The organism is Streptomyces sp. NPDC046308, from assembly GCF_055588065.1.
The window spans coordinates 617,758-672,769 of the sequence record NZ_JBVJFB010000001.1; the positions used below are offsets into that span (position 1 = coordinate 617,758).

At 71.5% G+C, this 55,012-nt stretch carries 55 protein-coding genes (1 of these 55 cut by a window edge); 11 read left to right on the forward strand and 44 right to left on the reverse strand.

Going from position 1 to position 55,012, the window contains the following annotated elements; genetic code table 11:
* Positions 1-138: 138 nt before the first annotated feature.
* Together ACZ6JT_RS02855 and ACZ6JT_RS02860 are read right to left on the reverse strand one after the other, a co-directional pair.
* Positions 139-543 (reverse strand): hypothetical protein, encoded by a 405-nt coding sequence (locus ACZ6JT_RS02855; protein WP_469206493.1) that lies wholly within the window; start codon positions 541-543, stop codon positions 139-141.
* Complete coding sequence (locus ACZ6JT_RS02860) at positions 543-1,685, reverse strand: molybdopterin-dependent oxidoreductase (protein WP_469206495.1); 1,143 nt, start codon at positions 1,683-1,685, stop codon at positions 543-545. Before ACZ6JT_RS02860 ends, ACZ6JT_RS02855 begins: the two co-directional genes overlap by 1 nt.
* A gap of 114 nt (positions 1,686-1,799) precedes the next feature.
* Between ACZ6JT_RS02860 and ACZ6JT_RS02865 the strand changes: the two genes are divergently transcribed.
* Positions 1,800-3,293, forward strand: a complete 1,494-nt coding sequence (locus ACZ6JT_RS02865) for a glycosyltransferase family 87 protein (protein ID WP_469206497.1) — start codon at positions 1,800-1,802, stop codon at positions 3,291-3,293.
* On the opposite strand, the gene ACZ6JT_RS02870 is transcribed toward ACZ6JT_RS02865, so the two are convergent.
* Together ACZ6JT_RS02870 and ACZ6JT_RS02875 are read right to left on the reverse strand one after the other, a co-directional pair.
* Entirely contained in the window at positions 3,256-3,918 is a 663-nt protein-coding gene (locus ACZ6JT_RS02870) for a deoxynucleoside kinase (RefSeq protein ID WP_469206499.1), read from the reverse strand. The genes ACZ6JT_RS02865 and ACZ6JT_RS02870 overlap by 38 nt on opposite strands.
* A gap of 283 nt (positions 3,919-4,201) precedes the next feature.
* Entirely contained in the window at positions 4,202-5,452 is a 1,251-nt protein-coding gene (locus tag ACZ6JT_RS02875) for a cytochrome P450 (protein WP_469206501.1), read from the reverse strand.
* Positions 5,453-5,707: 255 nt separating this feature from the next.
* Here ACZ6JT_RS02875 and ACZ6JT_RS02880 point away from each other — a divergent pair, with 255 nt between their 5' ends.
* Positions 5,708-6,364, forward strand: a complete 657-nt coding sequence (locus ACZ6JT_RS02880) for a TetR/AcrR family transcriptional regulator (RefSeq protein WP_469206503.1) — start codon at positions 5,708-5,710, stop codon at positions 6,362-6,364.
* On the opposite strand, the gene ACZ6JT_RS02885 is transcribed toward ACZ6JT_RS02880, so the two are convergent.
* Both ACZ6JT_RS02885 and ACZ6JT_RS02890 read right to left on the reverse strand, forming a co-directional pair.
* On the reverse strand, positions 6,261-6,767 hold the full coding sequence (locus ACZ6JT_RS02885) for a hypothetical protein (protein ID WP_469206505.1): 507 nt from the start codon (positions 6,765-6,767) through the stop codon (positions 6,261-6,263). The genes ACZ6JT_RS02880 and ACZ6JT_RS02885 overlap by 104 nt on opposite strands.
* A gap of 194 nt (positions 6,768-6,961) precedes the next feature.
* Complete coding sequence (locus ACZ6JT_RS02890; protein WP_469206507.1) at positions 6,962-8,554, reverse strand: serine/threonine-protein kinase; 1,593 nt, start codon at positions 8,552-8,554, stop codon at positions 6,962-6,964.
* Positions 8,555-8,725: 171 nt separating this feature from the next.
* Here ACZ6JT_RS02890 and ACZ6JT_RS02895 point away from each other — a divergent pair, with 171 nt between their 5' ends.
* On the forward strand, positions 8,726-10,639 hold the full coding sequence (locus ACZ6JT_RS02895; protein WP_469206509.1) for an FHA domain-containing protein: 1,914 nt from the start codon (positions 8,726-8,728) through the stop codon (positions 10,637-10,639).
* A 163-nt stretch (positions 10,640-10,802) separates the two neighbouring features.
* Here the strand turns inward: ACZ6JT_RS02895 and ACZ6JT_RS02900 are convergent, their stop codons facing one another.
* From ACZ6JT_RS02900 to ACZ6JT_RS02925, 6 genes are all read right to left on the reverse strand, one after another.
* The gene (locus tag ACZ6JT_RS02900; RefSeq protein ID WP_469206511.1) at positions 10,803-11,210 is read right to left on the reverse strand and encodes an SsgA family sporulation/cell division regulator; all 408 of its coding nucleotides are present in this window, start codon (positions 11,208-11,210) and stop codon (positions 10,803-10,805) included.
* A gap of 149 nt (positions 11,211-11,359) precedes the next feature.
* Entirely contained in the window at positions 11,360-11,590 is a 231-nt protein-coding gene (locus ACZ6JT_RS02905) for a DUF6479 family protein (RefSeq protein ID WP_469206513.1), read from the reverse strand.
* Between the two features lie 221 nt (positions 11,591-11,811).
* Complete coding sequence (locus tag ACZ6JT_RS02910; RefSeq protein ID WP_469206516.1) at positions 11,812-12,078, reverse strand: DUF4235 domain-containing protein; 267 nt, start codon at positions 12,076-12,078, stop codon at positions 11,812-11,814.
* Complete coding sequence (locus ACZ6JT_RS02915) at positions 12,075-12,449, reverse strand: DUF3618 domain-containing protein (protein WP_469206518.1); 375 nt, start codon at positions 12,447-12,449, stop codon at positions 12,075-12,077. Before ACZ6JT_RS02915 ends, ACZ6JT_RS02910 begins: the two co-directional genes overlap by 4 nt.
* Positions 12,446-12,859 (reverse strand): phage holin family protein, encoded by a 414-nt coding sequence (locus ACZ6JT_RS02920; RefSeq protein WP_469206520.1) that lies wholly within the window; start codon positions 12,857-12,859, stop codon positions 12,446-12,448. The genes ACZ6JT_RS02915 and ACZ6JT_RS02920 overlap by 4 nt, the downstream gene beginning before the upstream one ends.
* A gap of 99 nt (positions 12,860-12,958) precedes the next feature.
* Positions 12,959-14,005, reverse strand: a complete 1,047-nt coding sequence (locus tag ACZ6JT_RS02925; protein ID WP_469206522.1) for a YihY/virulence factor BrkB family protein — start codon at positions 14,003-14,005, stop codon at positions 12,959-12,961.
* Positions 14,006-14,264: 259 nt separating this feature from the next.
* Here ACZ6JT_RS02925 and ACZ6JT_RS02930 point away from each other — a divergent pair, with 259 nt between their 5' ends.
* Both ACZ6JT_RS02930 and ACZ6JT_RS02935 read left to right on the forward strand, forming a co-directional pair.
* Positions 14,265-14,633, forward strand: a complete 369-nt coding sequence (locus ACZ6JT_RS02930) for a PRC-barrel domain-containing protein (protein ID WP_469206525.1) — start codon at positions 14,265-14,267, stop codon at positions 14,631-14,633.
* Positions 14,634-14,800: 167 nt separating this feature from the next.
* Positions 14,801-15,937 carry a phospholipase D-like domain-containing protein gene (locus ACZ6JT_RS02935; RefSeq protein ID WP_469208152.1) on the forward strand — a complete coding sequence of 379 codons (1,137 nt, stop codon included), beginning with the start codon at positions 14,801-14,803 and terminating at the stop codon, positions 15,935-15,937.
* A gap of 50 nt (positions 15,938-15,987) precedes the next feature.
* On the opposite strand, the gene ACZ6JT_RS02940 is transcribed toward ACZ6JT_RS02935, so the two are convergent.
* The 4 genes from ACZ6JT_RS02940 to ACZ6JT_RS02955 all read right to left on the reverse strand — a co-directional run bounded on the left by ACZ6JT_RS02940 (position 15,988) and on the right by ACZ6JT_RS02955 (position 18,760).
* Entirely contained in the window at positions 15,988-17,385 is a 1,398-nt protein-coding gene (locus ACZ6JT_RS02940; protein WP_469206527.1) for a pectate lyase family protein, read from the reverse strand.
* Positions 17,386-17,644: 259 nt separating this feature from the next.
* The gene (locus tag ACZ6JT_RS02945) at positions 17,645-17,875 is read right to left on the reverse strand and encodes a DUF5133 domain-containing protein (protein WP_469206528.1); all 231 of its coding nucleotides are present in this window, start codon (positions 17,873-17,875) and stop codon (positions 17,645-17,647) included.
* Between the two features lie 97 nt (positions 17,876-17,972).
* Positions 17,973-18,401, reverse strand: a complete 429-nt coding sequence (locus ACZ6JT_RS02950; RefSeq protein WP_469206531.1) for a response regulator — start codon at positions 18,399-18,401, stop codon at positions 17,973-17,975.
* 2 nt (positions 18,402-18,403) lie between these two features.
* A complete protein-coding gene (locus ACZ6JT_RS02955; protein WP_469206533.1) occupies positions 18,404-18,760 on the reverse strand; it encodes a hypothetical protein in 357 nt (118 codons plus the stop codon).
* Positions 18,761-18,872: 112 nt separating this feature from the next.
* Between ACZ6JT_RS02955 and ACZ6JT_RS02960 the strand changes: the two genes are divergently transcribed.
* The 3 genes from ACZ6JT_RS02960 (at position 18,873) to ACZ6JT_RS02970 (ending at position 22,786) form a co-directional block, all read left to right on the forward strand.
* Positions 18,873-20,480 (forward strand): sensor histidine kinase, encoded by a 1,608-nt coding sequence (locus tag ACZ6JT_RS02960; RefSeq protein ID WP_469206535.1) that lies wholly within the window; start codon positions 18,873-18,875, stop codon positions 20,478-20,480.
* Positions 20,477-21,724, forward strand: coding sequence for a PP2C family protein-serine/threonine phosphatase (locus ACZ6JT_RS02965; protein WP_469206537.1), 1,248 nt, complete (start codon positions 20,477-20,479; stop codon positions 21,722-21,724). The genes ACZ6JT_RS02960 and ACZ6JT_RS02965 overlap by 4 nt, the downstream gene beginning before the upstream one ends.
* Positions 21,725-21,853: 129 nt before the next feature.
* Positions 21,854-22,786, forward strand: a complete 933-nt coding sequence (locus tag ACZ6JT_RS02970) for a 5'-nucleotidase (RefSeq protein WP_469208154.1) — start codon at positions 21,854-21,856, stop codon at positions 22,784-22,786.
* Positions 22,787-22,798: 12 nt separating this feature from the next.
* On the opposite strand, the gene ACZ6JT_RS02975 is transcribed toward ACZ6JT_RS02970, so the two are convergent.
* From ACZ6JT_RS02975 to ACZ6JT_RS02985, 3 genes are all read right to left on the reverse strand, one after another.
* Positions 22,799-23,122 (reverse strand): plasmid stabilization protein, encoded by a 324-nt coding sequence (locus tag ACZ6JT_RS02975; RefSeq protein ID WP_469206539.1) that lies wholly within the window; start codon positions 23,120-23,122, stop codon positions 22,799-22,801.
* Positions 23,123-23,249: 127 nt separating this feature from the next.
* A complete protein-coding gene (locus ACZ6JT_RS02980; RefSeq protein WP_469206541.1) occupies positions 23,250-23,459 on the reverse strand; it encodes a hypothetical protein in 210 nt (69 codons plus the stop codon).
* Between the two features lie 46 nt (positions 23,460-23,505).
* Positions 23,506-23,907 (reverse strand): DUF5133 domain-containing protein, encoded by a 402-nt coding sequence (locus ACZ6JT_RS02985; RefSeq protein WP_469206543.1) that lies wholly within the window; start codon positions 23,905-23,907, stop codon positions 23,506-23,508.
* A gap of 474 nt (positions 23,908-24,381) precedes the next feature.
* Here ACZ6JT_RS02985 and ACZ6JT_RS02990 point away from each other — a divergent pair, with 474 nt between their 5' ends.
* Positions 24,382-26,415, forward strand: coding sequence for a protein kinase domain-containing protein (locus ACZ6JT_RS02990; protein WP_469206545.1), 2,034 nt, complete (start codon positions 24,382-24,384; stop codon positions 26,413-26,415).
* A gap of 82 nt (positions 26,416-26,497) precedes the next feature.
* Here the strand turns inward: ACZ6JT_RS02990 and ACZ6JT_RS02995 are convergent, their stop codons facing one another.
* The 6 genes from ACZ6JT_RS02995 to ACZ6JT_RS03020 all read right to left on the reverse strand — a co-directional run bounded on the left by ACZ6JT_RS02995 (position 26,498) and on the right by ACZ6JT_RS03020 (position 31,739).
* Positions 26,498-27,028, reverse strand: coding sequence for a hypothetical protein (locus tag ACZ6JT_RS02995; protein ID WP_469206547.1), 531 nt, complete (start codon positions 27,026-27,028; stop codon positions 26,498-26,500).
* A 271-nt stretch (positions 27,029-27,299) separates the two neighbouring features.
* Positions 27,300-27,860, reverse strand: coding sequence for a hemerythrin domain-containing protein (locus tag ACZ6JT_RS03000; RefSeq protein ID WP_469206549.1), 561 nt, complete (start codon positions 27,858-27,860; stop codon positions 27,300-27,302).
* Between the two features lie 207 nt (positions 27,861-28,067).
* Positions 28,068-29,447, reverse strand: coding sequence for a mycothione reductase (locus ACZ6JT_RS03005; RefSeq protein ID WP_469206551.1), 1,380 nt, complete (start codon positions 29,445-29,447; stop codon positions 28,068-28,070).
* Positions 29,448-29,725: 278 nt separating this feature from the next.
* Entirely contained in the window at positions 29,726-30,412 is a 687-nt protein-coding gene (locus ACZ6JT_RS03010; protein WP_469206553.1) for a UdgX family uracil-DNA binding protein, read from the reverse strand.
* Between the two features lie 116 nt (positions 30,413-30,528).
* A complete protein-coding gene (locus ACZ6JT_RS03015) occupies positions 30,529-31,002 on the reverse strand; it encodes a DUF5709 domain-containing protein (protein ID WP_469206555.1) in 474 nt (157 codons plus the stop codon).
* 116 nt (positions 31,003-31,118) lie between these two features.
* A complete protein-coding gene (locus ACZ6JT_RS03020) occupies positions 31,119-31,739 on the reverse strand; it encodes an endonuclease (protein WP_469206557.1) in 621 nt (206 codons plus the stop codon).
* A 594-nt stretch (positions 31,740-32,333) separates the two neighbouring features.
* On the opposite strand from ACZ6JT_RS03020, the gene ACZ6JT_RS03025 reads away from it, so the two are divergent.
* Positions 32,334-32,528: a DUF6243 family protein gene (locus ACZ6JT_RS03025; protein WP_469206558.1), complete on the forward strand. Its 195-nt coding sequence runs from the start codon at positions 32,334-32,336 to the stop codon at positions 32,526-32,528.
* Positions 32,529-32,858: 330 nt separating this feature from the next.
* Here ACZ6JT_RS03025 and ACZ6JT_RS03030 read toward each other — a convergent pair whose 3' ends face one another.
* On the reverse strand, positions 32,859-34,061 hold the full coding sequence (locus tag ACZ6JT_RS03030) for an MFS transporter (RefSeq protein WP_469206559.1): 1,203 nt from the start codon (positions 34,059-34,061) through the stop codon (positions 32,859-32,861).
* Between the two features lie 231 nt (positions 34,062-34,292).
* Positions 34,293-35,129 (reverse strand): hypothetical protein, encoded by an 837-nt coding sequence (locus ACZ6JT_RS03035; RefSeq protein ID WP_469206561.1) that lies wholly within the window; start codon positions 35,127-35,129, stop codon positions 34,293-34,295.
* A 126-nt stretch (positions 35,130-35,255) separates the two neighbouring features.
* Between ACZ6JT_RS03035 and ACZ6JT_RS03040 the strand changes: the two genes are divergently transcribed.
* Entirely contained in the window at positions 35,256-36,005 is a 750-nt protein-coding gene (locus ACZ6JT_RS03040; RefSeq protein ID WP_469206563.1) for a thioesterase II family protein, read from the forward strand.
* Positions 36,006-36,027: 22 nt separating this feature from the next.
* Here ACZ6JT_RS03040 and ACZ6JT_RS03045 read toward each other — a convergent pair whose 3' ends face one another.
* The 17 genes from ACZ6JT_RS03045 to ACZ6JT_RS03125 form a co-directional block, all read right to left on the reverse strand.
* Entirely contained in the window at positions 36,028-36,288 is a 261-nt protein-coding gene (locus tag ACZ6JT_RS03045) for a phosphopantetheine-binding protein (RefSeq protein WP_469206565.1), read from the reverse strand.
* A complete protein-coding gene (locus ACZ6JT_RS03050) occupies positions 36,281-37,255 on the reverse strand; it encodes a TIGR03560 family F420-dependent LLM class oxidoreductase (protein ID WP_469206567.1) in 975 nt (324 codons plus the stop codon). The genes ACZ6JT_RS03045 and ACZ6JT_RS03050 overlap by 8 nt, the downstream gene beginning before the upstream one ends.
* A complete protein-coding gene (locus ACZ6JT_RS03055; RefSeq protein ID WP_469206569.1) occupies positions 37,252-37,602 on the reverse strand; it encodes a PqqD family protein in 351 nt (116 codons plus the stop codon). The genes ACZ6JT_RS03050 and ACZ6JT_RS03055 overlap by 4 nt, the downstream gene beginning before the upstream one ends.
* Entirely contained in the window at positions 37,599-40,010 is a 2,412-nt protein-coding gene (locus ACZ6JT_RS03060) for a beta-ketoacyl synthase N-terminal-like domain-containing protein (RefSeq protein WP_469206572.1), read from the reverse strand. The genes ACZ6JT_RS03055 and ACZ6JT_RS03060 overlap by 4 nt, the downstream gene beginning before the upstream one ends.
* 211 nt (positions 40,011-40,221) lie before the next feature.
* A complete protein-coding gene (locus tag ACZ6JT_RS03065) occupies positions 40,222-41,046 on the reverse strand; it encodes an ATP-binding cassette domain-containing protein (RefSeq protein WP_469206574.1) in 825 nt (274 codons plus the stop codon).
* Entirely contained in the window at positions 41,046-42,137 is a 1,092-nt protein-coding gene (locus ACZ6JT_RS03070; protein WP_469206576.1) for an ABC transporter permease, read from the reverse strand. Before ACZ6JT_RS03070 ends, ACZ6JT_RS03065 begins: the two co-directional genes overlap by 1 nt.
* Positions 42,134-43,096: a sugar ABC transporter substrate-binding protein gene (locus tag ACZ6JT_RS03075; RefSeq protein WP_469208156.1), complete on the reverse strand. Its 963-nt coding sequence runs from the start codon at positions 43,094-43,096 to the stop codon at positions 42,134-42,136. The genes ACZ6JT_RS03070 and ACZ6JT_RS03075 overlap by 4 nt, the downstream gene beginning before the upstream one ends.
* Positions 43,097-43,220: 124 nt before the next feature.
* A complete protein-coding gene (locus ACZ6JT_RS03080) occupies positions 43,221-45,101 on the reverse strand; it encodes a non-ribosomal peptide synthetase (RefSeq protein WP_469206578.1) in 1,881 nt (626 codons plus the stop codon).
* A 326-nt stretch (positions 45,102-45,427) separates the two neighbouring features.
* On the reverse strand, positions 45,428-46,135 hold the full coding sequence (locus tag ACZ6JT_RS03085; RefSeq protein WP_469206580.1) for a thioesterase II family protein: 708 nt from the start codon (positions 46,133-46,135) through the stop codon (positions 45,428-45,430).
* Positions 46,136-46,216: 81 nt separating this feature from the next.
* Positions 46,217-46,948 (reverse strand): 4'-phosphopantetheinyl transferase family protein, encoded by a 732-nt coding sequence (locus ACZ6JT_RS03090; RefSeq protein ID WP_469206582.1) that lies wholly within the window; start codon positions 46,946-46,948, stop codon positions 46,217-46,219.
* Positions 46,945-47,919 carry a nucleoside-diphosphate kinase gene (locus ACZ6JT_RS03095; RefSeq protein WP_469206584.1) on the reverse strand — a complete coding sequence of 325 codons (975 nt, stop codon included), beginning with the start codon at positions 47,917-47,919 and terminating at the stop codon, positions 46,945-46,947. The genes ACZ6JT_RS03090 and ACZ6JT_RS03095 overlap by 4 nt, the downstream gene beginning before the upstream one ends.
* 18 nt (positions 47,920-47,937) lie before the next feature.
* Positions 47,938-48,882, reverse strand: a complete 945-nt coding sequence (locus tag ACZ6JT_RS03100) for a phosphoenolpyruvate carboxykinase (ATP) (RefSeq protein WP_469206586.1) — start codon at positions 48,880-48,882, stop codon at positions 47,938-47,940.
* 3 nt (positions 48,883-48,885) lie between these two features.
* Positions 48,886-51,504 (reverse strand): aminopeptidase N, encoded by a 2,619-nt coding sequence (gene pepN, locus ACZ6JT_RS03105; RefSeq protein WP_469206589.1) that lies wholly within the window; start codon positions 51,502-51,504, stop codon positions 48,886-48,888.
* Positions 51,505-51,507: 3 nt separating this feature from the next.
* Entirely contained in the window at positions 51,508-52,245 is a 738-nt protein-coding gene (locus ACZ6JT_RS03110; protein WP_469206591.1) for a tyrosine-protein phosphatase, read from the reverse strand.
* The gene (locus tag ACZ6JT_RS03115; protein ID WP_469206593.1) at positions 52,242-52,745 is read right to left on the reverse strand and encodes a CYTH domain-containing protein; all 504 of its coding nucleotides are present in this window, start codon (positions 52,743-52,745) and stop codon (positions 52,242-52,244) included. The genes ACZ6JT_RS03110 and ACZ6JT_RS03115 overlap by 4 nt, the downstream gene beginning before the upstream one ends.
* Positions 52,742-54,295 (reverse strand): amino acid adenylation domain-containing protein, encoded by a 1,554-nt coding sequence (locus tag ACZ6JT_RS03120; RefSeq protein ID WP_469206595.1) that lies wholly within the window; start codon positions 54,293-54,295, stop codon positions 52,742-52,744. The genes ACZ6JT_RS03115 and ACZ6JT_RS03120 overlap by 4 nt, the downstream gene beginning before the upstream one ends.
* Before the next feature lie 11 nt (positions 54,296-54,306).
* Positions 54,307-55,012, reverse strand: partial view of an HAD-IIIC family phosphatase gene (locus ACZ6JT_RS03125; protein ID WP_469206597.1) — the 3' end only. It continues 1,373 nt past the right edge of the window; only the last 706 of its 2,079 coding nucleotides appear in the window; its start codon lies off the right edge, out of view; the stop codon is at positions 54,307-54,309.

Sequence of the window (55,012 nt, forward strand, 5' to 3'; positions counted from 1 at the left end):
GGGAAAAAGAGAGAGAGGAGTCGGAACCACCCCCCCCCCCACCAAACCAAGAAAGAAAAAAAAAAAAACAAACACAGTGAGAAAAAACCAACCCCCCCCCCCCCCCCCCACGGCGGTTCTTCGCGCGCGGCGAGCCGGTCAGGCGCGTCGGCCCCGCCTGCGCAGCACGGCACGCGTGCCGGCGTGGGCGAGGGTGAACAGCGCGATGGCCGTCATGGCGAGCAGCCAGTTGCGCGGGTAGTCCAGCGGCAGGACGGTGGGGTTGGCCACGCCTCCGGGGCGCAGGAGCGACGGCAGGGCGACCGCGGTCAGGGAGCCCGCGACGATCAGGGCCCCGCGCGGGATCCCTCGCAGGCGCAGCCCCGCCGCGGCGGCGAGGGCGCCGATCGCGAGCACGAGGGGGGCGATGAACGCGTCGTGCACCACGACCGCTGCGCCGAGCCAGACGGCGATCCGCCACGGCTCGGGCCGGCTGAGGAGCAGCCGGACACCCCAGGCCGCCGCCAGCAGCCCCAAGGCCCCCGTCACGTATCGCCCGTTCATCACGCGACCTCCAGTCGGCCGACCCATTTGGTCTGCAGGACGCCGGGCCGGTTCGGGGCGATGATCCGCGCCGGGTAGCCGTGGTCCAGGGACAGCACGGCGCCGTTGAGGCGCAGCGCGAGCAGCGTGAGCGGGTCCTGTGCGTACTGCCGGCCCATGTCCGTGACCCGGTAGGCGCCGGCCGCCTCCAGGGACACCACGCGAGCCCGCGATCCCGGGCCGCCGCCCGCGCGCTCCAGGAGGTCCCGTACGCGTACCCCGGTCCAGTGGGCGGACTTGCTCCATCCCTCGACGCAGGCGATGGGCAGGGTCACCTCGTGCTGCGTCATGGCGCGCAGCTCGTCCAGTGTCAGGGTGTACGGGCGGGGCCCGACGACGGTCAGCCGCCAGTCGGCCAGCGAGGCCTCGGTGACCCGCGCCGCGGCCGCCGTCCGGTTCACGGGGAGCCCCTGGACCCCGTGGTCGGGGCTGCGGGGGGCGAACAGTTCCAGCGAGCCGAGCGCGGTCACGGACTGTCCCACCGTCGTGAGCGTCACCGCTCCGACCGCGGCCGTGACGCCGAGGAGGAGGCGGCGCCGGTCCGGCCCGTCGGCCTCGGGCAGGGCGAGGGTTCCGGGGGAACGCGGTGTGAAGTGGTCCCGGATCTTCGGCCACTGCACGGCGACGTGCAGGAGCAGCGATCCGAGCAGGAGCCAGGCGACCGCGTAGTGCACGGCGACGAAGTCGAACGGCCAGGGATACCACTGGAAGGTGTTCAGCAGCCCGGTGAACAACTCGAACAGTCCGGCGGCGACGAGAACGGCCACCGAGATGCGCTCCAGTGCGTGGAGCACCGATCGCACCGGCGGCCAGGCGAACAGCCGCGGGTAAACCGCCCACAGCTTGGCCAGGAGCAGCGGGATCGCGGCGGTCCCGGACGCCACGTGCAGCCCCTGGGTGAGCCGGTAGCCCCAGGAGGGGCGGCTCGGCAGCCGATCGGCGAGCCATCCCGGCGGGTGCTGGAGGTAGTGGCTCAGTACTCCGGTCGCGAAACAGACGACCACGGCCAGGCCGAGCAGGCGGCCGATCGCGGTCGCGGTACGGGCGTCGTGCAGGCGCGCCCTGAAGGTGACGGGCGGCCCGGGAGGAAGGGTGAAACGCATGCCTCCATCACACCCCCGGCACGGCCCGCGCAGGTTGCCGGAACACCTTACGAAACACGGACGTCCGGGGCGCCCGCACGCAACGGAGGGCCGATTCCTGGAACGCTTCCGCAGGTGAAACCCCTTACCGCTGTCACCCCGCGGACCGCTCCCAGCGCGCGGACCGCGCCGGCCGCCACCGTCCTCGCCGTCGCCCTCGCCCTCGCCGCTCTGACGACGGTCCTCGTCCTCACCGTCCGGTACGGGGGCTACTTCAGCGATCCGGTCGGCCTGTTCTGGTGGTACGCGGCCTGCTGGGCGCTCTTCGCCGCGGCCCTGGCGGCGCTGCGCCGGGTCCCGGCCCGCCACGTCGCGTGGTTGATCACGGCCGGGGCCGTCGCCGTCACGGTGACCGGGCTGGTGGGGCCGCCGCGGACCAGCACCGACTCCTACCGCTACGCGTGGGACGGCCGCGTCCAGTCCGCGGGCGTCTCCCCCTACGACCACACCCCGCAGGACCCGGCGCTCGCCCGGCTGCGCGACCCGTGGCTCTTCCCCACGGCCGCCGCCTGCGCCGGCCCCGATCTCGCAGGTGTCCCGCACACCGGCGGCGCAGCCCACTGCACCCGCATCAACAGGCCCGCCGTCCACACCATCTATCCGCCCGTCGCCGAGGCCTACTTCCTCGTCGTCGACCAGCTCTCCCCGACGGGCAGTCGGCACAAGCCGCTCCAGACCGGCGCCGGACTCCTCTCCCTCGGCGTGACCGGAGCGACCCTGACGGTCCTTCGGCGGCGCGGCGGCGACCTCCGCAAGGCCGCGTACTGGGCCTGGTGCCCGGCCGTCCCCGTCGAGGCCGTGAACAACGCGCACGTCGACGTCCTCGGTGTCCTCCTCGCGGTCGCCGGCCTCGGCCTCGTGTCCGCCCGGGCCCTGACCCGGCGGGCGGCGGGCGGCCTGCTGATCGGGGCCGCCATCGCCACGAAACTGATGCCCGCCGTCGTCCTCCCGGGCGCCCTGTCAGGGGTCCGCCGCGTGCGCGACGCGGCCGCCGTGCTGCTGCCCGCCGCGTCCTTCGCCGTGCTCGCCTACCTCCCGTACGTCGTGCTCTCGCACGGATCGGTCTTCGGCTACCTCGGCGGCTACGTGCAGGAGGAGGGCTACGACGACCCCTCGGCCGGGTCCCGCTACGCCCTCCTGCGCCTGGTCCTGCCCGACGCCTGGGCGTTCCCCGTGCTGGTCGCCGTCGTCGCGGGCGTGTCCCTGTACGTGATGTGGCGCGGGGACCCGGGACGTCCGTGGAGCGGCGCCCTCCTGGTCACCGGCTGGGCCTTCGCCCTCCTCACGCCCGGCTACTCCTGGTACACGCTGCTCCTGGTCGCACTCGTGGCCTTGGACGGGCGCTGGGAGTGGCTGGGCTTCGCGTTCGCGGGCGCCGCGGTCTACGTGCTCGGCGCGACCTTCGGCCATCAGGCGGCGTTGAGCGACATCGCGTACGGGGCCGCGGCGGCCCTGGTCCTCGCCATGACCTGGCTGCGGCGGCACGCCCCGACGAAGACGGGTCCGGCCGCGGTGCCCGCGGGGAACGGCGTCAGGCGCGGAGCCTGGCCGCCGCCAGGGCGTCCTTGACCTCCCGCACCACGCGGGCCGCGTCCTCGGCGTTGTTCACCACGTCGGTGTTGTTCATGTCGATGATGAGGACCTCGCTGGCCGAGTAGTGCTTGTGCACCCAGTCGTCGTAGCCGGACCACAGCGTCCGGTAGTACTCGACGAGGCCCTCGTCCTGCTCGAAATCGCGGCCGCGGAGCCCGATGCGGTACAGCACCGTCTCGAAGTCCGCCTTGAGGTAGACCATGAGATCGGGTGCCTTGCGGTACGGCAGCCCGTCGATCTCGCGCATCATCTCGTTGAGCAGTCCGTCGTACACCTGCATCTCGAGGGAGCTGATCCGGCCCAGGTCGTGGTTGACCTTGGCGAAGTACCAGTCCTCGTAGATGGACCGGTCCAGGACGTTGTCACCCTGCTTGTACGCCTCCTTGATCGAGGCGAACCGCGTCTGGAGGAAGTAGAGCTGGAGCAGGAAGGGGTAGCGCTTCGCCTGGATCTCCTCGGGGCTCGCCGTGTAGAAGAGCGGGAGGATCGGGTTGTCTGCGACGCTCTCGTAGAAGACCTCGCTGCCCAGCTCCTTGGCGAGCAGTTCGGCAACGCTCGTCTTGCCGATCCCGATCATGCCTCCGACGCAGATCACTGACATACCTCACTTCTCCCTGGGTTTCTTCTGATCGCGGGCGGGTGGGCTGGACACCCCACACCGCTGAGACCTGTGCCGGCGGTCATCTGAATCCCAAAGATCTTCATGATCGGCGCCATGCGGTCCCTGTCCCGGACCGAGGCCCTGGCCCGGGCCCCCCTCCGCGACCGGCCGGACCGACCGTTCCGCGGTTGCCACGCACGGCGACGAATCCCCGCCCCGCAACCGCATCGAAGTTTAGACGACGCGACGCCCCGCCCGGGCCGAGCGCCCGCCCCCTCACGACTCAGGCCGGGCGGATGCCGTCGCAGGCGATCGGCAGGTGGCGCGGACCGCGCAGGACCGCGTTCTGGCGGTAGGGCGGCGGGTCCTCCAGCAGGCGCGGGTTCTCCAGCCGACGGACCAGCTCGCTCAGCGCCAGCTGCGCCTCCAGGCGTGCCAGCGGGGCGCCGAAGCAGCTGTGGATGCCGGTGCCGAGGCCGAGGTGCTGGATGTCCTTGCGGTCGGGGTCGAAGCGGTCCGGGTTCTCGAACCGCTTCGGGTCCCGGTTCCCGGACGCCAGGATCAGCGAAACCGTGGCGCCCTTGGGGATGTTCACCCCGGCCACCTCGATGTCGGCGAGCGTGCTGCGCCGGGGCAGCAGTTGCACGGGCGGTTCGTACCGCAGCAGTTCCTCGACGATCGGTACGGCCAGCCGCGGTTCCTCGCGCAGCCGTTGGAGGACGTCGGGGTGGCGCAGCAGGGTCAGCATGCCGTTCGTGATCAGGTTGACCGTGGTCTCGTGGCCCGCGATCAGCAGCAGCGCCGCGGTGCTGATGACCTCCAGCGTGCTCATGGACCCGTCCGGTTCCTCGCCGGCGGCCGCCAGTTGGGACAGCATGTCCTCGCCCGGGTTCTTGCGGCGCTCCTCGATCAGCCCCGCCAGGTAGAGGCCGAGCTCGATCTGCGCGTCGGAGGCGCCCTTCGACTTCTCGGCGGGGTCGGCGTCCGGGTCGGGGTCCAGGCTGGCGGCGATGGTGTCGGCCCAGCCGTGGAAGCGGGGCTCGTCCTCGTGCGGCACCCCCAGCAGCCGGCAGATCACCGTCACCGGGAAGGGGTAGGAGAACTGGTCGACGAGGTCGATCCGTTCCGGGGAGTGCGAGCCGGCGATGCCGTCGATGAGGCCGGTGACGATGCCGTCGAGCTCGCCGCGCATGTCGTGAACCCTGTGCGGGGAGTGCGGCGGTCCGAAGGGCCGGTTCGTGATGCGGCGCAGCCTGTCGTGGTCCGGCGGATCGAGCCTGATGAAGACGGGCGGCAGGGCCGAGTCGTCTCCTTCGTCCGGCGCCAGCGGGTCGCCCGTCGGATCCGCCAGATTGCGCGGGTCGGAGCTGATGCGCGGATCGTGCAGCAGGCTGTGGATCTCGTAGTAGGTGCTGACGACGTACGGCCCGTTCTCGTCGTGGAACACCGGCGTCCTGCGCAGCTCCTCGTACAGCGGGTACGGATTGGCGCGGCTGGCGTAGTCGACGATCTGCCGGAGCATGGCTCGACTCATGGCGTGTGCTCCTACGGCTCGCGGGATCGGGGCGTGGGAGAGAGCCCGGACCAGCGCCTCCGGGCCGGGCTTTCCCCAGCATGGCATGCGGGCCCCCGGCATCGCCTGCGGGGCGCCGGAGCCGCAGGTCACACCCTCACGCCGGTCCGGGCCCTCCGGTGCGTCCGCACCCCCGACAGGCCGTCGGCCGCCGCCGACACGGCTGCCTGCGGCTCGTTTGCGACAATGGCATCCCGCGAGGCCGGGAGGGGCGCAGTGAACCAGTCGACTCGACGACCACTTACCGAGGAGCACGCCGTGGACGGCCGCGCCGAGCGCGGCCGTCAGTCCCGGGTGAAGATCGCCGAGGCCGTGCTGTCCCTGCTCGACGACGGGGAGTCCAGCTTCCCCGCCGAGCGGGTGGCCGAGCGCGCGGGCGTGTCCCGACGCCTGGTGTTCCACCACTTCGCCGACATGTCCGAGCTGGTGGAGACGGCCATCACCCGACGGCTGGAGCAGCTGATCGAACGGATCAGGCCGCTTCCGACCACCGGTCCGCGGGCCACTCGGGTGGCGGCGCTCACGGAACAGCGCGCGCGGATCCTGGAGTGGATCACCCCGGCCCAGCTGACCCTGATGCGGCTGACGACACCGGGTGACCGCGTCGCCGAGGTCACCCGGGAGGTGCTGGACCTCGCCCGAGCGCGCCTGGCCGAGATCTTCGCGGAGGAGCTGGACCGTCTGCCGGCCTCCCGCAGGTCCGAAGTGCTCCACGGCCTGGACGCGGTGACGACGTGGGGCGCCTGGTACCACTGGCGCAGCAGCGGCCTCAGCGCCGAATCGGCCGCCCGCACCATGGAGACGGCCGTGCACGCCCTGCTCGCCGCCACCGACCTGCCCCCGGCCGACGGCCCACCCACCGCAGACGGCTGATCCCGCCTCGCGGGCTTTCCGGACGCGGCGCCGGTACGACCTGCCGGGCCGCCTTGGCGCCGTGCGACAGCCGGCCGTGCAGGGCGGGGCCGCCGACGGCCACCACGACGAACAGGAACGCGGCGGTGATCAGGGTCGCTTCCGAGAACCACAGGCCGGCCAGCCAGTCGACGAGCAGGGCCACGGCCACCAGGACCACTTTCCCCGCCACCAGGGCGAAGAACAGACCGCGGTCGAGCGGTGCCCTGCCGGAGCGGGCGAGACGGCGGCCGACGAAGCGTCCCGCCACGGTGACGCAGAGCACCACCAGGAGGACGCGCAGTGCGTGCTCCCAGGCGGGCATGTCGCCTCCGAGGACCCACACGGCGGCCACGGCTGCGCCCGAGGCGGCGTAGGCCGACACGCGAGCCGCCGAGGACCTGCACTGCCCGGTTCCACCACGACCTGCGCGGGCACGGTTCGGCCCGGCACACGCTCGGGCGGAGTGGACGGACATGTCTCGCCTTTCGTTACGGACAGCGAACAAATGTCATGAAGAGCAGCAAAACAAATTGCACTCCGAGTGTCATATCTTCGGACGCGCCTCGTCAAGCCCGGTCAGCCGGTGCAGGTGATCGAGAAGGGGACCGGGTTGGAGGTGGTGCGGGTGGGGCTCTGGAGTTCGACGGCCATTCCGGTGGTCAGGGTTCCGGCCTTCGCGTAGGTCGTCAGCCGCACCGTGTCGTGCCCGGCGGGGTTGGCCTTGTCCCCGATGGACATGGTGCGCCAGTGCGGATCCACCACCGAGCCGTCGCCGGACACCCAGCGGTAGGAGATCAGGGTGGGCTCGGAGGCGGTGAAGGTCGCGGTGAACGCCGGGGCCCGGCTCTCGGGGGTCGGGCACCTGCCGGTGTAGGTGGTGTTCGCACCCGCCACCGACATGCGTACGCCGCCCGCACCGGCGGTGGGGTCCTCGTCATTGCCGCTGAGGGCGTAGGCCACCCCGGCGGCGGCCAGTACGCAGGCGGCCGCGCCGGCCGCGGCGAAGGCCACCGTACGGCGCTTGCGGGGCGGGGAGGCGGGCGCGTGAGCGTCGGACGCGTGAGCAAGGGACGCGTGTGCGGGGGGCTCGTGCGTCGTCGCCGCCGCTGGCTCCGCGGGGGCGGCGGGTTCCGCCGGGGCCGCCAGGAGTCGGGCGGCGGTCGTGGTGGCGTCGGGTTCGTGAGCGATGCCCCGCAGGGCAGCGGCGGCTTCGGCGGCGGGCGTCCGCTCGGCCGGCTCCTTGCGGAGCAGTCCGGCGATGACCGGCGCGAGCGGGCCGGCCCGGGTCGGCTCCGGCGGTTCCTCGTCCACGACGGCCCGCAGGGTGCTCAGCGCGGTGTCCTGCCGAAACGGCGAGATCCCTTCCACGGCCGCGTACAGCAGCACGCCGAGGGACCACAGGTCCGACTCGGGGCCCGAGGGGCGCCCCAGCGCGCGCTCCGGCGGCAGGTACTCGGGGGAACCGACCACCTCGCCGGTGAGGGTCAGCGCGGTGCTGCCCTCGACCGCCGCGATGCCGAAGTCGCCGAGGACTACCCGTCCGTCCTCGGCGAGCAGCACGTTGGCCGGCTTCACGTCGCGGTGCTCCACCCCGACGGCGTGCGCGGCGCGCAGCGCGCTCAGCACCTGCGAGCCGATGTGGGCGGCGTGCCGGGGTGTGAGCGGACCCTCGGCGCGCAGCAGGTCGGCCAGGGACTGTCCGCGGACCAGTTCCATGACGATCCAGGGCCGGTCGTCCTCCATGACCACGTCGTGGACCGTCACCACGTTGCGGTCGGGTATGCGGGCCGCCGCCCACGCCTCCCGCTCCAGCCTGCTGTACATCCGCTCGATGTCGCCGGCCCGCAGGTGGGCCGGGACCCGTACCTCCTTGACGGCGACCTCGCGGTGCAGCGTCTCGTCCCGGGCCCGCCACACGGTGCCCATACCGCCCTCGCCGAGCCGGGACAGCAGCCGGTAGCGGCCGGCGATCAGCCGTTCCCCGCCCGAGGCACCCGGTGTGGCGTCGGTGGCGTCCGAGGCCGCGGTGGTGTCCGTGGCGGCGGTCGCGTCCGGCGCCGTGCCCGCGATGGTGTCCGCGAGCGTGGCCGTGCCTGCCGTCGTGGCCGTTTCTGCGGTGGCGGCCGATGGCGCGCTCTCCGTCACGGTCTCGGATTCCTCGTTGTACATGGGGGCGGTTCTCCTCTGATCGCCTACCGACGCCGACATCACGTACGCACCGCGCCTTCCGGTTCAACGAAGTGGCCGAAAATCTTCGGAAATGGTTGAACCGAACACCTTCGCGACGGCGTGTTGCTGTCGTACGAGGTGTCAGCAGGCGTCTTTTCCAAGGAGTGTGGAGTGGCTTCGGTCATCGTTGGAAGCACGGGTCCCTTCGCCGGGCAGAGCGTGGTCCTGGACGGCGAGCCCGTTGCCTTCGGGCGCAAGAGCGACAACACCGTCGTGATCGTCAGCGCCAGCGCCTCCCGGCTGCACGCCGAGATCCTCACCGAGGACGCCGGTCACGTCCTCTACGACCGGGACAGCCGGAACGGCACGTTCGTCAACGACCAGCGCGTCACGCGGCATGTGCTCCGTCCGAACGACCGCATCCGGATCGGCGATGAAACGTTCCTCTACGAGGCCCAGGACGCCATGGAGACGGTCATGGACCTCTCCCTCCTCGACGTGCCCCGGCCGAGCATCGCGGACCCCGGCACCCTGCGGGTCACCATCACCGGCGGCGGCCCGGTGGGCCTCGCCTTCGCCCTGGCCCTCGACGAGTTGCTGCCCGGGCGGACCGCCATCACCCTCTACGACGGGCGCTGGACCAGGAAGGGCTCCTCGGTCGTCTGGAAGGACGAGACCCAGGGGAACTTCCGCCGCCAGCAGGTGGTGACCGTCCAGAGCCGGCAGTACCTCGCCCTGCCCGAGGAAGTCCTCGCCGCGCTCTTCGACGACGACGGCGCCTACTCCGAGATGTGGCCCGTCGGCCCCGACTCGGTCGACGGCCGACCGCCCCGCAACATCCGGATCGCCCACATCGAGGACCGGCTGCTGGACCTGGCCGATCGGAAGCCCTCGATCCGGCTCGTTCCCAAGCGTTTCGACGTGGCGGACGAACAGAACCGGATCACTCAGGAACACGTCCTGGTCGTCGCCGAGGGCGGCCGCTCCCGCACCCGGGAGTACTACGCCGACCGGTTCGGCGCGGCCGACGCCTCGATCTACTCCCTCGACGGCGAACACCTCCAGGACATCGTGCTGGGGCTGCGCGTCAAGTCGAGCCTGCCGGACCCGATGAGCGTGCTGCTCACCGTGTCGCAGAACCGGTTCCTCCTCAACTCGCTGCGCGGCGAGGGCTTCCTCAACATGCGGCTCACCCGGGAGGAGACCAAGAACGTCATCGGCATCGACCCGGTCCGCCACGTCTTCGAGGAGTGCATCGCCACCCGCCCCTGCCTGATGAGCCGGCAGGAGGAGGACAACGAGTTCCGCTGCCCCACCCACGGCACCCTCTTCCTGCCCGCCCTCCTGCGCGGTTCCCCGCTGTGGAAGGAGATCCGGCAGGGGCTCAGCCTGTTCGGGGTGGCCGAGGAGGACCTGTCCGCGATCACCTCGTTCCGGCTGGACATGGTGCAGCGCCCGCGGTTCACCGCGCAGTTGCACCGCCCGACCGCGACCACCCCCGGCACCTACGGCTTCCTGCTGGGCGACGCGGCCAACGCCATCCACTTCTGGCCGGGCCGCGGCCTCAACAGCGGTCTCGCCTCGGCCACGTCGCTGGCCCGCTCGCTCAGCCGCGCCTGGCAGGGCAAGCCGCTGCGGGACGCCGACTTCATCCGGCACGAGGCGGCGATGTCCATGCTCCAGTACCGGCACAAGAGCCGGGCCTGGAACGCCATGGTGACCACCGACGAACAGGGCGTCACGCGCGCCATCAAGGACATCATCGCGCGCAGCGCGGAGGCCGGTGCCGGTGGCGCCGGATCCGGCGGCAGCGGCGGTAGCGACCTCGACGCACTGCTGGACCGGATGGCCGGAATCCGCGAACGGCTGGCACCCCGGATGCCCGGCCTGCCCGACGACGCGGAACTCCGCTCCCACCTCGCCTCGATCGCCCCGTCCACCCTCCGCACCCTGCGGGAGAGCGGCGCCTGGGACACCCTGATCGTCGGCGGCGAGGAGGCCGACATCGACCTCTTCTACCAGTCGGACTCCCCGGTCTTCGTCCCCCGTCCGACCGATCCCAGAAGCCCCTCCCCGGTCGCCTGAACCCCCAGGAGGCCGCGCCCCTCGGCCCCGGCCTCCTCGCCGGGGTGGGAACGCAGGATCCGCACGCGACGAGGAGCGGCACCGCGCGGGCGTTGCGGAAGTCCGCGGTGCCCGCGCCCCCGACACCTCCCCCGAGGCGGTTCAGGTGCGCGGGCTCCGCGGGTCAGCGAGCGAGGAGTTCGTCGAGGAGCCCGTCGAGGTCGAGGAACTCCTCCCCCGCACCGATGACGGCGTACGTCTGCTCCAGGAAATCCGTCAGCGCGCAGGCCTCGACGAAGAGCACGGCGTTCCCCTGCCCCTCGGGGCCGTACCCGCGCAGGGAGACACGGAGCTCCTCGCCGCCGGCGGCCGTGTGGGGGCCGAAGGTGACGTCTCCCTCGCCCACCGGACGGTGGAGCCCCTCGGCGAGCATCTGCCTGTCGAAGTGCCAACGGGCCAGTACGGCGGGGCCGTCGAGGAAGGTGGCCTGGACCACGTACGGATCCTCGGCGTCGTAGGAGAGACGGGCGTGGAGCGGGACAGCGCCCCACGGCGCGTCGAGGCGGGCAGCGATCAGAGCGGACGCGGACACACAGGACATCGACAAGCCTCCGGGATGGGCTGCACGTTTGCAGTCGTCTGCCCCGCTTCACCCCTTCCACACGGCCCCTTCGGGACTCTTGCGCGCTCGGGCGGCCTCCGGCTGGGCAGTGGGGGCCGCCCCAAGGGACGAGTGGCGCGTCACACGCGGGGGCCCTGGTCGCCGGCGTTGTCGTGCGGCGTCTGCCAGGAGTCCTCGCGCTGCCGCGCGGCGGGATTCTGCTCGGCCGGCCGGGCCGGGGGCCGGCGCCGCGCGTTGCGTCGGCTGCCGTACCAGAACGCGCCGAGCAGGAGGGCTACCACCACCACGCCCGCGAACACGAGGAGAAACGCTTCTTGACCTTCGGCTGCGAGGATTTCAGTAGGAGTCATGGCCCGCGCCTACCCGCATTCCGCGGGCCTACGGCCGTCTGCCCGGAATCCCCGCCGACGACCGAGCCGTGGCGCGGCTGAGGCGTGGCGCACCTGCCCCCCCCGGTGGCGCACCCGCCCCGGTGGCGCCGCCGTGCCGGGCGGCTTCGGGGAGGTGGCCGCCGTCGGAGCTGCCGTCGGAGCTGCCGTCGGACCGCCGTCGGGCCGCCGTCGGGGGCGGGTCAGCCCGGCCAGGTGCCCGTCATGCGCCGCGTGGCCACCGCGCCCGAGCGGTCGACCGCGGCCCTGACCACCGCGAAGATCGCGCCCTGGATGGCGGCGGCGATCAGGATCTCCTTCCAGGAGCGGTCTTCGTCCGTGGCGCTGGGGGCGTCGTCGTCGCCTTCGACGATCTTCCAGATCTGCTTGAACGCGGCCCCCGCGATCAGGCCGCTGACGGCGCCGAGGGCCAGCCCGACCGGCTTGTAGGCCACCTTGGACGCTTTCATCGGCTTCGACGGCTGCGCCGCACCAGTAGGAAAACGAGCAGGGCGGCGCCGGCCACGAGCAGCGGCGTGCGGTGGGCGCGCGCCGCCTCCGCGACCTGGCCGGCCTTGTGGAGAACCGGATCCGGTGTCGTGTCCTTCACCAGCTGCGCGGCGTGGTGCGTCCGCACCCGGATCTGGTCGGCGACCAGGGCGGTCTTCTCGGCGGCCTGTTCCTTGACGGCCGCTGTCCGCTCCCTCGCCTGCGCCTTGACGTCGGCCTTGGCGGCCAGCGCCTCGATGGTCTGCCCGAGCTCGTCACGGGTGTGCTCGACCTGCTCGCGCAGCTCCTCGGGGGCGGGGGTGCCGCTATCGGTTCGTGCTTCGTCGGTCATCGCTGCGCCTTCTCCTTGATCGCGGTCAGGTCGGCCTTGACGCTGCCGATGGTCTTCTCCGGGAGGGGGGCGCCGGCCTCGGACATCTGCTTCTTCCCGGCCAGGGCGGTCACCGCGGCGACCAGGGCCAGCACCGCCGTGAGGATCAGAGCCGACGCCCACACCGGGAGTACCAAGGCGAGGGCCGCGATGCAGGTCGCGACCAGTGCCTGGGCCGCCAGCATCCCGAACAGGCCCGCCGCGCCGAAGAAGCCGCCGCCCTTCCCGAAGCGCTTGCCCTTCTGCGTCATTTCCGCGCGGGCCAGCTGCATCTCCCCGCGAACCAGTTCCGAGATCTGTTGGGAGGCGCGCGTGACCAGCACGCTCACGGATTCATCAGTGCTGTGGGTCTGCCGCTCTATCGTGCTCATGCGGAGTTTCCCCCTTTACGATGCGCACGCTCTTGTCGTGGGGCGCCTACCCGGTAAACGAACGGGCACCCCCACCACGAGGAGATCTTCCGATTCCGGTCACTTCCCCATGCGGCGGCGGTCCCGGTCGCTCCAGGCGCGCGTCTCCCGGGGCCGGACGTACGGTTCCTCGCCCTCGGGCAGGCCGCCGGCCGTCGCCCGCTGGCGGGCGAGTTCCGCGTCGAACTCGAGCCCGAGGAGGATCGCCAGGTTGGTGATCCACAGCCAGACCAGGAAGACGATCACACCGGCGACCGTGCCGTACGTCTTGTTGTACGAGCCGAAGTTCGCGACGTAGAAGGCGAAGCCGGCCGAGGCGGCCATCCAGATCCCCAGTGCCAGGAAGCTGCCCGGAGTCACCCACCTGAACCCGCGGCCCTTGGTGTTCGGCGCCGCCCAGTACAGGAGCGCGATCATGATCGTGACGAGGAGCACCAGGACCGGCCACTTCGCGATCGACCACGCCGTCAGGGCGCTGTCGCCGATCCCCAGGGCGGTGCCCGCGCGCCGGGCCAGTCCGCCGCTGAACACGACGATCAACGCGCCGGCGCAGGCGAGGACCATCAGCGTGACGGTGAGCGCCAGACGCAGCGGCAGCACCTTCCACGCCGGACGGCCCTCGGGCATGTCGTAGACGGCGTTCGCGGAGCGGATGAACGCGGCCACGTAGCCGGAAGCGGACCACAGCGCCACGAGGAGTCCGACGACGGCCATCACCGACCCGATGCCGCTGCGGCCCTGCAGCTGCTCGACCGCGTCCCTGAGCACGTCCCGCGCGGAGCCGGGCGCCAGCTGCTGCAGCTCGTCCAACAGCCGCGCGGTCGTCGACGCCCCGGCGAGGCCCAGTAGGGAGACGAGGACCAGGAGGGCGGGGAAGAGCGCCAGCACCCCGTAGTAGGTGAGGGCCGCGGCGCGGTCGGCCAGCTCGTCGTCCTGGAACTCCCTGACCGTGCCGCGCACGACCGCTCTCCAGGAGCGTGCGGGCAGCTCCGAGAGCCGATCCGGGGCCCGCTCCTCGACCAGCTCGCTCGGGCCCGCGCCGGCGTTCCCCTCGGTCGCGGCACGCTCACGGTCGCCGCCCTGGCCTCGCTCCGGTACGGGTGTCATACCCGGCGGTTTTCCACGGCGGCGCCACTCATGCGCGTGAGGGGCCACGAGCGGGCCACCGCCGGTACGCCGGCCCCTGTCGGCCCCCTTCAGGAGCGGGCGCGCGGCGGCAGCCGTTTCGTGGTGCGTGAAGCGGCGAAAGCGGGGCAGTCGAAGTCCAGGCGGGACGCAGCACCCGCCGAGTACGACGTACGGAACAAGGAGGATCGACGGGGAAGCCCTTCCCCCTCGCCCCGATTGACCGAGGAGTTGTTTTCGCGTGACTGAACAAGTGTGGAGTTACCAGCCGACCGCGGGCCACCTGGCCGGTACGGACTTGACCGGTTACAAGGTCGAGGCGACCGACGGGAGCATCGGCAAGGTCGACAAGCACTCCGACGAGGTCGGTGACGCCTATCTGGTCGTGGACACCGGCGTGTGGATCTTCGGCAAGGAGGTCCTGCTGCCGGCGAGCACGGTCGTCAAGGTCGACCCGGAGGACCGGAAGATCTTCGTCGACCGCACCAAGGAACAGATCAAGAACGCCCCCGAGTTCCACCGGGACAAGCATCTCGGCGACAGCGGATACCGGGAGGAGCTGGGCACCTACTACGGCACCGGCGCCCCCTTCGGCGGCCGCCCCGCCTGATCCCGTTCCCACCAGCTGACGCCGGTCCCGACACCTTCCCCGGGTGTCGGGACCGGCGTCTTCCCGACCGTTCAGGCGGAGACATGACGAGTACAACCAGCGGGTCGCGACGTTCCGTCGGGCCGGCCGTCGCCCCCGTACTGTCGGTGGCCGAACGCAAGCAGCGGATGCGGCGCCGCCTCGAGCGGCTGATCGGCATCGCCGCCACCGAAGGGAACACCTTGCTCGCCCTGCGCAACGGGGACGAGATCTTCACGGCGATGCTGGACAGCATCCGCGGCGCCGAACACACCGTCGACATGATGACGTTCGTGTACTGGCGCGGCGAGATAGCCCGGCAGTTCGCCCGGGCACTGGCGGACCGGGCCCGCGCGGGCGTCCGGGTACGGCTGCTGCTGGACGGCTTCGGCAGCCGGCTCATCGAGCCGGACCTGCTCGACCTCATGGAGGAGGCCGGGGCCGAGGTGGCCTGGTTCCGCAAGCCCCTCTACCTCTCCCCCCTCAAGCAGAACCACCGCTGTCACCGCAAGGTGCTCGTCGTCGACGAAGAGACGGCGTTCACCGGCGGAGTCGGCATCGCCGAGGAATGGTGCGGCAACGCCCGCAACGAGAACGAGTGGCGCGACACCCACGTCCGGCTGCGCGGCCCCGCCGTGGACGGCATCGCCGCCGCGTTCGCGCAGAACTGGGCCGAGTGCCACGACACCCTCTTCGACGACCGTGACCGCTTCACCGGCCACACGCCGCAGGGCGGGGCTGTGGTGCAGGTGGTCCGGGGCTCGGCCAGCATCGGCTGGCAGGACATGCAGACCCTGATCCGGGTCGCCATCGAATCCGCCCAGCAACGCTTCCGCCTGACCACCGCCTACTTCTCCCCGGACGCCTACTTCGTCGAGTTGCTGTGCGCGGCCGCACGTCGGGGCATCGAGGTCGAGATACTCCTCCCCGGCCCCCACACCGACAAGCGCGTCTGCCGGCTGGCCGGTCAGAACTTCTACGCCGACCTCCTCGCCTGCGGGGTGCGGATCTTCGAGTACCAGCCGACGATGATGCACGCCAAGGTCATCACCGTCGACGGGGTCGCGGCACTCGTGGGCTCCACCAACTTCAACCGTCGCTCCCTGGATCACGACGAAGAGGTCATGATCGCGGTCCTGGACGAAGAGTTCACCGCGGACCTGGACCGCCACTTCGACGAGGACCTGAAGGTCAGTGAGGAGCTGGAGCCGGCACGCTGGAACCGCCGCTCGACAGCGCAACGGCTGCGTGAGCTGGCCGTCACCCCCATCCGCCGGTTCCTGTGACCGCCGCGCCCCACCGACCGGGCCGGTCGGTGGGGGGACGCCTGTCGGGGTTACTTCCGGCGGTCGCCGAAGGCGTTGACGGCCGGTGCGGCTTTGCCGCCGCTTTCGGCGAGGACACCCGCGCCCGCCTTCGCCGCCAGCTTCGCCGGCAGACCGGCGGCCGGTTCCAGTCCGGCGGTGAGGGTGGGCCGCCACCCGACGGTGGTCTTGATCTTCTTCCCGGGGTTGGCGGAGTTGTGGGCGGCGACCAGGTCCACGGGGGCGCCGCCGACGAGGTTGCCGCTGCCGGCGATGGCTCCGCTGCCGTCGCCGCTGAGCAGTTGGGAGACCTTCCGGTCGGAGGAGAGCTTCCAGTGGTTGTTCTGCGCCACGACCTGCGCGCCGGCGCGGGAGTTGATGCTGTAGCTGTGCGTGTACCCCTGCGACGGCGTGGTGTCGTAGTAGTTGTCGTACAGGTGGATCCGGCCCACCCGGGCCAGGGGGGCGCGCTGGACGATGCCCCGGAAGACGTTGTGGTGGAGCGTCACCCGCAGTTTGGTGTCCTGGTCGCTGCTGCCGATCAGCATGGTCTTGTCGTGGTCGCTGAACGTGTTGTATCCGACGGTGACCAGGTCCGAGGCGTTGGTGATGTCGAGGGCGCCGTCGTGGACCTGGTATTCGCGGCCGAAGCGGACCGGATTCCCGGAGTCCGGGTGCGGGGCGTCGGAGAAGCTGTTGTGGTCCACCCAGACGTGCGTGGCGCCGCGCAGGCTGATGGCGTCGTAGGCGGAGTTCCAGTTGCCGGTGGATCCGTCGGTCGGGTCCCACTGCGGGAAGCAGTCCTGGACGTCGGTGAGCGACAGGTTGCGGATGATCACGTTGTCGGCGTTCTTCACCACGAGGCTGCCGCCGGTGATGCCCGCTCCGGTGCCGGGCACGCCGATTACGGTGGTCCGCGCCGGCACGGTGAACACCATGCGGGCGGCCTGCCTGCCCTGGGCCGCCCTGCGGGCGTTCTCCTGGACGCCGGACGGCACCTTGGCACGGCCCCAGACGGCGGGATCGTAGGCCTTGAGGTAGGAGTCGAGCGAGTAGCCGGTGCCCGCGGCGTAGTCGGCGCAGCTCTGCGGCTTCCCGCTGTCGTCGGTGTTGGCGTCGATCAGTCCCTTGACCCGGACGATCCGCGGGGCGTCGGCCGGGCCCGCTGCCAGGGCTCTCGCCAGCTCGGCGCGGGTGGAGACGGTGAAGACGCGGGCCGCGGCCGCGGCCCGTCCGCCGGTGGTGCCCGAGCCGCTCGCGGCCCAGCCGTCCCCTGCAGGCAGTACGCCGTGGGCCAGGTCGGCGGGTGCCGCGGCGTCGGCCTTCACGACCAGCGGCACGGCGCCGAGACCGGCGGCGACCAGGGTGGCCACTGCGACCAGGGCGAGCCTTCGGCGTCCGGTGCGGCGGCGGTGGGAGGAAGCGGACATGGGCGGTGGCTCCTTGGGGTGCGGGTGCACGGTCACCCCTCAGTTGCCGCCGGGGCCGGAAGGGTTGCCGGGCCGCCGCCCCACTCCCCTCCCCCGTCTCCGCACCGGCGTCGTGCGGAAGATCACGCGCCTCCCCCGACGACTCCCCGGACGTCCGACGCCGAGCTCGCCGGGCAGATCCGCTCGCCGCCTACCGGGCCGGTGTCGTCTACGAGGCGCTCCTCGCGTGGACCCGCGGAACGGTCGCCTGACAGACCGATCAGCCGGAGGCGAGTACGGAGTCGTCGAGGGGGCCCGTGCCGGGCAGGTGGTGGCGGGCGGCGATCAGGGCGGCGTGCACGTCCGTCGTGCCGGTGGCCACGCACAGGGCCCGCTCGACGTCCTCCATCTCCCTGCGCACGGGCGAGCCGCCCTCCCCGGCATCGAGTACGGACAGCGCCCAGTAGCGGTCGACGAGGCCGGGGAGTACGGCCGGGTGAGCCATCAACATCGGTGGTTGCCTTTCGCCGGCGGATCGGTCAAGTGGCCGTCGTCTACCCCGTCGATCACCGTTCAACCGCGGCCACCACCGCCATGACCGGGGGATGTCAGGCGCGGGGCGGGCGCGTCGCGGTGTCCAGGTAGAAGGCGTCGATGCTCTGGACGGCCTGCTCGAACTCCTCGAGGTTGACGGGCTTCGTCACGTAGGCGTTGGCGTGGCTGGTGTACGCGCCGGCGACGTCGTCGGGCGCGGAGGACGTGGTGAGGACGACCACGGGGATGGTCCGCAGGTCGTCGTCGTTCTTCAGGATGCGCAGCAGGTCACGGCCGTTCATGCGCGGCATGTTCAGGTCGAGCACGATGAGGTCGGGGCGTGGGGTGTCGGGGTTGCGCAGGTGTTCCAGGGCGGCGACGCCGTCGGTGGCCTGGACGAGGTTGCGGGCCCCGCGCTCGGCGAGGGCCTCCTCGATGAGCATGGCGTCGGCGAGGTCGTCTTCCACGAGCAGGACATCGAACGGGCGGGCGGGGGCGTTCATCGTCAGTTGCTCCGTGGGTCTTCGTCGAGGTGGTTGTCGAGGTGGTTGAAGAGCCCCGGCCAGCGGCGGCGCGCGCCCTGCCGGGTCATGCCGCATGCGCGGCCGATCTGGGGGTATCCGGCTCCGGCGCGCGCGGCTTCCGCGGCCGCCGCGCGTTGCAGCCTTTCCGCGGCCTCCTGGAGGTGGTCCAGTACGTGCAGGCGGGCCAGGGCCTGCGCGCGGGCGTCCGCTGCCGGGTGGGAGAGGTCCTTCTGCAGCAGCTGAAGGGCCAGGCGCCGGGCGAGGTCGGCGACCGCGGCGTCGACGACGGCGGCCGTCTCCTTCGGAGTGGTCCGCAGGTGGAAGTTCTTGCCCGGCATACCCCGCAGCCTAGGCCCACGACCCGGGGGGCGACAACAATTGTTGTCCGACGCCCTCTACAGTGAGCGCTGCGCCCTGTTCAAAGCGGCCGTTTCGGAAGGAATGCAGAGGATGACCGGCATGACGAGGCCGCCGCGTGCGCCGAGGTTCACCGCGTGGACGACCAGGCGGTGGCTCCGCGTCGGGGTGGCGGTGTCGCTGGTGCTGCTGGCCGTGCTCGGTGTGACCGGGGCGTGGGTGCTGGGGCGTACGGCGGCGATCAGCAGCGAGCTCGTGGACGTACGGTCACCCGCGCAGTCGACCGCGTTCCGTCTGGAATCGGCCCTCCTCAACCAGGAAACCGGTATCCGCGGCTACGGCCTCACCGGGACCCCGGAGTTCCTGGAGCCGTACCGGCGAGGGCTCACGGACGAGAACACGTACGCCACGCAGCTCGCGCGACTCCTGCGCGACGACCCCCGCGCACTCGACGACCTGAGGACCGTCCAGGACGCGCTCTCCACGTGGCAGGAGAGGATCGCCCGACCCGTCGCCGCCTCCCCGCCCGGGGCGCCCTCCCCGCTGGCCACCGAACGCGCCGCGGAGGCCAAGACCGAGTTCGACGCCCTGCGTCAGGCCATGGCCGACCAACAGGAACGGTTGCGCGTGGAGCGGGCCCGGGCACGAGCCGACCTCGCCGCCACCATGAGGCTGCGGAACTGGGTGTTCTCGGCGATCGCCGTGGTGATCGCCCTGCTGGCCGGCCTGGTGTTCGAGGCTCTGCGGCGCGGCATCACCCGGCCGCTGGAGCTGCTGGCGGCCGACGCCCGCACGGTGGCCGGCGGCGACTTCGACCATCCCATCTCCTCGGCCGGTCCGGCGGACCTGCGGCGTCTGAGCGGCGAGATCGACTCCATGCGCCGCCGGCTGGTGCGCGAGCTGGCCTTCAGCGAGGAGGCGCGGCGGCAGCTGGACGCGCAGACCGCCGACCTGCAGCGGTCCAACGCCGAGCTGGAGCAGTTCGCGTACGTCGCCTCCCACGACCTGCAGGAGCCGCTGCGCAAGGTCTCCAGCTTCACGCAGCTCCTCCAGCGGCGCTACGGAGGGCAGCTCGACGCCAAGGCGGACCAGTACATCGGCATCGCGGTCGACGGCGCCAACCGGATGCAGATCCTCATCAACGACCTTCTCGACTTCTCCCGGGTGGGCCGTGTCCACCACGCCCCCCAGGAGGTCGACCTCGACCACGTCATGGAACGGACCCTGTCCGCGCTGAGCGTCGGCATCGAGGAGGCGGCCGCGTCGATCACGCACGATCCGCTCCCGACCCTGGTCGCCGATCCCACCCAGATGGGCATGCTCTGGCAGAACCTGATCGGCAACGCGGTCAAGTTCCGCCGTCCGGACCTGGCACCGGAGATCCGTGTCACCGCCGCTCGGGAAGGGGAACTGTGGCGGTTCACGGTGACCGACAACGGCATCGGCATCGCTCCCGAGTACGCCGAGAAGGTGTTCGTGATCTTCCAGCGGCTCCACACCAAGGACGTCTATCCCGGCAGCGGGATCGGGCTGGCGATGTGCAAGAAGATCGTCGAGTTCCACGGTGGGGAGATCGCCGTCGACCCGGAGTACCGGGACGGGACGCGCATCAGCTTCACCCTCGCCTCCGAACCCGCCCCGGCGCTGTCACCGTCCGGCATCACGGAAGCGACCCGGGCCGCCGCGGAGCCGGCGCGGTGACTGCGACCCTCGCCCACGTCGGCGGCATCGCCGCGAGCGAACCGGTCTACCGCATCCTCCTCATCGAGGACGACGACGCCGACGCCCTGCTCGTCGAGGAGCTCCTCCACGACACCGAGCTGCGCTTCGAGCTCACCACGAGCACCTCGCTGGCCGGAGCCCGCTCGCAACTCGCGGCTCTCGCCTTCGACTGCATCCTCCTCGACCTGCACCTGCCCGACGTGTCGGGCACCGACGCCGTCACCACCGTCCGCGCCCTGGCCCCGCACACGGCGGTGATCGTCCTGACGGGCCTGTCCGAGAAGCAGGCGGGCTCCGAGGCGATGGCCGCAGGGGCCCAGGACTACCTCGTCAAGGGCAAGGTCGAAGCCGAGCTGCTGCGCCGCACGGTCCGCTACGCCGTCTACCGGAGCCATTCCGAGCGCGCGGCGGCCGAAGCCCAGTCGGCCCGGCAGCGGGCTGAGGAGAACGCCCGTCTGGAACGCGGGCTGTTGCCGCGGCCCCTCCTCGAAACCTCCACGGTCACAGTGACCACCCGCTACCTGCCCGGGGCCGAACAGGCCCTCCTCGGCGGGGACTTCCTCGACGTCGTCGAGGGTGACGAAGGACTGCTGCACGCCGTCGTCGGCGACGTCAGCGGCCACGGTCCCGACGCCGCCGCCCTCGGTGTCTGCCTGCGCATCGCCTGGCGCTCACTCGTCCTGGCCGGACACCACGGCACCGAACTGCTGCACCTGATGGAACGCCTGCTGGTGGCGGAGCGCGGCACCCAGCCCCTGTTCGCCACCTGCACGCTCCTCACCCTCGACCAGAAGACCTCCACGGCCACCCTCTACCTGGCCGGCCACCACGAACCCCTCCTCACCACCGAGAAGGAGACCCGTGAGGTGCCCGCCGAGCACGGCATCGCGCTCGGGATAGTCCCCGGCCACCGCGAGTGGCCCGTCACGGTCATCCCGCTCCCGGACGCCGGAGCGCTTACGCTCTACACCGACGGCCTCACCGAGGGGTACAACGGTGACGCCGGCGGCCGGCTGGGCATCGAGGGGCTGCTGCCGCTGATCAACACCACACCGTCCGCAGACCCCGCGGCGCATCTGGACAGCCTCATCCGCCAGACCAGAGCGCTCAACGCCGGAAGACACACCGACGACCTGGCCGTACTCCGCCTCGGCTGGGATTTCCGCCAAGCCTCCCAGGACGCGGCGTCCTCACCTCCACGAGCCGAAGCGCGTCGGCCGTGAAGAACGGAGCGCCGCCCTCCGGAGCGGCTCGCCACGCGCTGGGTTTTCCACTCACGGCGGTCCATGTTTTCGGCCGCGCGGCAGGGTGATAACCATCCCACCATTGCGCGCACGCCAGCGGGGGGCGTCATGAAGTACGACCTGTCCGGCCGTCTGGTGATCGGGATCGCCTCTGGCGCCCTGTTCGACCTCACCGACTGCGAGGCGGTGTTTCGCGAGCGCGGAGAGGACGCGTACCGGTCCCACCAGGAGACCCACGTGGACGACGCCTTGGCCAGGGGTGTGGCCTTCCCCTTCGTCCGGCGCCTGCTGTCGTTGAACGACCTCGCGGATCCCTCCGATCCGCTGGTCGAGGTCATCATCCTGTCGCGGAACGACCCCGACACCGGGCTACGGGTCATGCGTTCGATCGCCGCGCACGGCCTGCCGATCAGTCGGGCCGTCTTCCGGCAGGGTCGTTCACCCCACCGATTCATGCCGGCTCTGAACATGTCGTTGTTCCTGTCGGCCAATGGGACCGACGTGCGCGAGGCGGTGGCAGACGGATTGCCGGCGGGACACGTACTCGAGACGGCGCGCGTCGACGACGAGACCGACCCCGAGCTCCGCATCGCCTTCGACTTCGACGGGGTGCTGGCGAGTGACTCCGCCGAGCGGATCTTCCAGGGCGCCGGCCTCGACGAGTTCCGTGCGCACGAGGTCCGCAATGCGACCACGCCCCACGATCCCGGACCGTTGAGCGGATTCCTCGCCGGCATCAACCGCATCCAGCGCCGTGAGGAGGACGAACGCCGCAGGAATCCCGGATACCAGCCCCGCCTGCGGGTGTCCCTGGTCACGGCGCGGGACGCCCCCACTCACGAGCGCGCCGTGCTGAGCCTCAAGCGGTGGGGTCTACGCGTCAATGACGCCTTCTTCCTCGGCGGCGTCGACAAGGCCGCCGTCATGGGCGTCCTGGATCCGCACATGTTCTTCGACGACCAGGTCTCCCACCTGAACGGCACCGCGGCCGCCACGCCCAGCGTTCACATACCGTTCGGAATCGTCAATACGCCCTCATGAGCGACTTCCGGTTCAGTGGCCCAGCGCCCGCTTCAGTTCTGCCTTGTCCATCTTCGAGCGGCCCTCGATCCCCTTCTGTTTCGCCTCGTTGTACAGCTGGTCCTTGGTGGGGCCCTGCGCGCCGCTGTGGGAGCGCTGCCCGCCGCGCCTGGAGGACGACATGTACTCGATCGAGGACCGGGACGCGGTCTTCGACTCGCCGGAACGGGCGCGTTCCTTGTTCACGGTGCGGGCGGCGATCTCCTTGGCGCGCTTCGTGCTCTCGCCGCGCTGCTCGGCGCTCTCCTTGATGTGCTCGTACTGCCGTTCCCGCTTGGGGCTGGAACCACGAGGCATGACGACCCTCCTCAGCTCGTAGGGCGCTTTCGGCACCTGTGCTACGTCCGCGCCTTCCCGCCCCCGGTCAGCTCATTCAGCTCGTTCAGCTCGTGCAGCTCGTTCAGCCAACTCTCGTTCAGCCGGCTCACGCGTCCGTTTCCCCGTCGTCCGGCGACCGCTGGGCATCGGCCTCAGGGCCCTGCCCGCGGGCGCGCTCCACACGGGCCGGGTCTGCGGGCGGACCCATGCCGGTGCCCGTCCGGGACGGGACTCCCGGCCGGCGGCCGTGCTCGTCCACGGCCGCTCCCTCATCGGGAAGCAGCCTCGGGAGCGGGTCCTGCTTCTTGGCGTTCATGATCGACCGACTCTCCGGTGTCGTGGGGCCGGCCGGGGCCACGAGGTCAGCCGTCGGTGTACTGAACGGCCTCGTGCAGCGCCTCGGCGGGGCAGGGCCGGCCCATCAGGATGCACAGCGTGAACAGGGCGTCCTCGAAGGCCTGGCGTGCCTCCGGGTCGGCAGGGGCGGCGGTCAGGCGCAGGCGGGTCTCGAAGAACCGGTCGAGGGCCGCCTCCGCGTCCTCCCTCAGCGGCATCAGGTAGGGGCGCGAGGCCGGTACGGGATCCGGAGTACGGGCCGCGTGAAGGATCTGGCCCAGCGCCCGCTCGGCGCGGGTCGGTACGGGTGTGCCGCGGGAGGCGTCGAGCACCGCGGCGGCCAGGACGGTCTCGGGCATGTCGGCCTGTGCGGCGGCGGCGGACAGGATGCGCTCGGCTTCTCGGGCCGTGGCCGGGGTCGTCGCCATTAGCGTGCCCACCGCCCGCAGGACTGCCCGATCGGATGGCGCCTGTGGGGCGGCGGCCGCGGGGGCGGGGTGGCGGGCTCCGTGTCCCCGGGCGAGGGGGACGGACGCGGTCATGGGATCACCTGCTTCTTGCCGGCGCGCTCAGGTGAGGAGTGAGCGGATCTCCGTGAGGCCGCGCGGCGGGCCGCCAGAAGGGTGTTAAGGCCGGCGCGGTCGCAGGAGTCACCTGCTCCACGTGCTTCCCCACAGCATAGCCCGCACGCGAAGGACCTACGGCTATGCATACGCGAAAAACAGGACATATACGAGTGGCGACATCGCCGGGCTGACGACATGCCGACACCCCGCTTCGGCATCGAGGTCATCCGGCTGAGCAGCCCCCTGTCGGTCTCCGCATCGGCCTCGCTTGACTGGCGGACGGCGCGGCGGGTAGGGAGGGGCTGTTCATCACGCAAGGTGTGAAACGGGGGACGAATGAAGCCGCTCGAAACGGGCGATCCCACCTCGCTCGGCGAGGGCCGCTACCGGCTCGTGGGACGGCTCGGCCAGGGGGGCATGGGCGTGGTCTACCTGGGCCGCTCCCGGTCCGGCCGTGCGGTCGCCGTCAAGGTCGTACGTCCCGAGCTGAGCACCGAGCCCGGGTTCAGGCGCAGGTTCGCCGACGAGGTGGCGGCCGCGCGGCGGGTCGGCGGCTTCCACACCGCGCCGGTGGTCGACGCCGACCCGGACGGAGAGCCGGCCTGGCTGGTGACGGCCTTCGTGCCCGGTCCCACCTTGCAAGCGGTACTGGCGCGCGTCGGATCGCTGCCCCTGGACACGCTCACCGTCCTGGCGGCCGGCCTGGCCGAGGCACTGGAGGCGATCCACCGGGCGGGGGTCATCCACCGTGATCTCAAGCCCGCGAACATCATCGTCGCCGAGGACGGGCCGCGTGTCATCGACTTCGGCATCGCGCGCGCCCTGGACGGAACGTCCCTGACACAGACCGGCCTGCAGGTCGGCACGCCGGGATTCCTGGCACCCGAGCAGCTCACCGGCAGCCGGGTGCTCACCCCGGCGGTCGACATGTTCGCTCTGGGGGTGGTGCTCACCCAGGCGGCGGGCGGTGCCCCCTTCGGCGACGGCCCGTCCGCGGCCAGGCACTTCAAGGTGGTCTACGAGGAGCCGGACCTGACCGCGGTGCCCGCCGAACTCCGCGAGGCCATCGCCGCCTGCCTGTCCAAGGACCCGGCGGCAAGGCCCACCCCGGCCGCCTTCCTCGCCACTCTGACCGTCCGGCACCCGGACGGTGCCTCTTGGCTGCCGGAAGCGGCGACGCAGCTGCTCCCGCCCCCGGAAGCCGCGGTGCGCCCCGCCGAGCCGGACGGCGGCCCGTCGGACACCGCGCGGGACCTGCCGGTACCGGACGCCGCCCCGCCCGTCGTCGCGCAGCCCCGTATGGAACACTCACGCACCGTGACGGGCCCTGCGGCACGGCTGTCCGCCACCGCCGCGCAGGTGCCGGAGGCCGGTGCGGGCAAGCCCCGGCGTCGCCTCGCGTTGGTGGCGGCGGTGCTGGTCACGTCCCTCGCGGCCGTCGGCCTCTTCGTGTGGCAGCCCTGGACCGCCGACTCCCCCAAGGGCGATTCCAAGCCGAGCGCCGCCACGCCCAGCGGATCCGCCCCGGGCCCCGCCTCGTTCCCGGCCGACCCCGTGCTGATCCGGCAGGACACCGCCCCGGGCTGGCCCGGGACGTGCCACGGCGTCATCGCCCGCCGGGACGCCGGGACGGAGAAGCCCGTGGAGCTCGTCGCCCGGAGCGCGGGCGCATGCGACACCCTGCCGCAGTGGTCCCCTGACCGCAGGTCGTTCGCCTTCACCCGCAGCACACCGGAGGACACGGCCGTCTGGACCGCCAACGCCGACGGTTCGAACGCGCGGCGGATCACCTCCATCGCCGGTGGCAGGGTGTCCTGGTCTCCCGACGGCAGCCGGCTCGCCGTGCTCCGCAAGAAGGACGGTGTCCAGCAGCTGTTCGTGGTCACCGTCGCCGACGGGGTGGCTCGCCAGCTCACCTCGGGCGGCGGCCAGGTCGAGGATCCCGCGTGGTCGCCGGACGGCAAGAGCATCGCGGTCTGCCTGCAGACGGAGCCCGAGAACTGGCAGATCCACTTGGTCGACCCCGCCGCCCCGAACCGTGCCCCGCGGCAGGTGACCCGGCTGCCCCATCCGGCACTCGACCCGGTGTGGTCACCCGACGGAGCCACCTTCGCCTACACGGCGGGGACCTACGGCACGGGCACTCAGGGCGACATCCGCCTCGTGGGCACCGACGGCAGTGGCGACCGTGAGCTGGTCGCGACCGGCGCCCACGAAATGGATCCCGCCTGGTCCGTCGACGGCACGTGGGTGGCCTTCGTCCGCGGCCCGTACGAGAAGCCCGTGATCTGGGCCGTACGCGCGGACAAGACCGGCGAGCGCACGCTCACCGCAGACGGCGCCGCCGAGGGGCATCCCGCCTGGCGCTGACGCGCGTCGGCCTTCCGGCGCGGGCGTCGGCGCCCGGACGTCCTGGATCGGTGAGCCGGCCCTCTCTCTGCCGGTCCGCGGGTCAGGACACTCCGGCGCCGTGGGCGTTCAGCCGTTCCAGGAGGTGGGGCCGGTGCAGCACCGCGATGCCTTCGAGGAGGTCGGGGTGGCGCAGCAGGGCGGCGGCTTCACTGTCGAGGGCGCTGGGGTGCGTCAGGCGTTGCAGGCTGCCCGTCTCCGTGTGGTGCTCGGTCGCGGCCAGGGCCTCGTGGGCGCGTGTGGCCAGGGCGGGCTCGGCCAGGAGACAGGCTGCCCAGCTGACGACGGTTTCGTCGACCCAGGTCCGCCAGGCGGTGTCGGTGTCGGTGTCGGTGTCGTCGTCATGCTGCTCGCTTCCCGTGAGCCAGTCCAGCCGGTGGGATCCGCTGGGGGCGAGCAGGTGGAGCAGCTCGACGTCCATGCTGGTCGGGTAGCACAGGGAGGCTGCGAGGGTGGCGGCCTGCCGGGCCTGGGCCTCGGCCAGCGCGCGGCTGAGCGCGCCCGTCGGGGGCTGGTAGGCCGCCAGGAGCCAGCGGGCGGAGGCGGCTATGAGCGGGGTCAAGTCGGCGGGCACGGGGGATCGGTCCTCAGCGGCGAGCTCACCGGGGACCGGCTGACCGGCGGTGAGCTGTTCGGTACGGAGCCGCGTTGCCCCGCTCGTGACCGCCCAGTGTAGGCGGCGGCCACGTCCTGCGGGATGACCTGCGTCACGTCGTGCTGCTGGGGGCGCGGGGGGGGGGGGGGGGGGGGGGGGGGGGGGTCCCCCCCCCCCCCCCCCCCCCCCCCCCCCCCCCCCCCCCCCCCCCCCCCCCCCCCCGCGCCGGGGATCCCGGCTGCCGAACCGGTCAGGACTTTCCGCGGCCGGTGACGAAGTCGCGGGCCCTGTCGACCAGGCCGACCCCGGGCGCGAGGAGCTTGTTCGCCGGCGGCTTGCTCGGCGCGGAGGGGTGCGGACGGGTCGGGGCCATGGTCTTGGCCCGCCGCACCTTGTCCCCCAGCTCGTCCAGCTTCTCGGCGGAGCAGGTGCGCCGCATCATCGGGAAGAGGTTGGTCTCCTCGTCCTGAACGTGCTCGGCGACCTCCTGCATCAGCTGGTGCAGCAGCGGGCTCATCTGCGGATCGTCGATCTTCATCTTCTCCAGCTGCTTGAGCATCTTCTCGATCCGGCCGTGGTCCTCGATCTCCTTGTCCGCCATCCGGTCACCGCCGTCGACGAACTCCCGGACCGCCGGGTACAGGTACTGCTCCTCGGCCACCGAGTGCCGCACCAGCTCGATGGTGACCTCGTCGACCAGGTCACGCAGTTCCTGTCCGCCGCCCGTCATGGCCTGGATCCGGCTGAAGATCTCCTCGACCTCCCGGTGGTCCGTCATCAGCTCCTCGAGCACGTTCCCGCCGTGTCCCATCACTCATCCGCCTCTCACTGGTTGCCGTCAGGGCCGGGCCATCCCGTCCCGGCAGACAGTGATCCCCCACTCGAGGGGGCCTGAGCGCCCCACGTACGCACCCCACCCGATCGGAGAGCCTTGCCGGTCCGAATGGCCGCCCATGGGGAGACCCGGCGCGGCGAAGCACCGCCTCTGCCGGGACTCCCTTCGTGGGCCGCACTCCCTTCAGACCGAGGAGCGGAGGTCCAGGCGGAGAAGGGCGTTCGAGACCGTCTCGGTGGCGGCGGGATGGATCCAGTACGGAGTCCGCGCGAGGGCGGCGGCGCCGATCCCCAGGCTCAGGGCCACCACCAGCGGCTGGATCAGGGTCGCCGCCTGCGGGCCCAGGATGTGGGCGCCCAGCAGCAGTCCGGTGCCGCGGTCCGCGAGCACCTTGCAGAAGCCGGTGCCGTCCTCCAGTGCCCACCCGTACGCGGAGTCCGCGAAACGGCGCACGGAGACCGCGTAGTCGAGTCCCTCCTCCCGGCACTCCCGCTCGGTCCTGCCGACCTGCGCGATCTGGGGGCGGGTGAAAACCGCTGCGGGAACGGCCTCGTGGACGGTCCGTACCAGGTCGTCGGCGTGCAGCAGGTTGTGTGCCACCACCTCCGCCTCCCGGTTCGCCACATGTTTGAGGGGGAAGGGCGTGCACACGTCACCGAGGGCGAAGACCCCCGGGGCGGTGGTCCGCTGGTGGGCGTCCACGACGATTCGCCCGTCGCCGTGCCGGGCGATCCCGGCCCGGTCGGCCCGGATCCGGTCACTGTTCGGGGTGCGCCCCACGGCGACGAGCAGGGTGTCCGCCTCCACGGTCGTGCCGTCGTCCAGTACCAGGCCCAGCCGCCCCGGTGCACCTTCGACGCGGGTCAGCGCCGTGCCCGTGCGTACGTCGTAGCGGCCTGCGGCGATCTCGGTGTACGCGGCGGAGACGCTCTCGTCCTGGGCGGCCAGCAGCGTGTCCTCATGCTCGATGACGGTGACGCGGCTGCCCGCGGCGTGGAAGACGTGCGCGAGCTCGGCCGCGACGTAGCCTCCGCCCAGCACCGCCAGGTGCCGGGGTGGCCGGTCCAGGCGCATGACCGTGTCGGACGTCTCGTACGGGAGGCCGGACTCGGCCACCGGTCCGGGCACGGTGGGGCGGCTGCCGGCGGCGACGACGACCTGCTGCCCCCGGATGCTGACGGCGTCGTCGCCTGCCCCGACGAGGAGTGTCCGGCCCTCGGTGAAACGGGCGTGCCCCTTGTAGACATGAACGTACGGCGTTGCGCGCCTGCCCTGTTCCCCCTCGGCCGCCTCCCGGTCCAGACGTCCGAAGACCCTCTCGCGTACGTCGGCCCAGCGGACGCCGTGCAGCGTCGCGTCCACTCCGAGGGGGCCGGCATCACGGACGCCGTCGGCCGTGTCCGCGACGTGCACCAGCATCTTGCTCGGGATGCATCCACGGTTCAGGCAGGTTCCGCCGAAGGGCCCCTCGTCGACGATGGCGACGTCCAGGTGGGAGAACCTGTCGTCGACGATGGCGTTCCCGGAGCCCGCTCCTACGATGACGAGGTCATGAGTGCGCATGCCGGGGAACCTACCCCCGCGTCGCGGGGACATCGCCGAGCGGCCGGCCGGTGTCGCGGAACCTCGGCAGTGGCCGCTGGCCCCGCGCGGCCGGGATGCGGCCCCGTCGCAGCCGGAAGGCCGAACCGCACCCCGGTACAGGGCCCCTGCCCGGCCCGGCCGTCCGTACACGCGTCGGAGGAAGACGGCCGACGATGCCGGACCACGTCACGTGCCGACCGGTACCGGGGCCCGGGCCCGGGGCCGCTGGCGAGCGCGGGAGGCCGTGGGCCGGGCCCCTACTCCAGCACCGTGGCCGCCACGGACAGGTCCGCCACCAGACCCGCGAAGGCCGCCTCCCTGTCGTCGGCGCGCAGCACCGCGGAGGGGTGAACCGTGGCCAGCAGCTGGCCGGGGACGGCTCCCGGTTCCTCACCGTAGGGATCCGGCATCGGCAGCAGGACACCACGCCGTTCGCCGACCCGGAAGGAGGAGCCGAGCAGCGCCTTGCCCGCCGTACCTCCCAACACCACCAGCACGTCAGGGGCGACCAGCCTCAGTTCCTCCACCAGCCAGGGCCTGCACGCGGTCATCTCCCGCAGGCTCGGAGCCTTGTGGATCCGGCGCTTGCCGCGCGGGGCCGGTGTGAACTTGAAGTGCTTGACCACGTTGGTGAAGTAGGCCTTCTCGTCACCCAGCCCGGCCTCGTCGAGCGCCCGGCGCAGCAACTGGCCCGCAGGGCCGACGAAGGGCTCTCCCTTCACGTCCTCCTTGTCCCCGGGCTGCTCCCCGACCAGCATCAGCCGCGAACGGGCCGGGCCCTTGCCGAAGACCGTCTGGGTGGCGTCGCGGAACAACGGGCACCCGCGACAGTCGGCTGCGGCGCGGCGCAGAGCCGCCAAGCCGCCACCCGAGGGCAGATAGGGAGTCGCGTCGTACCCCTGGCCGCTGTCCGGGGCCGAAGCGGCACTCGCGTCCACGTCCATGACCACCACCTTCATCCCGTGGATCCCGCTCGGACGCCCTGATCGGTTCCGTGGCCGTGATCGCACCGCCCGAACGGCAGTCGGCTGCGGCGCGGCCACGGGACCGCCGGCGGGCGCTATGACTCCGCCTCCGCCTCCACCTCATCGGTGTCCGGGACGACGTGCACGGCCGCCTCTTCCGCGGACGCCGCCCCCGCGTCGATGCCGACATCGTGCGCGAGGACGCTGTTGCGGTGGGGAGTGGCGGTGGCGGGGGCCAGCCGTCCGGCGCGCTCTCCGCCCGCCTGCGGGTCGACGGGCTCCCCCTCTCCGTCCGTCAGGTCCCCGATGCCGTCTCCGGTCGGGGGCTCCGGCTCCGGTTGTTCCCGGGCGAGGCGGGCGTCGAGGCTCTCACCCCTGCGCTGGCCCTCGGCCGTGGTGTCGACCCGATCGCTCGCGTAGGGCCGCTCGGGTGGCGAGTACCCCTGGTCGAGCTGTGCGTCCGTGTCCGGTTCTCCGAGGCTGTCGTCCATGTCGGGCTGGAGTTCGGAGGGCTCGTCCCCGGGCTGGGGCTGGTAGACCTGGTCTCCGCGGGCATCGCTCTCGCTCATGGCGCGTCCTCTCGTCGTCGCGGCACCGTCCGACGGAACCGCACTCTCCCCGCGCCTCCCCTGAATCGCACGGATCACACGCGGCGCGATGGCGGGAGGCTGCCGGGTGGCGGCCGTCAGGACCGCGGGGAGGAGAGTCCGGCGCGGACCAGGGCGGCCGCCAGCCTGGGCAGGTCCTCGCTGCCCACGAGACGCGCCAGGCGCTCGGGGGTCTGTGGGAGCCCGAGGGCGGCCGCGGCGCGGCGGGCCCTGCCGTCGAAGGCGGGGCGCAGCTCGGGCCACACCCCCTGGGACTCGCGGCAGAAGATGTCGGCGCCCACGGGTCCGATCCGCGGAACCTCCTGGAGCAGGTCGCGGATGCGGCCGGGGTCCCCGTCGGCCGCACTGCGCAGTGCGCGCAGGTCTCCGCCGTACCGGTCGAGGACGAGTTCGGCGCTCGAGCCGAGTGCCGTCGCGGTGCCCTCGTCGTAGCGGCGGTAGTGAGCGCGGCCCAGCGCGTCCACCCTGTCCTGCCAGGAGGAAGCCGCCATCGCCCGGGGCGTGCGCCACCCCGCGGCGTACACCTCGCGGGCAGCGGCCACCGCGATGTCGGCCTTGATGCGGACCGAGAACAGCAGGCACAGCGTCAGCAGTTGGTACAACGGCATGGGCGTGTTCCCCATGCGGATGCCCGCCTCCTCGGCGTGGGTCCGCCCGTGCTCTGCGAGCAGCTCCGCTACGGTGGCGCGCTGCGTCATGACGGGCCTCGCAGTCGTTACAGGCGTTCCGGTCGGGCGCGCCGTCCGTTCGTCGTGGCGCCTCTTCGGGGCCGCTGCCCGTTTCCCGATGGGCGAAACGCACCGCATCCGGCCGGCTGGCCGCGCGGTAGGGATGCGCGCGGACCGCGCGGACGCCGCGACCCGCCCGAGCGTGCGGGCCGGTGCGGCCGACCGGGCCCGCCGGGGGTCGGGCGTACCGACACAGCCGGCCCGCACGTCCGCGTCCCGCCGTACTCCGATCCGGCCCGCCCGCCTCGGTGAACTGCCTGTCACCGGCTGTGGTACGTCGCGGTCCCGCACCGCAAGCGCCGAGTGGGCCGCCGCCGCCCCAGCGGGGCTCCGCCCTCGTGGTGCCGGCCGTCGACTTCGTGCTGATGCCTCTTGTCCCAGCTACGTGGGTTGGCGTGGGGGGCCGACGGAACCGGGTACCGTCTTTGTCATGTTCTTCCAGGGGCCGATTGACGAGTGAGGGCGTGATGGGCCCCTGCTGACGTCCTTCGACGTCGCCGCCCGTCCCCACCGATGAATCCGTAGATCCCTTTACTTCACTCCACTTCACTACCGGGAGAACCCGTGACCGTGAGCAAGAACATCAACAACCCCGTGGGCCAGGGCGGTGGCCAGCGCAAGAGGCTGTCCCGCGCCGAACGGCAGAACAACGGCCCGCACCGCAACCTCGACCGCCGGGGTGCCGCCGACCAAAAGGCGGAGCTGGTCCGCAAGATGCGCGAGAAGGCCGGCGCGGCCGAGGGCACCGCGCAGCGCTGACGGGCGACCGACCCGGGACGGGTCCCGGGGCAGGCGACGGATGGCATCCGCCCGTGCCTTCCCCTTCCGCCCCACCGGTCCCAGCCGACCGTCGCCCGCTTGGGGGCCGGTCTGCTGCCGGCGTGCGGATTCCTCATGTGGGGCGCGGGACAGGCCGGCGCCATGAGCACGCACCCGCGAAAAGTCGGCCGGCACGGAAACGCCGGACGCGCCCCGCCGCGTAGGCGCGATGGGCGGGCGGGTGAGCCGTACGAGGTCACGGCGGAGCCGGGAAGGCCCGGCGCCGCGGTCTGGGTGACCGGGGCGCCGGGCCTTCCCGGGCGTCGAGGCTCACTCGCCGGCGAGGGCCTCGGCCTTGACCGGCGGGTTCGAGCGGGACCAGCTGCGCTCGATGAGTGCGCATATGAAGCCCGCCACGGTGACGATCACGGCGAGCACGATCCAGCCGGGCTTGCCCCAGTTGACGCACATCGCGATGACGACGATCGGCGCCACGGCCTCGGAGAGGCCGTGGCCGAGCCCCATCACTCCCTGGTACTGGCCCTGGGCCTCGGGCTTGGCCAGCGCGAACGACAGCTCGAACGTACCCGCGGCCTGCCACACCTCGGCCAGCGAGTGCACCACGATGCCGACGAGGAGCAGGGCGACCGCGATCCACGCGGAGGGTCCAGCCGATACCGCCATCAGGATCCATGCCACCAGGAACATCGGTCCGGACAGCGCGAGCAGCCGGGCCGCCGAACGCGGGTCGGTGATGGACCGCGTAGCGGGAACCTGAGTGGCGGCGACGATGACCGCGCCGAGGAACAGGACGATCGCGGCCATCCACCGCGGCGCGTTCGTCCGCAGGACGATCCACACCGGCAGCGCCTGGACCAGTACGAAGTACTGCAGGCTCGCGACGGACGAGGCGGCGGTCAGACCCAGGTAGGTCCGGTCCCGCAGCGCGAGCCATCGGGGCGTCTTCTCCTCGGCGGGGTCCTCGGCATCGGAGGTCCGGGTCGGGGGGAAGTTCGGCAGCCGCGTCAGGATCGCGGCGGCGATCAGGAAGGTGAACGTGTCGATGAGGATCATCGTGACGTACGCCGCGCGCGTGTCGATGGCCAGGACGACCGCGGCCCCGATCGTGCCCACCGCGATCCCGACGTTGGTCACGGCCCGCAGGTAGGTGCGCAACCGTGCGCCCTCGCCCGCCTCGGTGAGCACGCCGATCATCGCCCCGCGCGCGCTGACCGTTCCCGCACGGCCGACCGCGGCCGCGGCGGCCACCACGAAGAGCGGCCACATGCTGTGCACCAGCAGCAGGCTGACGCTGGCCACCGCCTCGATCAGCATGGAGCCGATCACGACGTTCTTGGAGCCGCGACGGTCGGCCAGGTCGCCGATGAGCACTCCGGCGCCGAAGCCGGCCAGCGACCCGACGGTGAGGCCGATGCCCGCAGCCGTCGGGCTCAGCCCCGCGGATCTGATGAGGAAGATCGTGCCCGCGGACAGGAACATGCCCATGCCGATGGTGTTCACGATGGTCGACATCGCCAACAGCTTCTGGTGGGGATCCTCCGGACCGCTCACCGCGGCACGGAGCTTTGCCCACGAGGTCGTCGGGCTCACCGGGTCACCCCGGCTGGGCTCACGCCGGTCTCGGCGGCGAACGGGCTGCCCGCGGCGGCCTCCCGTGTGGCGATGATCACTCTGTCTCCTTCTCGACTGCGGGGTACGCAGGGGTGATGTGCTGGCCTGGCCGTGCCGGTTCGGCGAGGGTGATCAGGGGGTGGCCAGGAATGCGTCCTCGAGCCGGACGATGTGCGACTGGGTCCAGCGGGCGACGCGCAGGGCGCAGTCGGCGTCGGACTCCCCGGGGCGCAGGCCGTCGAGGACCATGGTGCGGTATTCGTCCACACCGATTCCGCACTGCGGGGTGCTTTCCAGGCGACGGAGCAGCCACTTCTTGCGTCGGCAGAGTTCTCCGGAAAGCGCGAGGGCGGCGTCCGTCATGAATCCCGCGGCAAGGCCGGCGGAAACGCGGGCGGTCTTGAAGTCACCGGAGTCGAGCTGACCCATGACATCGGTGAGGCAGTTCTCCGCGTCGGCCTTCAGGAATCGGGCGAGCGACCGGCTGTACGACGAGCTGCGGAGCAGTTCGCGCATTTCCTTGAAGAAGGCCTCGTTCTTCAGCGGAATACCGATGGAAAGCCGGTAGATGAAGTCCTGGAGGAAGTCGCCGGTGTTGCAGAATTCGACCTCCTTTTCGAGATAGGACTTGAGCACCGTGGCGAGGGTGCTGGTCGGCCACACCCTCAGGTCGACGCGCTGGTCGCCGTAGGCGCCCATCCAGATGGTCCAGCGCACCCCGCTCGGGTCGGAGCTCTGCCAGGTCTCCATCGTCTCGTCGACGGGAAGGTCGAGGTCACCGTCGGCGAAGGCGTACATGTCGATGTCGCTGAACGTGTTGCCCCAGCCGGCGGCCGTCGATCCCGTCATGCAGACGGCTTCGGCCTCGGCCAGTCCCGGAAAGCGCTTGAGTATGGCCTCGAACGACAGGTCGGGCCGGGCGAGAACCGAGGGCTGCTCGACAATGACCTCGACGCTTGGATTGAACATCAGAATCCTCTCGAATGGTGTGGATCAGCATGCTGGAAGTGGCTTCCCAGGGCAGCAGCCGGGATTAATCTACGTTGCCTTGATCGCGCTGCGGATCACCTGCAGAACATGCTAGGATCCGCGCCCATGGACATATCAAATTATGCGGCGATATCGAAGAAATCATCGAAGCTCGTTCCGTGGAGCACGGAAACGGCGACGGGGAATGACACCGCACTCGTGTGCATTCCGTGGGCCGGCGCCGGAGCGACTCCGTTCCGACCCTGGGGTCCGGTGGTCGGGGACGCGGCCGACGTGTACGGCGTACGGCTGGCCGGCCGCGAGAGCCGGCAGACGGAGCCGCTGCCGACGTCCCTCGACGACGTCGTCGACGAACTGGTGGCGGAGCTGGTCGCACTGGACGTCCCGCGCGTCGCGCTGTTCGGCCAGTGCTCCGGCGCCCTGCTCGCCTACAAGACGGCGCAGCGGCTGCAGCGCTCCGCCGACGGCCCCGAGGTCGCCCACCTGCTCGTCGCCTCGCAGCTTCCGCCGCGTGTCCTGGCGGACGGTGACGACGAGTCGGGTGAGGACCTCACGCGTTACGTGCCCGAGCACCTTCGTGAAGAGCCTGAACTCCTCGAGGTGCTCCTGCCGATCCTCTCCGCCGACATGCGGCTGGTCGCCGACTACGTCTACACGCCGGACGCGCCCCTCGACGTGCCGATCACCGTCCTCTACGGCGGGAGCGACGACCTGCTCAGCGGGTCCGAGGTCGACGGCTGGCGCCACGAGACCACCGGCCGGAGCACCTTCCACGAGGTCGCCGGAGCCGATCATCTCTTCGGCGGCGCCGCGTGGTTGGAGCTCGCCGAGGCGATCCGCACCGCGCTGAAGTAGGCGCCCGGAGCTCGCGGTCGGCCTACCCATCGCCGAGGAAGGCCGCGAGCTGTCGGACGGTCGGGCGGGAGAAGACATCGACGATCTTGACGCCCGGCCAGCGTCGACGCAGGACACGGACCACGTCGACGACCATGACCGACGTCGCGCCCAGGTCGAAGAAGCCTTCGTCGGGGTCGACGGTGTCCAGGCCGAGTGCCCCGGCCCAGACCGCCGCGACGACGTCGGTGGGATCGCCGTCCAGGTCGACGTCGGTCGCTGAGGTGCTCGGCAGGTCAGTCATCCATGGCCTCCCGCAGCGTCGTGCCGACCAGGCTCAGGTGTTCCAGGTCGCCCGGGTCGAGCACGGTGACGATCAGGCCCTCGGCTCCGGCCTCGCGGTACTCCGCGATCTGGCGCCGCACTTCCGCGGGCGTGCCGCAGAGCGCGAACCCCCGGACGGCGCTCGGCGCGCGGCCCAGCAGCGTCCCGAGCCGTTCCAGCCCTTCCTGGAGCTCCGCTTCGGACTCGGTGATGATCGCGTGCCCGAGCCAGGTCTTGGTGATCTCACCGGAGTCGCGGCCCACGGCGGCGCACGCCTTCTCCAGCACGTCGATCTTGTGACGCACGGTGGCCGGCGCACCGAAGAAGTTGCAGGCGTCTCCGTAGCGGGCGACCATCGGGATCAGTACCCGCTCGCCGCCGCCGCCGATGAGGATCGGCGGGCCGTCGGGGTTGATCGGTCCGGGTACGTTGATCGGCTCGTCGATCCGGTGGTACGTGCCGGAGAACCGCGGCGCGTGCTCGGTGAACATCGCGCGGCAGATCTGTACCGCCTCGGCCAGTGCCTTGAGGCGCTCTCCGGTGGTCTGGAAGTCCATGCCGTAGGCGCGGCACTCCTCCTCGTGCCAGCCGGCGCCGATGCCGAGCATCGCGCGCCCCTTGCTGATGACGTCGATGGTCGTGACCATCTTCGCGAGCAGCGCGGGGTTACGGAATCCGTTGCACGAGACGAGCACGCCGAGCTTGGCGGTCGACGTGACGGCGGCCAGCGCCGCGATCGTCGTGTAAGCCTCCAGGATCGGCTCGTCCGGCTCGCCGACCGAGGCGATCTGGTGCACGTGGTCCATGGTCCACAGGCTGTCGAAGCCGTTGGCCTCGGCGGTCTGCGCCATCTCGACGACACGGTCGAAGAGCTGGTTGTCCATGGTCCCCGGGAAGGAGTAGCCGGGTATCTGGAGGCCGACCTTGGTGATTGCGGGGCGACTCATCCGGCGACTGCCACCAGTTCGAGCACCGCGACGTCGGCGGGCGTGACGACCTGGAGGATGCCGAGTTCGACGAGGCGGGCGCACAGGGTGAGCACGGGCTGCTCGATCTCGGCGGCCGGGAGGCCGGACTCCGCGGAGAGGTCCTCGACGATCCGGGCGATGCTGCGGCGCCCGTCGATGAGCCGCCAAACCTTGCGCGCGTCGGCGTCGATCACGTAGCGGCCGATCAGCCTTTCGATGAGGAGGCCGCCCTGGTGGCGCTCGGAGAGCTCCACCACCTGATCGGTCACGCGGGCGGTCACGTCGAGTCGGCGGATCAGGACGTCGTTGGTGTTGATGGTGCTCATGAGTTCTTCTCCGTAGCCAGGGCCTTTTCGACGTAGGTCGAAGTGGCCTCGATTGTGGGCGCGATGAAAGGCAGGTCGATCGGCAGGTCGAGGCCGAGCTCCTCGTTCAGGCAGGCCCCGATCTCCACCGCGTGCAGCGAGTCGCCGCCGAGGTCGTCCAGGAAGTGCGCGTCGTGCTCGATGCGCTCGACGCCGAGGACGGTGCGCCAGACCTTCTCGACGAATTCGGTGATGTTCGCGGTGTCGGCGCGGGTCGGCGCGGCCTGCGGGGCGCTGCCGGCCGCCTCCGGCTCCGGACGTTCGAGCCAGAACCGGCGGCGGGTGAACGGGTAGGTCGGCACGGGGACCCGGCCGCGCTGCTCGTCGCCGTAGTAGGCGGCCCAGTCGACCGCGACGCCCGCTCGCCATGCCGCGGCCGTCACGTCGGCCAGGTCGAAGGACGGGCCGACGAGGATGCGGCCGACGCCCTCGCGGACGGAGCCGGCTTCGGCGTCGGCGTCGGCCGTGCAGGCGGTGAGGGCCGCCTCCAGCGACGCGGGGTCGGCACCGGCGGCCAGCCACTGCGCGGCCGGACGTGCCCACTTCGGCGCGTCCACTCTGGCGAAGGTGAGGCCGAGGCGGAGCAGGACCCGGGCGACGCCGAGCGCGGCGAGCGCACCGGCTCGTTCCGGGGCGAGGCCTGCGAGGTCGGCGTGTCCGTTGAGTTCGGTGAGCGCGGAGCGCAGCAACGGCTCGGTGGAGACGAGCCGTTCACCCATGGCCGCGAGTTCGGCGGGGGTGCCGTGCATCGCCAGCGACCACCGTGCGGTGGGCCGGTCCGCCTCGCCGGCCGCACGCAACTGTGCGACGGCGTCGGCAGGTCCGGTGACCACGGCCGCCCAGCGGCGGGCGAACCTGGCGCGCCCCACTCCGAGCGTGTACGCGACGTCGGCCAGTTCGGCGTCGTCGGTCGGGGCCGAGGCGGCGAGCCGGTCGGCGAGCCGCTCCCGCATCCGGGCCAGCTCCTCGTCGCTGCGCGCGGAGAGCGCGAGGACCTGGCGCGGGCGCGGCGAGGGCGCGGACGGCGCGGCGGGGGCGGACTCCAGCACGACATGGGCGTTGGAGCCGCCGAGGCCGAACGAGCTGACACCGGCGATGCGCGGTCCCTCGCCGTCCCAGGGGCGGGTCTCGGCGGTGAGGGTGAAGGGAGTCGAGGCGAGGTCGATCTCGGGGTTGGGCGAGCGGAAGTGGAGTGTTCCCGGTACGACGGCCCGCTCGACGGTCAGTGCCGCCTTGATCAGCCCCGCGGCGCCCGCCGCCGCGTCGGTGTGCCCGATGTTGGGCTTGACCGCGCCGAGCACGACGGGCGTTCCGGCCGGCCGGCCGGGGGTCGCGAAGACGCGCCGCAGTGCCTCGAACTCGACGGGGTCGCCGATCGCGGTGCCCGTCCCGTGGGTCTCCACGTAGCCCACCTCGTCGGGCTTGACGTCCGCGCGCAGGAGCGCGGCACGGATGACCGCTTCCTGGCCGTTGATGTTCGGGACGGTGAATCCCCCGCGTGACCCACCGTCGTTGTTGACCGCCCAGCCGCGGATGACCGCCCTGCGGTGGTCACGGGCGGCCTGTGCGTCGGATTCGCGCCTCAGCACGACGACACCGGCTCCCGAGCCGGGGATCGTGCCGGAGGCCTCGGCGTCGAAGGCCCGGCATCGCCCGTCGGCCGACAGGATGCCGCCCTCGGTGTGGGTGTAGCCGTCGACGTCCGGCATCAGCAGGCTCACGCCGCCCGCCAGGGCGATGTCGCAGTCGCCCGCGGCCAGGGCCGAGCAGGCGAGGGCCACCGCGCTGAGCGCCGTGGCACAGCCGGTCTGCACGGTGATGGCGGGACCGTTGAGGCCGAGCTTGAAGGCGAGCCGCGGCGCGAGGAAGTCCTTTTCGTTCGCGAGTGTGATGCGTACGTCGCCGGTACGTCCCGCGCGGGCCTCCGTCGGGGCCACGTACTCGCGGAAGTAGTGGTTCTCGCCGGAACCGACGAACACGCCGACCACCGCGTCGTGTTCCCCGGCGTAGCCGGCGTCCTCGAGCGCCTCGGCCGCCACCTCCAGCAGCACGCGCTGCTGCGGATCCATGATGACGGCTTCGGTCGGCTGGATGCGGAAGTGGTCGGCGTCGAACGACTCGATGCCGTCGACCCGCGCGACCCCCCGCACGAAGTTGCCGTTACGGCTGCCGTCGTCCGGACCGGTTCCGTCGCCGGACTGCCGGTTCGACGACTCGACGCCTTCGACGAGGTTCGTCCAGTACTGCTCGACATTCTCCGCGCCCGCGAAACGGGCCGCCATACCGATCACCGCGATAGGGGGTGCATAAGGTGGCTTCTGCTGCATCTGAAGGGCTCCTGGGATCAGCGTGGCCTCGCGGCGACTCATTCGGCTGTGGCGTGCAGTGCGGCACGCGAGAAGACATCGGCGCGTGAAACTATCAGAGAGTTGACACCGGCATCAATCGTTTTGATCACTTAACACTCCGTCAAGTAATGCGGAACCAAAGGTTCCTGTGGAACACGGTGCTCACGGAAAATCCGCAGGAACGGCCGATGTCCGAATGAGACAGGCCCTACGGAGATGCCGGATAAAACAGTCAGTCAAGACGTCTTTCCAATTCGTGGCGAAGGTCGTCGAGCTCGCTGCCGCCGGCCATCTGACGGGTCAGTTCGTCCAGCGTGATGTCGCGGCGGGCGTGACTGCCGGACATCCTGCCGCGCTTGAGGAGCACGAAACGGTCGCCCACCAGGTACGCGTGGTGCGGGTTGTGGGTAATCAAGATCACTCCGAGCCCGGCGTCCCGCGCCGCGGCGACGTACTTCAGGACGACGCCCGACTGCTTGACGCCGAGCGCGGCCGTCGGCTCGTCCAGGACGAGGACCTTCGCACCGAAGTGCACGGCGCGCGCGATGGCCACGCACTGGCGCTCGCCCCCCGAGAGGGTGCCGATGGGCTGGTCCACGTCGCGCAGGTCGATGCCCATGCGCAACAGCTCCGCACGAGTCGTCCTGCGCATGGACTCCACGTCCATGCGCCTGAAGGGACCCGCGCCCTTCGTCGGCTCGGATCCGAGGAAGAAGTTCCGCCAGACCGGCATCAGCGGAACCACCGCGAGGTCCTGGTAGACCGTGGCGATGCCCAGGTCGAGGGCCTCGCGCGGGGAGCCGAGCCGCGTCACGGCGCCCTCGATCGTGAGGGTGCCCGCATCATGCCGGTGCAGCCCTGCGACGATCTTGATGAGGGTGGACTTGCCCGCGCCGTTGTCGCCCAGCACGCAGGAGATCTCACCCGCGTGCACTTCGAGGGACACACCCTCCAAGGCCCGGACGTTTCCATAGTACTTGCCGACGTCCTCCAGTTGGACGAGCGGCGTGCGGGCCGGCGCGGCATCCGGGCTGGTCACGCCCCTGCTCCCGGTCATCATGACGTCGCCTCCGCACGCTTTCGCACCCAGTGGTTGAGCAGGGTCGCCAGGAGCAACATCGCCCCCAGGAAGAACTTGAACCAGTCCGGGTTCCACTCGGCGAACACGATGCCCTTGCCGACCATCCCGAAGATCAGCGCGCCCACCGCCGAACCGACCGCGGAGCCGTAGCCGCCGGTGATGAGACAGCCGCCGATGACCGCCGCGATGATGTAGATCAGCTCGTTGCCGACGCCCTCGCCGGACTGCACCACGTCGTACGAGAACAGCAGGTGCTGGCCCGAGACCCAGGCGCCGAACGCGACACCGAGATAGAGGCCGATCCTGGTCCTGGCGACCGGCACACCGACCGCGCGCGCCGCGTCCTCGTTGCCACCCACCGCGAAGATCCAGTTGCCGGCGCGGGTGCGCAGCAGGATCCAGGTGGCGGCCGCGACCAGGCCGAGCCACCACAGGAGGGTCACCTTGTAGTCCACGCCGCCGATGGTGAACGACGAGGCGAAGACCGCCCTGGCGGAGCCGAAGCCGTCCATGTCGGCGATCGACTTCGTCGACACGGTGCCGCTGATCAGCTTGGTCAGGCCGAGGTTCAGTCCCGTCAGCATCAGGAACGTACCGAGCGTGGTGATGAAGCTCGGCAGCCTCGTACGGGTGAGCAGGACGCCGTTGAAGAAGCCGACGGCCAGGGCCACCAGGAGCGAAACCCCGACGCCCACCCACACGTTGACGGACATCTGGTAGCTGAACATCGAGGAGCACAGCGCCGAGCTCGTCACCAGGACACCGGCCGACAGGTCGAACTCGCCGCCGATCATCAGCAGCGCCACCGGCACCGCCATGACACCGATCACCGACGCCGCGTACAGGACGGTGGAGAGGCTGGAGGCGCGCAGGAAGCTGTCGGCGACGACCGCGAAGACCAGGAAGACGGCGACGGCTCCGACCACCGAGCCCAGCTCCGGACGGCCCAGCACTTTGCGCAGCGGCGGCCGCCCCAGCAGGCGTTCGTCGGGCCGCGCGGTCGCAGCGGGCGGCGGGGGCACCCCCCGCCCGGGCCCCTTGGCGGGCTTCTCGTCCAGGCCGTTCATCGGGTGCCGCGGGCGGTGTACTTCTCGAGCGCGGGCACGTCCTTGTCAGCGACGATCGCGGGCCCCGTCAGGACCGGCTTGCCACCGCCCAGGACGTTCCCGTTCGTCTTGTGCAACCACAATTCGTCCACCGCGAGATAGCCCTGCAGATACGGCTGCTGATCGACCGCGAAGCCGACCTCTTCCGCCTTGAGCCTCTTGACCACTTCGGCGTTCAGGTCGAAGGTGTCCACTTCCGCCTTGCTTCCCGCGTCCTGCTTCGCCTTTACCGAAACCGCCGCGATCGGTGCACCCAGGGTGATCACCGCGTCGATGTCCGTGGACGCCTGCAGTTTCGCACTCAGCGAGGACTGCGCCCCGGGTGCGTTGGTGCCTTCGACATTCAGGTTCTCCACCGATCCCTCGAATGTCTTCTTCACTCCGGCGCACCGTTGTTCCAGCGACACGTTGCCCTGCTCGTGGATGACGCAAAGCGCCTTCTTCTTCCCGCGCCGGCTTAATTCCTGACCCACGGCTTCACCCGCCACCGACTCGTCCTGACCGATGTGGCCGAGCGCGCCGAACTTCGCGGAGAACTCCGCCCCGGAATTGATCGTCACCACCGGGATCCCCGCTGCCGCGGCCTTGCCCAGGACGTCCTTCATCGCCTCCGGCTTGGCAAGCGTCACCACGATCCCGTCGACCTTCTTGTCGACGAACGACTGGACCAGCTCGGCCTGCCCCTTGGCTTCCTTGTCGTTGGCGTAGAGGAATTCGACGTTGTCCTTCCGGGCCGCCTGCTTGGCTCCGCTCTGCACGATGTCCCAGAACGTGTCCCCTTCACCGGAGTGCGTCACCATCGCAATCTTCAGCCGGGGGGTGTCCACGCCCTGGGCGCTCCCGCCGACGTCAGCGGAGCCGGCTTCGCCGGCCTTGCCCCCGGAGCTGCTGCACCCGGCCGTGAACGCGATCACCGCCATGCAGGCCGCGATCCCCGCCGTCCTGCGCTTGCTGCCCCTGCGTACTGCACGCACGTTGTTCCACCCATTCCTCAGGCCGCCCCGTGGCGGCTGGAGTTCGTACTCGGCGTCCGACGACCGTCGTTCAGCGGTCGGCGGCCGCACCCACCGAGGTCGCGGCCAAGGCCCGCACGCGCTCGACGAAGTCGCCGAGCCGCGGTGCTTCGAACAGGGCGCGCGCGCCGATCTGCGCACCGATCTCCGTGCGCGTGCGGCGGATGACCTTCGAGACCAGCAGGGAATGCCCGCCGAGGTCGAAGAAGTCGTCCCCGAGGCCGACTTCGGGGACTCCGAGCTCCTCGGCCCAGATGCCCGCCACGGCCGCCTGCAGGGAATCGCCCCGGGGGGCGTCCTGCGCGGCGGGGACCGCGGTGCGGGAGGCCTCGCGGGCCTGCTCGAGCAGGGCCTTGCGGTCGACCTTGCCGTTGGGCGTCAGCGGCATGGAGTCCACGACGCGCAGGTCGTTGGGAACCATGTGGCCGGGCAGCCGCTCGGTCAGGAACGCCCGCAGGCCGTCCGTGCCCGGGCCGCCGGGGCGTACGGTCGCCCATGCCAGCAGCCGGGATCCCACCGAGTTGCCGGTGTCGGTCGCGACGCAGGCGTCGACGACGTCCGGGTGGGCCTTCAGCGCCGCACCGACCTCGCCCAGTTCGACGCGGTAGCCGCGGACCTTCACCTGCTCGTCGCGCCGCCCCACGTAGAAGAGCCGGCCGTCGGCGTCCGCTCGGGCGAGATCGCCGCTGAGGTAGGTCCGCCGCTGGTCGTCGGGACCCCAGGGCGCCGTGCGGAAGCTGCGTGCGGTGGCCTCGTCGTCGCCGAAGTACCCGCGCGCCAGGCCGGGCCCGGAGATCCAGATCTCGCCGACCTCGCCCACGGGGGTCGGTGCGCCGTCCTCGTCCCGCAGCGACACGTCCAGGTCGGGGAGCGGCACCCCGATGGGGCTGCTCGCGCCGGCGGCGGCGTCCTGCGCCGTGATGGGGCAGTACGTGACGTGGACCGTCGTCTCGGTGATCCCGTACATGTTCACCACGCGCGGCTGCTCGTCGCCCCGGCGGGCGAACCATCCGCTCAGGGTGGCCGGGTCGAGGCGTTCGCCTCCGAGCACGATCAGCCGCAGACGGTCGAGGCGGGCCGGCCGCAACTCGTCGGCGCCGGTCAGCGCGGCCAGGGCCGAGGGGGTCTGGCTCAGTACCGTGACGCCTTCGCGGTCCATCAGGTCGAGCAGCTCGTCGGGGGCGCGGGCCTCGTCGTCCTCGACGACGACGAGACGGCCGCCGAACAGCAGCGCCCCCCACATCTCCCACACGGAGAAGTCGAACGCGTAGGAGTGCAGCATCGTCCAGACGTCCTCGGCGCCGAGGTCGTAGATCGCCGACGACTCGGTCATCAGCCGCGTGACGTTGCGGTGCGTGATCTTCACGCCCTTGGGCGTGCCGGTCGAGCCCGACGTGAACATCACGTAGGCGAGGTCGTCGGGGGCGACCTCGACGCTCAGCGCCGGAAGGTCCGAGTCCGCGGCGTCGCCGACGAGGACGAACGATCCGCTGTGCCACGCCTTGGCCCGAACGACGAGTTCGTCGTCGGTCACGACCACGCCCGCCCCGACCCGCTCGGCGAGGCTCGCGTGGCGGGTGTCGGGGTACCGGGGGTCGAGCGGCACGTAGGCGGCGCCCGCCATCAGCACGCCGAGGATCGCGGGGATGACCAGGCGGCGCTGGACGAGCACCGGAACGAGGTCACCGGGGCGCACGCCCGCCGCGACCAGACGCGCGGCCAGGCGTCCTGCCAGGTCGTGCAGTTCCTCGTAGGTCATGGAGGTTCCACCGGCGGTGAGCGCGGTGGCCCGGGGGCTCCCCGCGGCCTGACGGGCGAACCACGTGTGCAGCGTGTCCGCGGATGCCTCGGGCTTCGCCGTTGGACGCGCTAGGTCGTTGACTTCCGGCACAGTTTCCCCCAGAGATTGCATTTAACCTGACTTCGGATTGCAGAAGATAATAGACGAACTTCATCGTGTCACCGCGAGCAATTACGCTCGGCTCAGGACGGTTCGTCCCATTCTTTCGACGTTATTCGACGTCCGTCCGCCGCGTTGCGAGAGGGGCACACCGCACCAACAGGCAGTATGCACCAGCGACTTCAGCCGGAGAGACACACCCTTCGGTCCCATACGGCAATTTCGCCATTCATTCACAGTCGAACGCGTGTAGTTTACAACCTGATGCTGCCGCACTATGAGCCGGACCCATTGGCATTCGCCTCCGGAAAGGTGAACTCGTCGGGCGGATCCGGACATCAGCCGGCGGGTTCGGCGATCGCGGCGAAGCGGCGCTCGACCGCCTCGACGTACTGCCGCCTGTTGCCGGGGTCGAAGAGGGCGAAGTGGCCGCCGGCGAAGACGTGCACCTCGCACCCCGCGGCCGAGTGGGCGCCCCACCCCGCCAGCACCTCCTGGTCGACCAGCCGGTCCTCCCGTCCGCACAGGACGGTGATGGGCGCGTCGATGCGCATGCCCCTGCTCCGCTCGGCGCTCTCCCTGCCGAGCCTGAGGTCCGCGCGCAGGTTGTCCAGGAGGGCCGTGCGCCATGCCGTGTCCGCCAGGATCGCGGACGGCATGTCCCCGCCGAGTTCGAGCAGCCGCAGGACGTCCTCGTCGTCGGAGTCCTCGGAGAGCCAGCCGATGCCGTCGCGCGGCTCCTGCCCTGACGCGATCAGACCGACGCAGTGCTCGCCGAGGGCGTGCGCGAGGTGGAGGCCGAGCGTCGCGCCCAGACTGTGACCGAGTATCACGGTGGGCAGTTCGGGCAGACGGATCGCCTCGAGGCTGGTGAGGACCTCGTCCAGGGTGGCGCCGGGCGGCTCGGTCCGGCGGCGCTCCCGGCCCGGGAGAGTGAGCCCGAGTATCTCCACGTCGTCGGGGAGGTCACCGAACAGCCGCAGGTAGCGGTTGGGGCCCCCGCCGGAGTGCGGCACGACGAGGAGCCGGGCCCGGGGTACCGGCACGGGCTCCCCGTACGGTCGCAGCCGTGACCACCATGGCGGCTGGGCGGTCGTTGGAACACGCACTGTGGGGGCCTTCCTGGATCAGATGTGGTGGGGATGGACGGCGACGGCGACGGCGGCGGCCATGTCGTCCTCTTCGAGGGGAACGTCGGCGATCCGCCAGCCCGGCGGGGCGGCCGGCTCCGGTGTCGCGCCGACGTAGTCCTGCGACAGCGGACGCGAGAGACCGGTTCCGATGCCCTTCAGGTAGGCCTCCTTCCGGCACCAGGTGCGGGTGAAGGCCCGTGGCAGCTCGGACCCCGGGAGCGCGCCCAGCTCGGCGCGCTCGGTGGGGTGCAGGGACCCGACGAGCGGCGCCGCGGCCTCGGCGGCCGCGGTCCTCTCCACGTCCACGCCCACGGGTGTGGCGGCCACCGCGATGAGTCCCAGGTGCTCGCTGTGGCTCAGGGAGAAGTGCAGCGGATCGCCCGACACGCCCGGCCGGCCGTGCGGTTCGCCGCAGCCCGGGCAGTCCCGGCGGGTGAACGGCACGGCGGCCGGTGCCACATCGAGGAGACGGCCGAGGACGAGCCGCAGCGCGAAGTGGGTGACCGCGTACGTGTCCCTGTCCTCGCTGCGGCGGAACCGGGCGGCCCGGGCCCGCTCCTCCTCGCTGAGCACCGCCGCCAGGGCGCCTTCCCACTCCCCCGCCAGGTCCTCGGCGTGCACCAGGAACAGGGCGGGAGAGGGTTCCGGTCCCGCTACCGGGACGGGACCCCCTGGCTGCGGTGCGATGGTGTCTCCCGGGGAGAGCCGCACGACGGACGGGATCACGTCAGCCAGGAGTCCGGTGCCGGGTTGCCGATCACCTTGATGGCGCCGGGCTCGTCCTCCTGGATGTGGCTGGCGCCCACGATGGCGAGGTCCCAGACGTCCAGCTTGAGCTCGAGCGAGGCGAGGACACCGGCGAACTCCCGCCACGGCAGCAGTTCACCGCGCTCCGCACCCGCCAGCCACGCCCGGATCCGCCCCGCGGGCTCCGCGAGGTCGGGACGCTCGGCCGCGCGCTCCGCGACCTGCTCGTCGATGCGCCGCGCGGCGGCCGCACGGTCGAGGGTGACCCCGCCGAACTCGCCGGAGTGCAGCACGCGGTCGAGGAGCTCCTCGTCCGCCGGGGACGGGACGCCTTCCGCCAGCCGGCCGAGCAGCCGGTGGCGCGGTGCGGGATCCATCAGCAGGTTGAGCTCGCGGACCAGGTCGGCCGGCTCGTCGGCGCAGTGGATCATGCTGCACAGCCGGTTGGGCCGCTTCAGGAGGCTGCGCAGGCTGTCCGCGGCCTGCTGCGAGATGTCCGCCTTCCCCTTGAGCGAGCTGAGGTGGACGGTCGCGGGGACGGCGTGGCCGCCGTGGCTGCGCAGGAGCAGCATCAGGGTCGGGCCGGCCTGCAGCACGATGTCGTTGACGGCGAGGCGGTCCAGCGAGGCCAGCGTGTGCTGGTGTCGCCAGAGTTCACGGCCCGTGTGCCGGTTGAAGTGGAACATCTCCGCGCCGACGACGCTGAAGTCGTGGCCGGCGAGGAAGTCCAGGATGACCTTGAGCTTCCCGGTGGCCATGCCGTCGGGCTTGACCAGCATCAGCGCGGAGCGGTGCAGGACCTCGTCCCGCCGGTCGCCGAAGGCCTCCCGGCACTCGCTCAACCCCTCGCGGAAACAGGTGTCGAGCTCGTAGTGGTACGCCTTGACCGGCATACGCGTGAGGGTGCTCCAGTTCGTGGGGCCCATGTCGCCTATCACTCTCTCGTTCATGGTGGTGCGGGTCCGGTGTCAGCCGTGCAGCAGTGCTGCCAGGCGTTCGAAGTTGGTGTCCAGGTCGGTGGAGAGGCCGAACTGGAGGACTGTCATGTCCGAGAGCCGCGCGCGCAGGTCGCTCTCCACCTGCTCCAGCACGGCGGGGTCGTCCTTGCCCGCCGCGAAGTCGCTGCGGCACAGGTCGAGTACCGCGTCGACGTCCAGTGGCCGGACCGTCCGGTGCTCCCGGGTCAGTACGAGCAGGGCCCGGGGGCGTACGGCGGGCCGCAACCGGCTCTCGTAGAGGGCGGGCCATTCGATGCGCTTCTTGTCGCGGGCGGGGACCTGCGCGGCCGGCGCGTCGGCGAGCTCCGGCCGGCTCTTGATCAGGGCCGGGTCGAGGTAGGCACAGCGGGGGTACCCCCAGAACCGGCCCTCCGTGTCGTCGATGTGCCGCATCATGGCGTCCTCGCCGGCGAAGTCCGCGCCCTTGAAGAGGCCCCATGCGGTGAAGGTCGACTTGCCGACACCGCTGTCCGCGGTCACCAGGGCGGCGCGGCCGTCGACGGACAGCGCGCCGGCGTGCAGCCCGTAGTGCCGGTCGGAGCGGAGGGTGAGGACGAGGAAGGCCTTCTCGACGAGCCAGCGGCCCCACACGACGGGGTTGTCGAGGTCGGAGCGGGCCAGTGTGACCCGCACCGTCCAGTGCGCGGGGGTGATCTCCGCCCGGGAGCTTCCGGTGTCGAGGACGACCACGTCCGAGGTGTCCCAGTGCTCCGGGAAGTAGGGCGGCGGCACGGGTTCGCGGTCCGTGTCGGTCACCTCGACGGACAGGTGCACGGTCTGCGGCGTCCAGGACGACCGGGGCACGTCGCCGGTGCGCAGCGGGGCACCGAAGAGCCGGCCCACCACGCCCTCGGCTTCCGGGGGCGCCGTGCAGGCGACCCGGTACCCGTAGAACTCGTAAAGGTCTTCTCGCATGCGCTATCCCCTCCGGGCGCGGTCGGTGGCCTGTGCGCGCAGGGCGCGCCCGGCGTCGTCGTACTGCTCGAGGACCAGGCGACGCAGCGCGGGCGGGGCCGCGGCATGGCGCTCCAGCCAGGCTTCGGCCCGGTCGAGCGCGGAGGGGTCCGCGACCGCCGGGTAGAGACCGAGGACGATCTGCTTGGCCATCTCGTGGCTCCTGGTCTCCCACACGCCGAGGAGCGCTTCGAAGTACCGGTCGGTGTACGGCGCCGGCAGGGCGGGGTCGAGGGTCTCGGCGAAGCCCGCGATGACCGCCCGCTGGAGCTGGTTGGGCAGGTCGCCGCGGTCCACCACGGCCGCCCAGGCGGCTGCCTTGGCCGCCGCGTCGGGCCGGGCGGCACGGGCCGTCGCCGCGTGGCACTCGCCGGCGGGGGTGGGGTCACGGCGCTCCTCGGCCGCGATGCCGTCCTCGTCGAGGCGTCCGGCGGCGGCCAGGCGCACCACGATCGCCCAGCGCACCTCGGCGTCCACGGCGAGTCCGGGAACCGGGGTCGCGCCGTCGAGGAGCGCGGCGAGCAGGTCGAGGTGCGCGTCGGTGCGGGCGGCCGTGACGAAGGCCCGCGTCCAGGCGAGTTGGTGGTCACTGCCGTGCTCGGCCGCGCGCAGCTGTTCGAGGGCCGCGGCGGCCCAGTCGGCTGTGAGGCGCCCCCGCTCGGCGGGGTCGGTGTAGTGGTTCAGGGCCTGCAGGACCTGGCGGTGCAGTGTCTCCACGACACCGATGTCGCTCTCCGAGCCGATCGCCGAGAGCACCAGGCTCAGGTAGTCCCGGGCGGCCAGCTCTCCGTCCCGCGTCATGTCCCACGTCGCGGCCCAGCACAGGGCGCGGGGCAGCGGGTCGGCGAAGGAGCCGAGGTGCCGCGTCAGAGCGCGCAGGGACACCTCGTCGAAGCGGACCTTGGCGTAGCTGAGGTCGTCGTCGTTCAGCAGCACCACGTCGGGGCGGGGGCGCCCCACCATGTCGGGTACGTCCGTGTACGCGGCGGCGGCGACGTCCAGTTCCGTGCGGTGCGTGCGCCGCTGCCGCCCGTCCGCCCCGTCCAGCGTGTAGGAGCCCACCGCGATGCGGTGCGGGCGCAGCGTCGCCTCGCCCGGGACGCCGGGCGGCAGGTCCGGTGCCTCCTGGTGGATCCGGAAGGCGGTGATGACGCCGTCCGCGTCCGTCTCGATCTCGGGCCGCAGCACGTTGATCCCCGCGGTCTCCAGCCACTGCTTCGACCAGGTGCCGAGGTCGCGCCCGGAGGCCTCCTCCAGCGCCCCCAGCAGGTCCGTCAGCCGCGTGTTGCCGTAGGCGTGGGCGGCGAAGTAGGCGCGTACTCCCTCGAAGAAGGCGTCCATGCCGACGTAGGCGACCAGCTGCTTCAGGACGGAGGCGCCCTTGGCGTAGGTGATGCCGTCGAAGTTGACGAGGACGTCGTCGAGGTCGCGGATCTCCGCCACCACGGGGTGGGTGGAGGGCAGCTGGTCCTGGCGGTACGCCTTGGCCTTCTGGTGGTTGGCGAACGTCGTCCACGCGTCGGCCCACCGCGGATCGGGCCCGAGCGCCTGGCAGGCGAAGGAACTGTAGGTGGCGAAGGACTCGTTGAGCCAGAGATCGCTCCACCACGCCATGGTGACGAGATCGCCGAACCACATGTGGCTGAGCTCGTGGAGGATCGTCGCGGCCCGCTTGCGGTGGGCCGCCTCGGTGGCCCGCGAGCGGAAGACGTACTTCTCGTGGAACGTGACGGCGGCCGCGTTCTCCATGGCTCCCGCGTTGAAGCCCGGGACGAAGATCTGGTCGTACTTCTCGAAGGGGTAGGGGTGGCCGAACCGGTCCTCGAACCAGTCGAAGCCCTGCCGCGTCACCGCGAGGATCTCGTCGGGGTCGAGGTGTTCGGCCAGGCTCTTCCTGCAGTAGAGGCCGAGCGGGATGGTGCGCTCGCCGCGCCGGTGCTCCGCCCGCACGGCGTGGTAGGGGCCGGCCACGAGGGAGACGACGTAGGTGGAGAGCCTGGGTGTGCGCCCGAACGACCACACCGTGGCGGCTCCCTGGCGCCCGTCCCGGGGCGCGTCGGTGGCCTCCGCGACGGTGACGGCGGCCGAGTTGGAGACCACCGTCCAGTCGGCGGGCGCGGTCACGGTGAAGCCGAACCGCGCCTTCAGATCCGGCTGGTCGAAGCAGGCGAAGACCCGCCGGGCGTCAGCGACCTCGAACTGGGAGTAGAGGTAGACGCTGCCGTCGACCGGGTCGGTGAAGCGGTGCAGCCCCTCGCCGGTGTTCGTGTACGCGCAGTCCGCCACCACCCGCACCTCGTTGCGGCCGGCGACGAGGTGCGAGAGCTCGATCCGGCTGTCCCGGAAGACCCGGTCCGCGGCCAGGGCGCGGCCGTTGACCACGACCTCCCGCACCGCGGGGGCCCGCAGGTCGAGGAAGAGCGGCGCGTGCGGGTCGGCGCAGTCGAAGCCGATCTGCGTGACGGAGGGGAAGGTGGCGGAGCCGGCGGCCTCACGCAGGTCGAGCGTGATGTCGTACGTGTCCACGGTGACCGCGTGGGAGCGGTGTTCGGCCTCCTGGGCCGTCAGGTTCGTCCCGGGCATGCTTCAGGCGTCCCCGCCGGTGAGGAGCCGCGACCGCAGCCGCTCGACCGTCACGTCCGTGACCCCGACCCGGTCCTTGAGGTAGCCGTGCACGGATCCGTAGCGGGATTCGAGGTCGGCCAGGACCAGCTCCATGATCTCAGCGGGGGCGCGTCCGTAGCCCGGCCACTTCATGACCCGGTCGGGGTTGGCGGTGTGCCAGTCCGCGAGCAGCCGCTCCGTGGCCAGCTCCGTCAGCTCGAAGTCCGCGAGCACGTCCTTGCGGTCCACTCCCAGCAGGGTGAGGACGAACACCCCGATGAGCCCGGTGCGGTCCTTGCCCGACGTGCAGTGGAAGACGACCGGGCCGGGGGCCTCGGCGATCTGTTCCAGGACCTGGCGGATCTCCTCGGCGCCGTCCTCGGTGACCTCCGCGAAGCGGTCGGCGAGGTAGCGCCACGGGTCGACGTCGGGGGAGATCTCCGCCTGGTCGTACGGCTGGTGCTCGATGCTCAGGTTGACGTAGTGGAAGCGCTCGGCCTCGGGCACCCGGCCCTTGGACTCGATCTCCCAGGGATAGCGCAGGTCGATGACGGTCCGCACGCCGAGCTCCAGGAAGCGCTCCCAGTCGGCCCCCTGCAGCTTGCCGAGCGAGTCGGCCCGGTAGAGCGTCCGCCAGGCGACGGTCCTGCCGTCGGCCGCGGTGTAGCCGCCCAGGTCACGGAAGTTGTGCAGTCGCTCGAACGCAACGTGCCGGTTCATCGGGTCTCTCCTTGTTCGTCGGGCACCGCGCGGGCCGAAGCCGCGAGTACACGGTTGCTCCAGGCCGGGCTTCCGGTCACTTCCTCGCCGAACCAGTCGGGCGGCCGGAAGCTCCTGGCCTCTTCCAGACTGTCGAACTCGACCTCGACCACGCGCAGTCCGGCCAGGGCCCCGTCGTACTCGTCGACGGTCGCCATGTGGTGCTCCAGGGGAACGTTCCAGCGGTACTTGCTCAGGCAGTCGCCTGCGGCCAGCTCCCAGAGCTGCGTGAAGACCGCGTCGTCGATCTCGAACTCGACCTCCTGGCGCACCATGGCGCCCGAGGCGGCGTCGAAGGTCTTCACCGTCATGAGGCGGGCGTCCCGCTTGGACCTGACCCGGAACTCCACGGCGGCTCCCTGCGGCGACAGGTAGGCCTGGCGCAGCTGCTCCCCTGTCGTACCCGGGGGCACCTGCCACCCGTCCGCCACCGTGAACTTGCGCTCGATCTCCAGACTCATCGCACGACCACCCGCAGCGCGCTGTCGGTGGCGAGCCGTGCCCGGTCCAGCTTCCCCGACGGGGCGAGCGGCATCTCCGAGACCACCACGAGCCGGTTGGGCAGCATGTGCGCGGGCAGCCGCGTGCGGCACGCCTCGCGCAGCCGCGCGGTGAGCTGCTCGGTCGCCGTCCGGTCCGGGGCGAGGGCCACATAGGCGACGAGGAGCGACTCGCCGCCCGCGGTCTCCTCGGTCAGGACGACCGCGTCGAGGACGTCCGACTCGGCTCGCAGGGCCGCCTCGACCTCGCCGAGTTCGACGCGGAACCCGCGCAGGCTGATCTGCCGGTCGTTGCGGCCGAGGTACTCGTACGTGCCGTCGGACAGCCGCCGGGCGACATCGCCCGTGCGGTACCAGGTGCGCGTCTCGTCGTCGCCGGCCAGCTTGAGCCGGGGGAACCGCTCCGCCGTCAGGTCCGGCCGCCGGAAGTACCCGTCGGCGAGCCCCTGGCCCGCGATGTACACCTCGCCCGGCTCGCCCTCGGGCACCGGCTGCCCCTCCGGGGTCAGCACGGCCATCCGGTGGTGCGCGAGCGGCTCACCGATCCAGGTGCCGGAACCGTCGGACGCCACCCGGTCCTCGGTGAGCGCGCCGAAGGTGGTGTGGACGGTCGTCTCGGTGATGCCGTACATGTTGACCAACGTCTCGGCGCCCGGACGCAGCTGCATCCACCTGCGCACGGACATGGGGTCCAGCTGCTCGCCGCCGAAGACCACGTAGCGCAGGGAGAGCGGGAGGGGCGCGCGCTCGTACGCCTTCGGCATGTACTTGAAGAAGCTGGGGACCGCGTTGAGCACCGTGACCCGTTGCTCGGCGAGGAGTTCGAGGAACGCCGCGGGACGACGGGCGGTCTCCGGCGGCACGATCACGAGCCGGCCGCCGAAGAGCAGGCTGCCCCAGATCTCCCATACGGAGAAGTCGAAGCTGTAGCTGAAGTACTGCGTCCACGTGTCGTCGGGACCGAACTCGAACGGGCCGTCCGAGCAGGACCTGAACAGTTCGAGGACCGCGCTCTCGGGGACGGCCACCCCCTTGGGCCGGCCCGTCGACCCCGACGTGTAGATCACGTAGACCGGGGTGCCCTCGGGCCTCGTCAGGGGCTCGGCGGCCGCGGCCGCGTCACCGGCCGAGCGCGCCACCCGGTCGAAGCCGGCGGGCAGCGCGGCGTTGTCCGGCGCCGAGATCACCGCGCGCACGCCGCTGTTCTCCACCATGAAGGCGAGCCGGTCCGCCGGGTACGAGGGGTCCAGCGGAACGTAGCCGCAGCCGTGGCCGAGGACGCCGAGGATCGCCGCGACGACCTCCCAGCCCCGTTCGAGGCTGATGCCCACCAGGTCCCCGGGTCGTACGCCGTGCAGCGCGAGGCCGGCGCGGTACTCCCGCGCCGCGGTCTCGAGTTCGCGGTACGTGATGTCGAGCGGGCCGTCCGTGATCGCCACGGCGTCGGGGCGCTGGGCGGCCTGCCCGGCGAACACCTCGTAGAGGGAGGTGGCCTGCTTCAGCTCGTGCATGGTTCTCCCCGTCACTCGGCGGACTTCGTCGGCAGGGCGACGAGGGCCGCGTGCAGCCTGTCGTAGCTCTCGTCCAGGTCGTCGGAGACCTCGAACTCCCACAGCGGCAGTCCCGCCAGGAGCTGCCTGAGGTCCTCCTCCACCGCGGCGACGCCTTCGGCACTCTTCGCGGTGGCGTAGTCCTCGCGGCAGCGGTCGAGGGCCTCCTCGATGTCCAGCTCGCGCGGTGCACCGCCCTCGCCCCTGACCAGGAAGACCAGGCAGGAGGGACGGGCCCACGACAGCAGCCGGTCCTCCAGCGCCGCGGGCACGGTGACGCGGCACTTGGCGCCGTTCTCGATCGGCGCGGCGGTCGCGTCCTGGAGCGCGGTGCTGCGGGCGATCATCTCGGGGCTCAGGTACAGGGCGCGCGGGTAGCCCCACAGCACGCGGCCGGGCTCGTCCATGTTCCTGGCCAGGATGTCCTCGCCGACCAGGCGGGCCCCGCGGTGCAGCGCCCAGTACGTGAACGTCGACTTGCCCACGCCCGCGGCGGCCGTCAGGACGGCGACCCGTCCTTCGGCCTCGACGGCCCCCGCGTGCAGCGGGTAGCTGCGCGGGGAGCGGCAGACGAGGTACAGGAAGAGGCGCTCGAGGATCCACCTGCCCCACACGGCGGAGCTCTCCAGGTCGGTCCGGGCCAGGACGAGTTCCCCCGAGGCGCTCGTCGGGTCGAAC

Excerpts from the sequence above, each read along its gene's own strand:
- ACZ6JT_RS03095 (WP_469206584.1), bottom strand. The coding sequence starts at position 47,919 with ATGAACGAGAGAGTGATAGGCGACATGGGCCCCACGAACTGGAGCACC.
- ACZ6JT_RS03115 (WP_469206593.1), bottom strand. The coding sequence starts at position 52,745 with ATGAGTCTGGAGATCGAGCGCAAGTTCACGGTGGCGGACGGGTGGCAG.
- ACZ6JT_RS03070 (WP_469206576.1), bottom strand. The coding sequence starts at position 42,137 with ATGAACGGCCTGGACGAGAAGCCCGCCAAGGGGCCCGGGCGGGGGGTG.
- ACZ6JT_RS02970 (WP_469208154.1), top strand. The coding sequence starts at position 21,854 with ATGAAGTACGACCTGTCCGGCCGTCTGGTGATCGGGATCGCCTCTGGC.
- ACZ6JT_RS03035 (WP_469206561.1), bottom strand. The coding sequence starts at position 35,129 with ATGTTCAATCCAAGCGTCGAGGTCATTGTCGAGCAGCCCTCGGTTCTC.
- ACZ6JT_RS02905 (WP_469206513.1), bottom strand. The coding sequence starts at position 11,590 with ATGACTCCTACTGAAATCCTCGCAGCCGAAGGTCAAGAAGCGTTTCTC.
- ACZ6JT_RS02920 (WP_469206520.1), bottom strand. The coding sequence starts at position 12,859 with ATGAGCACGATAGAGCGGCAGACCCACAGCACTGATGAATCCGTGAGC.
- ACZ6JT_RS03045 (WP_469206565.1), bottom strand. The coding sequence starts at position 36,288 with ATGACTGACCTGCCGAGCACCTCAGCGACCGACGTCGACCTGGACGGC.
- ACZ6JT_RS03055 (WP_469206569.1), bottom strand. The coding sequence starts at position 37,602 with ATGAGCACCATCAACACCAACGACGTCCTGATCCGCCGACTCGACGTG.
- ACZ6JT_RS02990 (WP_469206545.1), top strand. The coding sequence starts at position 24,382 with ATGAAGCCGCTCGAAACGGGCGATCCCACCTCGCTCGGCGAGGGCCGC.
- ACZ6JT_RS02955 (WP_469206533.1), bottom strand. The coding sequence starts at position 18,760 with ATGCCGGGCAAGAACTTCCACCTGCGGACCACTCCGAAGGAGACGGCC.
- ACZ6JT_RS03110 (WP_469206591.1), bottom strand. The coding sequence starts at position 52,245 with ATGAACCGGCACGTTGCGTTCGAGCGACTGCACAACTTCCGTGACCTG.
- ACZ6JT_RS02875 (WP_469206501.1), bottom strand. The coding sequence starts at position 5,452 with ATGAGTCGAGCCATGCTCCGGCAGATCGTCGACTACGCCAGCCGCGCC.
- ACZ6JT_RS03000 (WP_469206549.1), bottom strand. The coding sequence starts at position 27,860 with ATGGGACACGGCGGGAACGTGCTCGAGGAGCTGATGACGGACCACCGG.
- ACZ6JT_RS03120 (WP_469206595.1), bottom strand. The coding sequence starts at position 54,295 with ATGCACGAGCTGAAGCAGGCCACCTCCCTCTACGAGGTGTTCGCCGGG.
- ACZ6JT_RS02915 (WP_469206518.1), bottom strand. The coding sequence starts at position 12,449 with ATGACCGACGAAGCACGAACCGATAGCGGCACCCCCGCCCCCGAGGAG.
- ACZ6JT_RS02975 (WP_469206539.1), bottom strand. The coding sequence starts at position 23,122 with ATGCCTCGTGGTTCCAGCCCCAAGCGGGAACGGCAGTACGAGCACATC.
- ACZ6JT_RS03075 (WP_469208156.1), bottom strand. The coding sequence starts at position 43,096 with ATGGCGGTGATCGCGTTCACGGCCGGGTGCAGCAGCTCCGGGGGCAAG.
- ACZ6JT_RS02985 (WP_469206543.1), bottom strand. The coding sequence starts at position 23,907 with ATGGCGACGACCCCGGCCACGGCCCGAGAAGCCGAGCGCATCCTGTCC.
- ACZ6JT_RS03040 (WP_469206563.1), top strand. The coding sequence starts at position 35,256 with ATGGACATATCAAATTATGCGGCGATATCGAAGAAATCATCGAAGCTC.
- ACZ6JT_RS03065 (WP_469206574.1), bottom strand. The coding sequence starts at position 41,046 with ATGACCGGGAGCAGGGGCGTGACCAGCCCGGATGCCGCGCCGGCCCGC.
- ACZ6JT_RS03005 (WP_469206551.1), bottom strand. The coding sequence starts at position 29,447 with ATGCGCACTCATGACCTCGTCATCGTAGGAGCGGGCTCCGGGAACGCC.
- ACZ6JT_RS03015 (WP_469206555.1), bottom strand. The coding sequence starts at position 31,002 with ATGAGCGAGAGCGATGCCCGCGGAGACCAGGTCTACCAGCCCCAGCCC.
- ACZ6JT_RS02940 (WP_469206527.1), bottom strand. The coding sequence starts at position 17,385 with ATGTCCGCTTCCTCCCACCGCCGCCGCACCGGACGCCGAAGGCTCGCC.
- ACZ6JT_RS02870 (WP_469206499.1), bottom strand. The coding sequence starts at position 3,918 with ATGTCAGTGATCTGCGTCGGAGGCATGATCGGGATCGGCAAGACGAGC.
- ACZ6JT_RS02935 (WP_469208152.1), top strand. The coding sequence starts at position 14,801 with ATGCGGCGCCGCCTCGAGCGGCTGATCGGCATCGCCGCCACCGAAGGG.
- ACZ6JT_RS02960 (WP_469206535.1), top strand. The coding sequence starts at position 18,873 with ATGACCGGCATGACGAGGCCGCCGCGTGCGCCGAGGTTCACCGCGTGG.
- ACZ6JT_RS02855 (WP_469206493.1), bottom strand. The coding sequence starts at position 543 with ATGAACGGGCGATACGTGACGGGGGCCTTGGGGCTGCTGGCGGCGGCC.
- ACZ6JT_RS02860 (WP_469206495.1), bottom strand. The coding sequence starts at position 1,685 with ATGCGTTTCACCCTTCCTCCCGGGCCGCCCGTCACCTTCAGGGCGCGC.
- ACZ6JT_RS02890 (WP_469206507.1), bottom strand. The coding sequence starts at position 8,554 with ATGTACAACGAGGAATCCGAGACCGTGACGGAGAGCGCGCCATCGGCC.
- ACZ6JT_RS03060 (WP_469206572.1), bottom strand. The coding sequence starts at position 40,010 with ATGAGTCGCCGCGAGGCCACGCTGATCCCAGGAGCCCTTCAGATGCAG.
- ACZ6JT_RS02945 (WP_469206528.1), bottom strand. The coding sequence starts at position 17,875 with ATGTTGATGGCTCACCCGGCCGTACTCCCCGGCCTCGTCGACCGCTAC.
- ACZ6JT_RS03020 (WP_469206557.1), bottom strand. The coding sequence starts at position 31,739 with ATGACGCAGCGCGCCACCGTAGCGGAGCTGCTCGCAGAGCACGGGCGG.
- ACZ6JT_RS02910 (WP_469206516.1), bottom strand. The coding sequence starts at position 12,078 with ATGAAAGCGTCCAAGGTGGCCTACAAGCCGGTCGGGCTGGCCCTCGGC.
- ACZ6JT_RS03080 (WP_469206578.1), bottom strand. The coding sequence starts at position 45,101 with ATGCAATCTCTGGGGGAAACTGTGCCGGAAGTCAACGACCTAGCGCGT.
- ACZ6JT_RS02925 (WP_469206522.1), bottom strand. The coding sequence starts at position 14,005 with ATGACACCCGTACCGGAGCGAGGCCAGGGCGGCGACCGTGAGCGTGCC.
- ACZ6JT_RS03030 (WP_469206559.1), bottom strand. The coding sequence starts at position 34,061 with ATGTCGACCATCGTGAACACCATCGGCATGGGCATGTTCCTGTCCGCG.
- ACZ6JT_RS02950 (WP_469206531.1), bottom strand. The coding sequence starts at position 18,401 with ATGAACGCCCCCGCCCGCCCGTTCGATGTCCTGCTCGTGGAAGACGAC.
- ACZ6JT_RS03100 (WP_469206586.1), bottom strand. The coding sequence starts at position 48,882 with ATGCGAGAAGACCTTTACGAGTTCTACGGGTACCGGGTCGCCTGCACG.
- ACZ6JT_RS03010 (WP_469206553.1), bottom strand. The coding sequence starts at position 30,412 with ATGGACGTGGACGCGAGTGCCGCTTCGGCCCCGGACAGCGGCCAGGGG.
- ACZ6JT_RS02980 (WP_469206541.1), bottom strand. The coding sequence starts at position 23,459 with ATGAACGCCAAGAAGCAGGACCCGCTCCCGAGGCTGCTTCCCGATGAG.
- pepN (WP_469206589.1), bottom strand. The coding sequence starts at position 51,504 with ATGCCCGGGACGAACCTGACGGCCCAGGAGGCCGAACACCGCTCCCAC.
- ACZ6JT_RS03050 (WP_469206567.1), bottom strand. The coding sequence starts at position 37,255 with ATGAGTCGCCCCGCAATCACCAAGGTCGGCCTCCAGATACCCGGCTAC.